Origin of the sequence: uncultured Anaerovibrio sp., assembly GCA_902786545.1 — a bacterium.
Lineage (GTDB): Bacteria > Bacillota > Negativicutes > Selenomonadales > Selenomonadaceae > Anaerovibrio.
This window is the reverse complement of sequence record CADACU010000034.1, coordinates 1-45,016: the sequence shown is the minus strand read 5'-3', so window position 1 is coordinate 45,016 and position 45,016 is coordinate 1. Positions and strand designations below refer to the sequence as shown.

Here is a 45,016-nt window from a genome sequence, read left to right as displayed (position 1 = left end):
CCATGCAACACCTATTGCAGGCGGCTTGAGGATTTTATCTCTTGAGATATACGGTTTTCAAGGAGCCGTTGGTATTTTCTATGTGGGAAGTTTGAGTTAAACAATATTTTTCTTGAAAATTACTGATAATAAATCTGTGAAGCAAACAATATGGCCAAAAGGTACAGCAATGGATGAACTGTTTTCCCTTGTCCACTTACCAGCTTCAGCAGCGCATAGATGATGATTCCCATCCCTACTCCATTGGCTATACTGAAGGTAAGCGGCATTCCCACAATAGTGAAAAAGGCCGGAAAGGCTTCCGTACTGTCATGCCAGTCAATATCAACCAAACTTTCCACCATAAAGGCACCGGACAAAATCAGCGCCGGAGCAGTAATAGCTGGCACCGCTGCCACGCATTCCGCTATTGGCTCACAGAATATCAGTAAAAGGAACAGTACCGCCGTTACCACGGAAGCAAACCCGGTACGGCCACCCGCCAATACACCAGTTCCTGATTCCACATAGGCTGAGGTTGGTCCCGTGCCAAATATAGCCCCACAGAAGCTACCAATTGAGTCAGCCAAAAGAGCACTTTTCAAATGGGGAAATTTACCATCCTTAATAAGCCCCGCCTGACGGCCAATCCCCAGCATAGTTCCAGTAGTATCAAACAGAGTTACCAAAAGCAAGGTAAATATTACCATGGGCAGTAGATGTATTTCCTGAAAACTTAACTGCAAAAAGGTATGCTCCAAGCCATGTGGCATGGAAAAAAAATGCTCCGGCAAAACTAACTCGCCTAACCCCCAAGCCACCAAAGCTGTGACAACCATTCCCAGAAAAATAGCACCCTTTATCCGCAGCACCGTTAACCCCATGGTAATGAACAGCCCAAAAATCGTCAAGGCGGCCGTTGGCTTGGTAACATCCCCCATTGTCACCAGAGAGCTGGTTGACCCCACTACCAATCCACCATTTTCCAGACCAATAAGGGCTACAAACAATCCAATTCCGGCGCCCATAGCCATTTTGAGAGACTCGGGAATAGAGTTTATCAGCATTTCCCGGAAAGAGGTAAGTGACAAAACAATAAACAGTCCGGAAGCCAACAGTGCAGCTCCCAGAGCCGACTGCCAAGCCACCCCGCCTGCCCGCATGACAGTATATACCAGATAGGCATTTATACCAATGCCTGGCCCTATAGCAATCGGATAATTGGCTACTATTCCCATTATTAGTGTAGCAATTACTACGGCTGCAATAGTTGCCAGATAAACTCCGCCGAAATCCATGCCACCGGCCGCGAACATGGTTGGGTTGACAATGACTATATACATCATAGTCAAAAATGTAGTCACACCGGCTAAAATTTCCGTTAACCAGTTAGTATTGCGTTCTTTTATGGAAAACCACTGAGAAAAATTCATTTTTCAACTCCATCTATAGCCGCTTACAACTTATTTGTCAAAAAATTCGTTTTCCACGGCCATGCACAACATATGATATACCGGCAAATGTAATTCCTGAATTTTATATGTTTCCGTTTCTGGCACGCAAATGGCAATATCGCACAAAGCCTTCAGACGGCATTCCCGATTGCCAATGAGACCGATAGTCTTTATCCCCTTGACCCGGGCCATCTGCGCCGCATAAATGACATTGGCAGAATTGCCGGAGGTACTGATACCAATCAGAACATCCTCCGCTTTACCCAAACCCAACACCTGCTGAGCCATAGCTAAATCCGGAGCCTGATCATTGGCAAACGCGCTGTTTAAAGCCACCGCATTCATAAGAGAAACCGCTGGCAGGGCTCCCTGCAGGTTATCCCGCAGATAATCTGCCTCCGTCGGGCATATTTTTTTCATTTTTTCATACAGGGCATCATCAATGGGCCGTTTCAAAATAAAGCCCTTCATCAGCTCCCCCACAATGTGCTCTGCGTCAGAAGCACTGCCACCGTTGCCACACACCAACAGCTTGCCGCCATGACGGTAGGACTCACAGAGAGCCTTTACGGCATCCCTCAGACTTTCCCTACAGGCGGCCAAGGCCGGATATCTGGCTATCAAATCATCCACCTTGGAAAATGTAGTTTCTTTCATAAAATGTGTCACCTCGTATCTTTTATGAGTCTAATGTAAAATTACTTGCCAATGAGGTAATACCCGTCGGGTCGATCCTCATCCGCCTCACACCTCATCCACCTACAGGGCTAGCTTCGCGTCGCGTCGCAATACCGGTGGCTTCCTTATTTACTTCTATCAATTAGCTGCTGCAGTTCACGCACTTGGTTAAGATGCGTTTCATAATCCAAATCGTTGGCATCATATTGCATCCGCTTTTTCAGCTCCTCTATGCGCTTTTGCAGCTTTTCTTTTACTTCCTGACTAAGTGCCATCCTACCACCCCATTTTTAAAAATTATAACGCAATTGTTCAAATTTTCCCATTATTAAATGGGAAAATATTCTATTTGGCGTTTCGTCGAAATTTAAATAACAACATACAAAAAGGGACTAGCTACGCTAGTCCCTTTGGGAAAGGCTTATGAATTATGCTTCTTCTTCCCGGAAGCGGTCTACGATACAAGCGCAGGCAGCATCACCGGTGATATTAACTGCGGTACGAAGCATATCAAATATACGGTCTACACCGAAGAGAATTGGCAGAGCCTCGATTGGAATACCGGCAGCTACCAGTACAGCAACTACCAGCAGGGTAGGACCAGGTACACCAGCCTGACCAACTGCACCCAAGGTAGAAGTAACGATGATGGCCACATACTGACCAAAGCTCAGCTCCATGCCATACATCTGGGCAATAAAGGTAGCTGCCATGGCATAGTATGCAGCATTACCATTCATATTGATGGTAGCACCCAATGGCAGAGCAAAGGAAACAGTACCCTTGTTCAAACCGAACTCTTCCTCATTGGTCTTCATATTGAGTGGCAAAGTAGCCATGGAAGAAGCTGTGGAGAAGGCGAATACCTGGCATTTCCACATGCTCTTAAAGAACTGGATATACCCAACCTTCTTGGAGAACATGGCCACAGTTCCACCAATCATCACATAGGTAACAATAGCCAAAACAACTACATATAGAACAATAAGGTTGATGATTTTCACCAGCACATCATAACCAAAGGTACCAGTGGCGTCAGCCATCAATGCAAATACACCGATAGGAGCTACACACATAATGGCAGTCATAACCTTGATAAAGATTTCAGTAAAGAAATTGAAAATTTTAACCATAAACTCTTTCTTCTCAGCCTCGAGAGCGGAAAGAGCAAAACCTACAAACAGAGCAAATACGATGGTCTGCAGAATATTACCCTGTACCAGGGCAGCAAACGGATTGGTTGGAACGAAACCTATTACCGTCTCCCAAAAACCTGGTATCTGACCACTCTGGGACATATCGATATCGATAGCTGCCTCGGAAATAGCAGCCATATTGATACCAGCACCCGGCTTGAACATCTCACTGAAGAACAAGCCCAGGGCTACTGCTACCGCCGTGGTAACACCATAATAAATAAAGGTTATAAGACCGATTTTTCCAGCACCCTTGGAATTTCCCAAAGAAGCAGCTCCACCCACCAATGAGAAAAAAACCATAGGTACTACTACCATTTTGATCAGTGACATAAACAAATCACCAATTGGAGCAAACATGTGGGCTGGTGGACCCATCACCAGACCAACAACAGCACCAAGTACAGTGGCAATTATAATCCACTTGCCCAGGCTGTCGAGAATTGAACCCTTACTTTCTTCTGACATACTTTCTCTCCTCCTAAAACTAAATTTAATTGAAAATTCGCACAATTTCCAATCTTTCCTAAATCAATTATAGTAATTCCAGCCTGTTTTGTCCACCGATGAAAAACATTTTTTAATTTGTTCCCCCAAAAAATTAAAATTCTTCATTTTCCAGCAAAAAAACAGTGCTTTTAGAGTATAATTATAACGCCATTGTTCAAATTTTTCTTCTTTAGAAGAAAAATCTTCCAATTAGCGTTTCCCTAAAGGACTAACTCACTTCGTTCGTGTCGCAACGAGCTGGGAGATATGTTAGCCAGCTGTTGTAATTTGTTTTCCCCCACCTAAAGAGGTGGGGGACATCTTAAAGATCGTTATAAAGTAATTTGACAGAAAGCAGGTTCACTTATGGAACAAAATTTTTTTGAACAGCTTGCCGCCCAAACAAAGGCCACTATTGAGGAATATAAAAAGAAGAGTCAACTCTATACCACCAAACGGACTATTGCCTTTATCCTCATTGTCATATCGGTGGCGGCTGCCTATGACTTTGGCCATACTTGGCTATTTTCCCTGTCTGTAGCTATTTTGGCCTGTTTCTTTTATTTGATAAAAGCCCATAGCGATTTGCACGATGACCTTATCTATGCAGAAAATAAGTATCAGGTCATAAACAATTATTTGGCAAGATATACCGGTCAGTGGTCAAAATTTCCTGACAATGGAAGCGATTTTACTGAACGAGGGTTTACTCAAGATGCAGATCTCAATATAATCGGCCCATCCTCAATATATCAGTATTGCTCTGTGGCCAGAACCCATGCCGGGCGGCGCCTGCTGGCCAATCGACTGACCCCCTTTCCGGTAACCAAAGAAGAATTACTGTGCCGGCAGGCAGAAACACAATTTTTTATTGAACATCCTACAGATGCCCTGCATCTCCAAGCTCTCAGTCTACAAATCCCCTTAAATCACCGTATGGATAAACTGCTGAATTATCTGGCCGACCGGGAAGGTGATTATCCGGCTTTCTTTACCAAAATAAGCATTTATTTTCCTTTACTATCCATGGGACTGCTGGTATTATCCTTGTTCAATGTAGTACCGATGCAGGTACCCTTGATTCTATTTTCCCTGCAGTTGGCCGCTGCCCTGCTGCTGTTACCTAAAACCAGCACCCATATTACGCCATTATACAGGCTAAATAAGGAACTGGTATATTACTATCAACTGCTCAATGCCATGCAGGATATACTGCCTGACACCATCGGTCATATCAGCCGGGATGAAATAAAAAAAGCTCTGGCACCCATTAAACAGCTGGGAAAATTATGTGTATTGGCCGAAATGCGCCATAATTTCATTCTTCTTTTTCTATTAAATTTTCTCTTCCTGTGGGATTTTCATATTGTAAATCTCTTTACAAATTGGCAAAAAAAATACGGTACGAAGCTGACCTATTGGCTTTCCTTGTGGAATGAAGCAGAAGCAGCCATCAGCTTGTCCACCATTGGTCACACCAGAAATGACACCGTTATGCCAATACTCATCGAGGCAACAAGTCCCAAACTGGAAACAGAAAATCTCCATAATGTGCTTATTCCAGAAAAAGACAGCATTGCCAATTCCATTGACTTAACCCCATCACTGAACATTATCACCGGTTCAAATATGTCCGGCAAGACCACCTGGCTACGAACTTTGGCCAGTGCCTGCATACTGACTTATGCCGGAGCGCCGGTATGCGCTACAAGATTTGCTATCACTCCTATGACTGTCCTTACCTCCATCCGGGTAAATGACGATATGGCTAACGGCATCTCCACATTTTATGCCGAACTGACCAGAATAAAGGCTATGATTACCGAAGCAGAACAAAATAAACAGCTTTTTCTGGTTATCGATGAAATATTCAAAGGAACTAATTCCGCAGACCGCATCATCTGTGCCAAAACGGCCCTTGACCACTTAACCATGAGAAATGTCATCACCATGGTATCCACCCATGATTTTGAACTGTGCCGTATTGAAGTCGGCAGTGAACTGCCAGTTAACAATTATCATTTTGAAGAACACTATAGGGATAATGAACTCGTCTTTGATTACCTGATGAAGGATGGGCCATGCCAAACCACCAATGCACAATTCTTGCTAAAGATGGTGGGAATAGGGTAATTACTAATTATGAATGAAGAATGCGAAATGAGAAGCTACTGATTAAAAAGCATGAATGGACAATAACTAATTAGAAAGTGTTGTCAGGATTGTGTCATAACAAATTAAAAACCGGTATTATAACGCCATTGTTCAAATTTTTCTTCTTTAGAAGAAAAATCTTCCAATTAGCGTTTCAACGAGCTGGGAGATATGCTCGCCAGCTATTGTAGTTTGTTTTCCCCCACCTAAAGAAGTGGGGGACATCTTAAAGCTCGTTATAGAAAACTACATACAAAAAGGACAGGAGCAATTTGCACCCGTTAGCGTGGGGTACAAATTGTTCCTGTCCTTATTTTTTAAATTATTCTGACAGCAGCTGCTTGGCAGTAAACTGATCCGTTATGAGTACATTAGCATAACGGCCCTTCAACGCTGCTTTGATGGCCTGAACCTTGGCTTCGCCACCGGAAATCATTATGCTATGTTCCTTTGACCGCAGTTCATCAAGGGTTATACCTACTGTTCTTGCATCCAATTCCTTGTTGCATATCCGTCCATCTGCATCAAAAAATCTGGAACAAATATCTCCCACAGCTGTTTTCTGAATTTTGGTTTTTTCATCTGCATCAGTGTAGCCCAACCGGAAAAACAGGGCATTTGGCCGCACAGTACCAACACTGAAAATAGCTATATTGGCATGGTTACCCAACTCCAAAACCCGTTTTATATGACGGTCCTGATCCACCATTTCCTTTACCTCGCGACTGCCAAATATAACCGGCAACGGCAGATACTGGGCAATAGTGGTATAGTTATTGGAAAAATTATCCAATATATCCTTGGCATAGTTCCGCCATTTGGAATGAGTAACACCACCCTCCAGCTGAACAATCTGCGCCCCCTTCAGTTCCTTCGGCAGTAACGAACAGGACATATTATATAATGTGGTCCCCCAACCAACACCAATAATATCGCCATCCTGAACGATAGAATCCAGATACTCAGCTGCCTTTATACCAATGTACTTTTTAATTTCATTTTCGTCATTTAGTGTAGACGAAGCTATCCGGACTTCCTGGAGATGATACTTCTCCACAAGCATCTGCTCCATATTGGACATATCCTCTATCGGGTCCATAATCTGGATTTTTACATACCCCTTGTCCTTGGCATATTGCAACAATCTTGATACTGATGGCCTGGATATGCCCAGCTCCTCGGCAATACGCTGCTGGCTGTATTCAGACCGGTAATAAAGCCTTGCCACATTTATGGAAAGCTTATCCCTATCGCGGTTCATAACCCCTATCCTCCCCCACAATTTCCTACAGATAAGAATTCTTGTTCACATAATTGTAAACACAATTTCATTATCTATGTTACAAATGTAAAAATCAAGTATTTAGCATCAAGAGATGAAAAAATTCTGAAAAATTATAAATTTATTTACCAATATTTTATCTTGATTTATATTACTAATTATCACTTGGTCATAATTGTCTAAGTGCCTACACAGCAAGGCTTTGAGGATTTTTTACTATTCAGAATTAAGGTTAAAATCCGCCTATCGTAGATAGCATCAACATTCATAACCACTTTTACTCTCTTGACATTTGAAATATCAGCTTTTATACTTAGGCTATGGTTAATAAACTTAATTAACAAGCAGGAGGTATTATTGATGAAACTTTCTAAGAAACATGCTTTAGCAGCGGGGGTATTAGCTGCAGTAGCAACTATGGGTATCCAGAGCTTCGTAGCTCCAGCACAGGTTGAGGCAAAGGCAGACCTCGACACTTATTTCGATTTTGAGCCACATCGTGGTGGTCGTGATGCTCGTCCAGAGAACACTCTTTACTCTTATGCTTATGCAATCGAGATGGGTGGTACTTCCATCGAGTGCGACATGCAGCTCACTGCTGACAACCAGATCGTAATGAGCCATAACCCTGTACTGAACCCAGACATCACTCGTTATAAGGGAACCAACAAGTATGTTGAGGCTGGCAAGTACGATCTCCGTACTATGACTGTTCCTGAAATCAAGAAGTTCGATGTTGGTGTTATGGACCCTATTACCAATCCAGATCATTACTACAATGGTCATGGTAAGTCTCAGGTAACTCCAGCTAGTGCTGAGATTCCTACTATTGATGAACTCTTCCAGCTGATCAAGGATTCCGGTTATCAGGGCCTCGTAAACATCGAGACTAAGTCCTATCCAGATCCTGAGTATCCAGAGGGTTACAAGCATACTCCTGATGTCAAGAAGTTCGTTCGCGTATTCTATGACAAGGTTAAGCAGTACAACATGCAGGATCATGTAGTTCTGCAGTCCTTCGACTGGGCTACCTTGATTGAAATGAAGAAGATTGACCCTAACATCACTTGCTCCGCTCTGTGGTGCGAGCAGCCTTCTTGGGGTCGTGATTCCGAGTGCATCCGTATGTTCGAGCCAAACATTTCTCCATGGCTCGGTGGCTTGGATGTAAGAAAGTTCCCAGGCAGCTCCGTAAATGCTAAGGTTATCAATGCAGCTCATTCCTTCGGTGCAGAAGTTATTTCTCCATACTATCCAGAAATCAGCACTGATGATGTAGATCTTGCACATTCCTTGGGCATGAAGGTTGTTCCTTGGACTGTAAACAGCATCGAAGCTATGGATCAGCTCTACAACATGGGCGTTGACGGTATGATTTCCGATAAGCCTTGGATTCTCCGTGCTTACCTCGAGAAGAAGGGTGCTAAGCTCCGTCCTACCAAGAAGGTAGCCGTAGCTAAGTATCACCTCGAGCCAAACCATCGTGAAGTTGATACTCACAAGATGGCTGGCGGTACTGACGCAGCTTACTAATATCCTGCTTGGATAAACAAATTGAACTCAGCTCCTTTTGGGGCTGGGTTCTTTTTATTTCTCTTGTACCAGTCCCTGTATTGTGCTTTAATAATAATACAGAGGTGAGACTATGAATGAACAGAACAAAAACCATACTGATGAAAAGATCATAAATAATGAAATAAATGACCACACTGTAGATAACAATATAAATACAGCTGAAATCAATGATACAAATGCACAAGATCAAATAGTAACTGATATCGGTATCAAAAAGAAATTGATCAGGAAAAAGAAAACCATTGGCAGCTATATAAAGAAATTTATTATTCTCTGTGTCGGAGCCTGTCTATACGCAGCCGGACTGGAGATATTTCTGATTCCTAACCAGATTATTGATGGTGGCGTAGTTGGTATCTCCATTATGGCGTCCTATCTGACCGATATTGAATTCAGCGTCTTTATGCTGACTATCAATTTACCATTTCTGTATTTAGGTTATAAACATATTGGAAAAACCTTTTCCATATCAACTATTATAGCCATTGTTTTGCTGTCGCTGTGGACGCAATATTTTGAACCAATTGCCCAGGTAACCGATGATTTCTTTTTGGCGGCCATATTCGGTGGTATTGTCGCCGGGGCTGGTGTTGGTCTGATTATCCGTAACAGTGGCTCCCTGGATGGTACGGAAATCGTAGCCATAATAGTGGACAAACGCTCCACCTTCTCCGTTGGGGAAGTAGTACTTTTCTTCAATGTCTTCATTCTGGGTGCCGCCGGATTCATCTTTGGCTGGGACAAGGCCATGTATTCATTGGTAGCCTATTTCGTTATTTCCAAGATGATTGATGTAGTTATAAAAGGTCTGGATGAATCTTACGCGGTAATGATTGTCTCGGATGAAAGTGATGAAATAGCTGATGCACTTATGAGCCGGTTGGGCCGGGGCGTCACTTTTATAAAGGGCATGGGAGCCTACACCGGTGATCCAAAGAAAGTAATTTATTGCGTAGTTACCCGTTTGGAGGTGGACAAACTAAAAGACATTGCCATAGAAAAGGATGACAATGCCTTCCGGTTCATGATATAGTAGGTGGCCGCTTTAAGAAAAAATCCATACATTAAATTATAACGCCATTGTTCAAATTTTTCTTCTTTAGAAGAAAAATCTTCTAATTAGCGTTTCCCTAAAGGACTAGCTTCGCGTCGCAACGAGCTGGGAGATATGCTCGCCAGCTGTTGTAGTTTGTTTTCCCTCACCTAAAAAGGTGGGGGACATCTTAAAGCTCGTTATAAAATACCGCATATAGCCGTCAAAAAGGCTATATGCGGTATTTTAATGGGGTCATGTATGAGATCTTCAAATGGCATTAACTTTTTGAGTGTAGACAGCAGCCTTTACCCCCACCACTGCTCCCTTACCATCCCAGCAAGGGAGTGCGGCCTGCTAGTTGTTCTATTCTGTAAACAACGGCGTAGAGTAATAACGATCTCCACTGTCCGGCAACAAGGCTACAATAACCTTACCCTTGTTTTCCGGCTTTTTGGCGTACTCAATAGCTGCATGAAGGGCTGCTCCGGAGGAAATACCTACAGAAATACCTTCCTTGTGAGCCAGCAATCTGGCAGCTGCAAAAGCATCCTCATTGGCGGCCTTAAATACTTCATCATAGATCTTGGTGTTCAATACATCCGGTACAAAACCGGCCCCAATGCCCTGAATCTTGTGGGATCCAGCCTTTCCCTCAGAAAGAACCGGTGAATCCTTTGGTTCCAAAGCAACAATCTTAACCTTACTGTTCTGTTCCTTCAGGAATTCTCCTACACCGGTTACAGTGCCACCAGTACCAACGCCGGCAATGAAAATATCTACCTTGCCATCTGTATCCTTCCAAATCTCCGGACCAGTGGTAGCTTTATGTGTAGCTGGATTGACTCCATTGATAAATTGGCCTGGAATATAGCTGTCCGGAATTTCCTTGGCCAGCTCTTCTGCCTTGGCGATGGCGCCCTTCATCCCTTTTGCCCCTTCAGTAAGGACGATCTCTGCCCCATATGCCTTCAAGATATTGCGGCGTTCAACACTCATAGTCTCCGGCATGGTCAAAATAATCCGATACCCCTTGGCAGCAGCAATAGCAGCTAAGCCAATTCCAGTATTACCAGAAGTCGGCTCTATAATAACGGAACCATCCTTTAACAGCCCCTTTTCCTCAGCTGCCTCAATCATTGCCTTGGCAATACGATCCTTTACACTGCCTGCCGGATTAAAATATTCCAGCTTTACCAGCACAGTGGCGTTTAGACCAAGTTCCTTTTCAATATTTGTTACTTCAACCAGAGGTGTGTTGCCTACCAGGCCCAAAGTTCCTTTATATATATTTGACATAACAATTCCTCCAATCACTATTGCCCAAACGAAATATCAACTCATCAAATAGCGGCAAATCCCTTTTCCAAATCAGCAATAATATCATCAATATGCTCCACGCCAATGGACAAGCGAATGGTACTCTGACTGATGCCCTGATCAGCCAGCTCAGCCTCATTCAGCTGGGAATGGGTAGTGGATGCCGGATGAATTACCAGACTCTTTACATCAGCCACATTGGCCAACAGAGAGAATATTTCCAGATTATCTATAAATTTCCAGGCAGCCTCCTTACCACCCTTAATCTCAAAGGTAAAGATGGAACCACCACCATTAGGGAAATACTTCTCATACAGCTTATGATCCGGATGATCCTTTAATGAAGGATGATTTACCTTTTCTACCTTTGGATGCTTAGACAGGAAATCAATAACCTTCTTGGTATTATCCGCGTGACGCTCCAGCCGCAAAGACAAGGTCTCCACACCCTGCAAAAGCAGGAAGGCATTAAACGGTGAAATAGCTGCACCAGTATCTCTCAACAAAATTGCCCTGATATAAGTTACAAAAGCAGCAGGTCCAGCTACATCATAAAAGGACACTCCATGATAACTAGGGTTTGGATCAGCAATATTTGGATACTTGCCGCTGGCCTTCCAGTTAAATTTACCACCATCAACTATGATGCCTCCCAAGGTAGTACCATGACCACCGAGGAATTTCGTAGCAGAATGAACCACAATATCAGCACCGTGCTCGATTGGACGGATAAGGTATGGCGTACCGAAGGTATTGTCAATTACCAGTGGCAGACCATGCTTATGGGCAATCTCAGCAATAGCATCAATATCCGGAATATCGCTGTTTGGATTACCAAGAGTTTCCAGGTAAATAGCCCTGGTATTTTCCTTGATGGCGCCTTCAACCTCTTTCAAATCATGGGCATTGACGAAGGTAGTTTCAATTCCATATTGTGGCAAAGTGTGGGCCAACAAATTGTAACTACCACCATAAATAGTCTTCTGGGCTACAATATGTCCACCATTGGCAGCCAACGCCTGAATTGTATAGTCAATAGCAGCTGCACCGGAAGCAACCGCCAAGGCAGCACTGCCTCCTTCCAAGGCTGCTACGCGCTTTTCCAAAACATCCTGAGTTGAATTGGTAAGGCGTCCATATATGTTGCCGGCATCCTTTAAATCAAAGCGATCGGCCGCGTGCTGACTGTTTCTGAATACATAGGAAGTAGTCTGGTAAATTGGCACGGCTCTGGCATCGGTAGCCGGATCCGGCTGCTCCTGACCAACATGTAACTGTAAGGTTTCAAATTTGTAATTGCTCATAATAATAAATCCCCTTTTCCTTTTATTTTTTGATATAGAAAAGCCCGAGACCTGTTATAAGTTCCCGGGCATATGACATACACCGCCAGTTAGATAACTAACATCGCATTGTCAAGGAGTGCAAAGACATACTGTCAAAGCCTCCAGTCATACAAAATGCCCGGCTGCTGCACATTCGACAACACATCATATTGTTCACTTTCCTGATAACATTGGCTTTCATATCTTTACACCTCTTTTCTAACTTACTGATGAAAATATAACACCATTCACCTATCGTGTCAATAGGTTTTATAAAAAATATCAGATTTTTTTCCGATAATCTTCCAAGGCTGACTTTATGGCTTGTTCAGCCAACACTGAACAATGGATTTTATGAGTAGGCAATCCATCCAAAGCTTCAGTTACTGCCTGATTAGTCAATTTTTCCACTTCACTTAGTGGTTTTCCCTTAATCATTTCAGTGGCCATAGAGCTGGATGCAATGGCACTGCCACAGCCAAAGGTCTCAAATTTTACATCCTTGACCACATCATCCTCAATCTTCAAATACATCTTCATAATATCGCCACACTTGGCATTGCCCACTTCCCCAATGGCATTGGCATCCTCCAAAACACCCAAATTACGGGGATTGCGGAAGTGGTCCATCACTTTTTCACTGTATAACGCCATTTTATTTCTCCTTCTAAAAACAAATACATAATATGATTTAAATCAGGTGCTTTGCCTTTCCCGTTGTCAAATCACGCCAAACCGGAGAAAAGCTCCGCAGATGTTCAACAACTTCCTTTACTGATTTGATGATATAATTTGCATCAGTCTCAGTGATATCCTCACCCAGACTCAAACGCAGAGATCCGTGAGCCACATCATGTACCCGACCAATAGCCAACAGAACATGACTTGGATCAAGGGAACCAGAAGTACATGCACTGCCCGAAGAAGCCTGAATTCCCTTATCATCCAGCAATAACAATAAGGACTCCCCTTCAATACCTTCAAAGCAGAAGTTAATATTGCTTGGCAGTCGTTTCACAGCATCACCATTTAAAACAGAATGAGGAATTTCCGCCAAACCACTTATTATTTTATCACGAACAGCCTGAATATGGGCAGTATTTTCCACCATATTATCGCATATTTCCTTCAAAGCTTCTGCCATGGCCGCAATCCCCGGTACATTTTCTGTGCCGGCCCGCTTGCCCCTTTCCTGACTTCCACCTTCAATAAGATTGGCAAGAGCAATGCCTTTTTTCACATACAAAAATCCCGTACCCTTCGGACCATGAAACTTATGCCCGGAGGATGACAGCATATCTATATTTTCTTCCTGCACATTTACTGGCACATGACCGATGGCCTGCACCGCATCCGTATGAAAAATAACCTTTTTTTCCCGGCAAATAGCTCCAATCTCCTTGATAGGCTGAATGGTACCTATCTCATTGTTGGCATACATAATTGTCACCAGACAGGTATCTTCCCGAATTGCTGCTGCTACCTCTTCCGGCCGAACCAGGCCATCTTCATGAACATCCAACAAAGTAATGTCAAAGCCCTGCTTCTTCAACTTTTCCAAAGTATGCAGTACTGCATGATGTTCAAAGGCAGATGAAATAATATGCTTTTTCCCCTGTTTTTTACCCAGCTCTGCTGCTGACAATATGGCTTGATTATCAGCCTCACTTCCGCCAGAAGTAAAATATATCTCCTCTGGCTTGGCATTGATTATTCCGGCTACATCCCTGCGGGCTGCTTCCAGAATTTCCTTGGCCTGCTGACCAAATTCATACAGGCTGGACGGATTTCCATAATTCTCCTTCATATGTTTTATCATTATTTCTATCGCGGCATCACTCATCTTGGTAGTAGCCGCATTATCAGCGTAAATCATTGATATTGTCCTCCTTCCCTTCGTTGTGCCAATTATATTCCTATTCACCCTAGATGTCAATAGGTAAATAATACTTGCTTTACCAATTCACCTTGGGGTATAATAGGTAAAAGATTCTTTTACAAGGAGGCAAAAAAATGATTTCAACCAGAGGCCGATACGCCATTCGCATAATGATTGACCTGGCTGAACAGGATTCAGACAAATACATACCATTAAAAGAAATTGCCGCACGGCAGGAAATATCAAAAAAATATTTGGAAATAATTGTAAAAGATTTGGTGGCTGGTGGCATTATCGTAGGAGCCAGTGGCAAAGGAGGCGGCTACAAGCTATGCCGTAAACCGGATGAATACACTGTTGGCGAAATTCTTGAATTGATGGAAGGCACCATTTCCCCAGTGGCATGCCTTACTGAAAAAAATAACAACTGCCCAAGAAAGGGAATTTGCCAGACTCTGCCAATGTGGTCCGAATATGACAAGCTGGTACACGAATTTTTTTACCACAAAAAGCTAAGTGACTTGGTGAAGGAAAAAAACTTATAATAAAATGGCTGTGAAAAAATTTTTTTCACAGCCATTTTATTATGGTATATGTACATTTATTTCTTTGAAATCTGCGATTTAACATCTTCAATGGTCATATTCCCATCAATGATTATTTTATCCAATCCATAATAATCACAAACAGGATCATGGGTCAGCCCGGTATCAAAATCGTCATAGGCAATATGACGTAGAACACGCCGCTGCTCCGGAATATCACTGGGTGCAATATGAACAACCTTTTTCCCTGCTGCAGCTTCCTGGGCAATATACGCCATCCGGGTGGTGTCTTCCCGCCAAATACTATATAGTACCAACATAGTTGCCAATACAATGAAAGTAAGAAGACAAGAACCGCCTACACGCCAGTTTCTACCCTCCGGCCGAATAAATAATCTTTCCTTTACCTCGTCAATGTCCAAAATCACCATAACACCAATAATAAACATTATTGTTGAGCTAAACAAGGCCCTGCCTGGAAAGGATGGTGCCCCTATCATCATTACATTATTGAAAAAACACAGGCCTATGAGAAATGCCCCATAACGAAGCTCTGGAAAATCCTCTACCAGCAATCGGCAAGGAATTTTTTCTTTCACACAACGGATGCGTTCCTTAAACACCCCCAGGGATCGTACACTGATAAGGTATACATATGCGATACCCGCCAAATAGATAAATGCTTCCTCAAACCCCTGCATTGTATTATGAAAATGATCAAATAACACCAAGTCATTTATACCTAATGGCAAAAAAAAGCCATAAACAATGGCATCCTCGATAGTTTGCCCCACAAACCCGGTCGTGGAAAATGAAACTATAGTCACCAGCAAAATAGTCAGCAGAAGATAGGGATGCTGGCCTTTTGATACAGGAACTGCCTCTATCCCCCGCCGTTTTGCTGTCTCAAGATATAGCAGCCGCACGGCCAACACCAATGTCATAATAATTGGCATCATATACAAAATCATTTCCAAATTTCCAACAATCTGGTTAAGAAAATGAAACAGCCAAGACCGATCCTGATCCTCCTCAATACGAACGAAATTACCGGGAGCAATAAGGCAAATCACACTTCCTATCAATGAGCCCACTGCACCGGTACCCATCCAGTATTTAAAACATCCTTGCCGATGCGCATGCCAGCAACACCAAAAAACCAGTAATGTGGTTGTAACAGTAAGATTTTCGACCGAGCAGGCAGCAATTACCCCCAATAGGAGCATAGTAATGGTCAGCCAGCCATCGGGCAGCTGCATGGTACCAGCCAAGGAAAAATTATATGGGATAAGGAAAATAGCCGTAAAAAGCCCTGTCCATAAATAAACTGTCGAGCCGCACAGCCAGATGGCTACCTCACCAAAATGGGATAATCCAAGCCACATAAACAGCCCAGCCAAAAACAGCAGCCCCGGTTTATCCAGACAATCTATTCTTCTTCTCACATGCATTACCATCACGGCACACATCACGGCAAACACTAAGGCATTGGCCATATTAAACCAGTTTTTCCCTACCAGCATAAATACAAACTGTATAAAAAAGCTGACCAATCGTCCACCATGTAACAAATAATACCGCTCAAGGGATAAAACCACATCACCCATAGATTCCAGGTGATTACCGGTTTTCCAAATCAGCCCGGACCAATAATCGTCCCGATAAAGTGGCATTAAGGCATTGGCTGCATACATTAAAGCAAACCAGCCGATTAACACCATTATCCCTTTTAGCTTACTTGTTTCCCTACAATCAATCTTTTTCCATTCCATAATCTTCAAAATATACCTTAAATAATCCTTTATCTTTAATGCTATTAGTTATTAACTGAAACACTTTTACATTATACAAAAAGTCCTATGACTTTGGCAATTATTATTGCAATTTCCATAGGACTTTTATAGGCACAGCACTATTCTATTGTCTTACAGCAGCTCATCTTCATCATCAAAACCAAAGATACTGAAGTGGTCTTCGTAGTGCTCCTTGACATGGTTAATACCCATATAAGAAACAAACGGGGCCAGTTCACTGAGCTGCATAACTCTTATATCGCCATCAAGATTGGCCATAACAATTTCATTGATATCAAATTCAGCCATTACCTGCAGGCATCCACCACAAGGCACAAATGGATTTTCTGTGTCAGCAACTACTGCCACAGCATCAAATTCTCTTTTTCCATCGGATACAGCCTTATAAACCGCCGCACGCTCAGCGCATACAGTCAAACTCATTGAGCCGTTTTCAACATTGCAGGCTGAATACAAGGTACCATCAGATGCCAAAATGCAGGCACCAACTTTAATCTTTGAATAAGGACTGTAGGATTTCATTCTGGCATCCTTGGCCATTTTAATCATGGTATCACAAATTTCTTCGTTAATCATACTATCCTGGCTCCTTTTCTTTCAATTAAATGTACAGCTCTACAAGTTAATTTTATTCTATATATACAATTTTATCAATGTAATTTTTAATTTCAAGTATAAAATTCATTGCTTTAATACATAAGTTATCCACATTTTCCTGTAAATATTCACATAGAAAGTGTCCATTTTCTGTGGATAATGTTGATAACTTTGTGGAAAACTCAATATATGGTAGTAAAATTCTCCTCATACACAATATATAGATAATAATTTACCAAAATATCCAACTCATTCTGTGGATATTTTAATTTTTTTAATAAATTTCACATATTTGTTGCATTAGTTTTTTTTTAACCGTATAATATCAAGGCAGTTTGTTTTATAATTTCCTACATATTATAGAAAGAAGCGACATTTTTGCAAAAGAGAAATTATCAGCAACAACAGCCTATATACCGGTCACGACGGCACCGGAAAAAGAAAAGCCACTTTTGGCCTATATTTTTGCTGTTAGTTGCCTTTATCATGGCCGCTTTGGCAGGTGCTTTTTTTGCCTCCTCAGGTTTTTTCAGTAAACCGGCCAAACCTAATAAAGAAAATCTCATGGTAGCCAAAGACAAGATTATGGTTATGATTATGGGCGTAGATGAGCGTGAAGGCGATGTGGGCCGTTCCGATACCTTAATGGTGGCTACTCTTGACCCTAAAAAGAAAAAAGCAGCTATCCTGTCTATCCCACGAGATACAAGAGTAAAAATCAAGGGCAATGGATTTGATAAAATCAATGCAGCATATGCCTATGGTGGTTACCAATTGACTCAGGATACAGTAGAAAATCTGCTTGGAGTTCAGATGGAGCATTATGTCATCATTAACATCCAATCCTTTAAGAAGATTATTGACGCCATCGGTGGTGTGGATATAAATGTTGAAAAAAGGATGTACTACGAAGATATCTGGGATGATGACGGTGGCTTGTTAATCGACCTGCAACCAGGTATGCAGCATATGGACGGCAAAACAGCCATTACCTATGTACGCTATCGTGACGAAGAGGGTGACATTGGCCGTATCAGCCGCCAGCAAAAATTTATGCAGGCAGTAATGGATAAGCTGACTTCACCGGCTATCATTCCACGCATACCGGCTATTGTCAAAGAAGTAGTCAGCAGTATCAGAACTGATTTATCAGTAAAACAGATTATAGAATTTTTAACTACTTTAAAGGAAGCCAAGCACTCAGGATTGCAATCAGAAATGCTGCCGGGCAAACCTGTCTATATTGATGGAGTAAGCTACTGGGTGCCTGATTTATCCAAGCTCAGAACTACCATTGCCAATACTCTGGATGTGCCAATGAGTACCAGCATCCGAAACTCCATGGAAAGGGATGCACTGGAGTATGAGGAATCTATACCAACCAATGCCGTAGAACTCAACGCAGAGGAAACCAAGCGGTTGAACCGGCAGGAAAATGAGGATGAGGTAAAAACCCGAAAGAAGGCTAAAAATCCTTCCACTGACAGCAGACTGTTAAAGGATCCGTACGAACAAGAAGATAGTACATCGGATTCGGTTCCTAGCAAAAAGCCAAGCAGTGGTGGTAGATCACCGGCACCATCGCCAGGTATACCATCTGCCGGCAAAACTGCTCAATAATTGGTTAAAAAAAATCGCTCTCTTATGAGAGCGATTTTTTATGCTTTGAAATTAACTTAATCGTTCTTTTGCAGAAGGGTTGCCATAGACGATACCTTATCCCCTTCAGCTGGCTTCATAATGATAACCCCCTGGGTATTCCGGCCAATCTGGCTTATACCACTGATAGAGGTTCTAAGAACCACACCGGAAGCTGTAATCAAAAGCAGCTCATGATCTTCCTTCACCACAGACATACCGATAACAGATCCGGTCTTTTCCGTAACCTTCAGGTTAATCAAACCCTTGCCACCCCGGTTCTGAACCGTATACTGGTCAATGGTAGTACGCTTGCCTAAACCACATTCGGTTACAGTAAGTACATCTGCATCTTCCTTCAGAGTGTCCATAGCTACAACCTCATCACCCTTAGAAAGGCGGATACCCTTTACACCACGGGCAATTCGTCCCATTACCCGAACCTGTTCTTCGTCGAAAGCAATGGCCATACCATCTTTGGTACCCAGCATCATCTTCTGCTTACCATCAGTAATCTTAACCCCAATCAGGTCATCGCCTTCATCCAGGTTAATGGCAATAACGCCAATCTTTCTGGAAGTATTGAAGTCAGACAGGCTGACACGCTTTACAATACCCATCTTGGTCGCCATAAAGAGATACTTCTCCGGATCATAATCCCGCACCTGAATAACCGCCGTTACCTTCTCATTTGTATCCAGCTTCAACAGGTTAATCAGGGCCGTTCCCTTGGCAGTACGACTGGCTTCTGCAATCTGATAAGCCTTGAGATAATATACCCTACCCTTGTTGGTATAGAACAGAATAGTGTGATGGTTGGTGGTAATCAGAAGATTTTCAACAAAATCATCCTCCTTGGTTGGCATACCATTTACCCCGGTACCACCCCTGTTCTGTCTTCTATAGGTATCAAGCTTAATGCGCTTGATATAATTCCGATGGGTAATAGTAACCACTACATCATCATCGGCAATCATATCCTCAATATCAATCTCACTCATATCGTGAGTAATATTGGTACGGCGCTCATCACCAAACTTCTGCTTAACCTCAGTCAGCTCTTCCTTGATGATTTCCATAATTTTCCACTCATCAGCCAATACTGACTTCAACCAGTCAATCTTCTTCAAGATTTCCTGATATTCTTCCTCAATCTTTTCCCGCTCCAAGCCGGTAAGCCGCTGGAGACGCATATCAAGAATAGCCTGAGCCTGCTTTTCACTGAGACTAAAGCCCTCCATCAGAGCTTCCCGGGCAATGTCAGCTGTTCTGCTGCTCCTAATAGTGCTGATTACCGCATCAATATGATCAAGAGCAATATTCAATCCTTCCAAAATATGGGCTCTGGCTTCTGCCTTTGCCAGCTCATATCTGGTACGACGGGTAATTACATCCTCCTGATGCTTGATATAGTAGTGAAGAACCTGCTTTAAGGTAAGTACCTTAGGCTGGTTATCCACCAAAGCCAGCATAATAACACCGAAGGTTTCCTGCATCTGAGTATGCTTGTACAGCTGATTCAGCAATACATCAGGATTGATATCCTTTCTTAGTTCAATAACAATCCGCATACCGCTACGGTCCGACTCATCTCTGAGGTCGGTAATACCTTCTATTTGCTTATCCCGCACCAATTCAGCAATCTTTTCAATCAGCTTAGCCTTGTTTACCTGATAAGGAAGTTCACTGACAATAATCCGCGGCTTACCATTGGCCATGGTATCGATATTGGCCTTTGCCCGCATTTTTATTTGACCGCGACCAGTGGTATAAGCATTCTTGATACCACTGTTTCCCATAATAAGACCGCCAGTAGGGAAATCAGGCCCCTTAATAACAGTCATCAGCTCCTCAGCTGTAGCATCAGGATTATCAATCAGCATAAGCACGCCATCAATAACCTCATTCATATTATGTGGAGGAATATTGGTAGCCATACCTACCGCTATACCGGATGTACCATTTACCAACAGCTCCGGAAATTTGGACGGAAGTACACATGGTTCCTTTAATGATTCGTCATAGTTAGGTACGAAATCTACCGTTTCCTTGTCAATATCCTGCAGCATCAGCTCGGAAATTTTTGACATACGGACCTCGGTATAACGCATGGCCGCCGCCGGATCTCCATCCACAGAGCCAAAATTTCCGTGCCCATCTGCCAAAAGATACCGCATGGAGAAATCCTGAGCCATACGAACAATAGCATCATATACTGAGCTATCACCGTGTGGATGATATTTACCCAGTACTTCACCGACGATACGGGCAGATTTCTTATAAGGCTTGCCGGAAGTCATACCCGCTTCCTGCATGGCATATAAAATTCTTCTATGAACTGGCTTTAAGCCATCACGCACATCTGGGATTGCTCTGGATACAATAACACTCATGGCATAATCTATATAAGAATTACGCATTTCCTGTTCCAGATTTACAGGTAAAATCTTACCTTCACCAAATTCCACTATCTCACCTCAAAAATCATATTTCGAAATTCAATCAACGCTTAATTATACCATATTTTAAGGCTTTTAGGAATACCACCGGCACTAATAATAGGACAGCCGTCCTTACCGGATCATTTTATTATTTCTGAATATATAAATCCTTCCCTTACGCCGGAATCACTGTAAACTATATTTTTTACCCCGAATTTATCGGATATCACATCGGCTATTACCATACCTGAAATAATAGTATTTATCCTATCAGGTATATTTTTCATAAATATAACCGCATCAGTCTGGTTTAATCGTCCATTTTTTCCAAAACGACTTATCATTTCCTTTATTTTTCCTGAATCTGCCATCACATTTCGTTTATCATTAGTGTAAAGGGCATTATAAAGGGCCATGGTTCCCTTATATGTTCCGCCAATCCCGCATATTGACTCACTTTTAATATCAGAAAAATCCGTGGCAGCCGCCATTATTTCCCGGACCTTCACATACATTTTTTCCACTTCGTCATTATTGGGTATTACTGAATTACAAAATTCAGTTTTCAACCCTAAAGAACCTATAGGTAAACTTATTATATTTTTTATATGCCTGTTCTTGTAATATACCAGCTCAGTACTTCCCCCACCGATATCTACCAGCAATCCATCATCCATATTTATATTTCTTGTAGCACCAACATAATCGTATTCAGCTTCCTGATCCCCGGATAAAATCCTTATATCAATACCGGTCCTATTTATAATTTCTCCTACTGCCTCACGGCTGTTATGACAATTGCGAAGAGCTGCCGTAGTAAAGGCAATAACATTATCAATACTGAATATTTGAAGGAACGACTTATATTCATCCAAAATTTCACATACCTTATCAATCCCCGCTTGGGTCATTACATTTTTATCAAGATAGGCTGCCAGTCCCAGCATATGCTTTTTTTTATGAATAAATTCTATTTTGTCTCCTTCTATATCGTAAATGGCCATCCGTACAGTATTTGAGCCTATATCGATAATCGCCTGAATCATTTTTATTTCCCCCAAAACTTTTTCCTTTATAATACCATAATTACATTGCTAAACATATAAAATTATGCTAATATAGGACTTGGGTGAACACTGTGGGGACAGTGTTTTGGTGGAAATAGGTAGATGGCGTAAAACGGGTAGCGTTCGGTTGCTGCCCGTTTTATGTTTTATAACGCCATTGTTCAAATTTTTCTTCTTTAGAAGAAAAATCTTCCAATTAGCGTTTCAACGAGGTGGGGGACATCTTAAAGCTCGTTATAAATTAAATATTCCCAATAATTTATAAATAATCTTGTTTTTAATAATATTTAGGGTTTTTATTGTTTATCTTTATTTTGTTTTGTGATAATATCTTTATATAGCGTACTTTTATTAGCTTTATGTAAAAAGAATTGATGGTGATTTCATATGACCAGTAAGATTTATGCATTAGTAGGACCTCATGCCTGTGGTAAGACTACGCTGATACACAAACTAATAGAAATGGGTGTTTACTGTATTCCAGTGCATACCACCAGGGTTCCAACTCCCCAGGATAAAAATAGGAAAACTACTATTTTTTTAAGTCAGTCAAACTTTATGCAAAAGGAATGGATTGTAAAAACAAACTACAAGGGTGACTATTATGGTCTTCTGAAGGATGATGTGCTAAATGCCCTAAACAGTCACCGTGTATGCGTTACTTTTCTAAATTCCAATGGGGTAAAGCAGCTTAGCAAGATTTTTCCAAAAAATCTTGAGACCATATATATTATGGCTGATTATGTAACCCTGATAGACCGAATGTTAAAGATGGGCCATAACAACATAGATATGAAATATCATCTGGAATATGCAGAAAATAACGGTGAGTTTGAAAACTGGAAAATAACAGATCATGTTATAAAAAATAATGGCAATGGTGAGAAATCCTTCAATCAGCTGATGGCAATTATGGGACTTACCGCCAATTTTACTCCTGATATGATTTCAAAAATGTAAAAAAATGACTTACTTTGAAATAATACTTCAAAGTAAGTCATTTTAATTTGTCCTTATTTTCCCATAGCAGCAGCCTGCTGACGCAAAAGAGCAATTCTTTCACCAGTATCCGGATGAGTACTAAACAGACTGGTAAAGGTCTTTCTTGATCCGGAAAGCGGATTGATAATAAACATATGGGATGTGGCCGGAGTTGCCTGATCCATTGGTCGTGCATGCAAAGAATAATACTCTATCTTCTGCAGTGCATCAGCCAAAAAGTTTGGATTTCCACATATTTCACCGCCGGATTTATCAGCTTCATATTCTCTGGACCTTGATATTGCCATCTGAATAAGCATAGCCGCTATTGGGGCTAAAATAATGGTAGCCAGCAAACCAATGATATTTCCACCGTTATCTTCATCATCTGAGCTACCAAAAATCATTGACCATTGGGCAATATTGGCCAGCATAGAAATTACACCGGCAATAGCAGCTGCAACACAGGAAATCAATGTATCGCGATGTTTTATATGGGACAGCTCATGAGCCAGTACACCACTTAATTCCTGTGGTGACAATGCATTCATAATACCAGTTGTAACTGCTACCGCCGCATGGGACGGATTACGACCGGTGGCAAAAGCATTTGGTATAGCACTGTTTACAATGCACACCTTTGGCATAGGCAATTCAGCCCGAGCCGCTAATCCGGCCACCATACCATACAACTGTGGAGCTTCCTGCTCAGTTATTTCTCTGGCTCCATACATCTTCAACACCATAGTATCACTGAACCAGTAGGTAAAAAAGTTCATTCCCAGCGAAATCATCAGCATCAGCATGGCACCATGACGACCGCCAAAAGCACTGCCTATAGCAACCATAATACCCATTAACAGGGCCATCAATACTGTAGTTTTTATGGTATTCATAATAATATTTCACCTCTTTAATATTAAATATCATATTTCAGACTACCACCTTCTCTATGGAAGGAAAGCCTTTATATAAAGAGATTATACATCTTTTTGATGAAAAATAAATTAAAAAACATCAAAAAATCAAATATCGAGATTTCTTACATATTTTGCGTGTTCCTCAATGAACTGCCGACGCGGCTCAACCTTGTCGCCCATGAGAATATTAAACAGCTCATCAGCTTCCTGGGCATCCTCCATATCAACCCGCAACATGGTTCTGGTTTCAGGATCCATAGTAGTCTCCCACAGCTGCTCAGGATTCATCTCACCCAAACCCTTATATCGCTGAACATTGGTCCCGTCACTGCCAACTTCTTCCAGCTTAGCCTTTAGCTCTTCATCACTGTATGTATACCAGTGCTTCTTTCCTTTTCTAATCTGATAAAGAGGAGGCTGGGCAATATATACATGACCATGCTCAATCAATGGCTTCATATAGCGATAGAAGAAGGTCAGAAGCAAAGTACGGATATGAGCTCCATCTACATCTGCATCGGTCATGATAATAATTTTTCCATAACGGCGTTTGGACAAGTCAAACTCATCGCCAATACCGCTGCCAAAGGCAGTAATCATGGTACGAATTTCCGCATTACTGTAAATCTTATCCAAACGGGCCTTTTCTACATTCAGTATTTTACCGCGAAGCGGCAAAATTGCCTGAAAACGACGATCACGGCCCTGCTTGGCACTACCACCGGCTGAATCACCCTCTACGATATAAATCTCAGCCTGCTCCGGATCCTTTATTGAACAGTCAGCCAGTTTTCCTGGCAATGAACTTACTTCCAATGCGCTCTTTCTTCTGGTCAATTCTCTGGCCTTACGAGCTGCCTCACGGGCTCTGGAAGCCAATACAGCCTTCTCCAGTAACTCCTTGGTAATAGACGGATTTTCCTCGAAAAATTCGCTTAATCCCTCTGAAACAATTGATTCTACAATACCCTTGGCCTCAGAATTACCAAGCTTGGTCTTAGTCTGTCCTTCAAATTGTGGATTTCTAATTTTTAAACTTATTACGCAGGTAAGTCCTTCTCGAACATCCTCACCGGCTAAATTCTGCTGATTTTCCTTTATAATATTATTCCTTTTGGCAAAATCATTAGCAGCTCTGGTCAAAGCACTTTTAAAACCAGCCAGATGGGTACCGCCCTCTTCGGTATTTATATTATTTACAAAACTGCAAATCTTTTCCTGATAGGTATCGTTGTATTGCATGGCAATCTCAACAACAATATCATCCTTTTGACCGTTGAAATAAATCGGCTCCTTATTTATTTTTGTTTTTTTCCGGTTCAAATACTCCACATAGGAACGAATTCCCCCTTCAAAATGGAAGGATTCCTTATCACCGGTACGCTCATCACTAAGTGTAATCGTTATACCCTTATTCAGGAAGGATAATTCACGCAAACGGCGCTTCAAAACATCAAAGCTATACTCCGTAACGGTAAAAATTTCCTTATCAGGCATAAAATGAACCTTAGTGCCTACTATATCTGTATTACCAGTGATAGTCAAAGGAGAAGTTGTAACTCCCCGCTTAAAGGAAATATTGTGTATTTTCCCGTCACGACGCACTTCTACATCCATGTATTCGCTAAGAGCATTAACTACCGATACACCAACACCGTGAAGTCCACCAGATACCTTGTAGCCATCACCGCCAAATTTTCCGCCGGCATGAAGAACAGTAAGAACAACCTCAACAGCTGGCTTACCAGTTTCATGAATATCTACCGGAATACCACGACCATTATCTACTACAGTTATACTATTATCCTGATGAATAGTAACTTCGATATTATCGCAATATCCAGCCAATGCTTCATCGATAGAGTTATCCACTACTTCATATACCAAATGATGAAGACCACGCTCTGAAGTGCTGCCAATATACATGCCAGGACGCTTTCTTACAGCTTCCAATCCTTCCAATACCTGAATCTGGTCCGCACCATAATCACCATCCACGGCAGTAAGGTCCTTATCCTCTTCTTCCCTATTTATTTTTACAACCTCACCATCAGAAAAAGTTATAACCTTATGCTCTTCCTCTGGAATCAAATTTTCATTTTCGTTAGCCATCAATAAATTCTCCTTAAAATGTAGTATTTATTTCTTATATTTCTTATATTTTTTTATATTATCTTTTCTGGCATATTTATAACCATCAATAAAATCATAACGGAATTTTTTTATGGTACTTTCCTTTAATTCATCAGTCACTTTTTCCGGCGGAACTGATTTATAAAGCATGGTCAATAATGACATTTCAAAACAATCAGTATTTTTTATGTTTATTTTTGCAGCTAATTTTTGCATCAAAATTATCCGCTCTTCATTTACTTCATCAGCATTGCAAGGAATTTCCTTTTCAATATCACAGTATCTGGCCCAAGGCATATCCATCAAAAATTTTCTAATGGAAGCAAGCCGTTCTATATTGGCCTTTCTTTTACATTCATTACTATTTTTCATCATTAAGACGAACTTTAAAAATAACTTTTTTTAAATCATCATTTTTGACATTATTTAAATCATTTTTTATTTCTTCTATTTTTTTATCGCTTAAATTTATTTTATTTATTTCATATCCAATATTTACTGCAGGCGAATTATTTTCCTCAGTAATATTTACCGGTCTATTATTTGTAAAAACAATATCTTCAACCAAATATTCACCCATAAAATTATTTATTTTATTTTTTATTTCATCCTTCATATAGGACAGCTGATTAGCCCATATTGGATGAGAAGTATATAAAAATAATTTTTTAAATTCTATATTTACAGGTTTTACATTGGCAGAAATATGCTTTCCAACAATTTTAGGCCAATAATACAGTACCATATGGCTGAAAAATTCCTTTCCCACACCCATTTCTTTTATGGACTGGGAAAATATAATATTCATTTTTTCCAGCTTCCCTTTTCGATGAGTTGCCATATTGTCACCCGCCAATAATATCAACATTACCGTCATTAACTAAATAAAAAACTCCGGTATCCAACTCAGGAAAATAGGCTTGATCAGTAGCCGTAATTATAGTCTGGATATTTTCTTTTTTTATAAAATCCAATAGCTGCTGCCGCCGATCCCTATCCAGTTCACTCATAACATCATCAAGAAGCAGCACAGGATATTCACCTTTTTCAGAACGGATAAATTCCAGCTCAGAAAGCTTCATGGATAACACACCGGTACGCTGCTGTCCCTGTGACCCAAAAGACTTTAAATCTATACCGTTCACATAGATATTTATGTCATCACGATGAGGGCCTATACTGGTAGATCCCTTAAAAATATCTTCATCTTTTACTTGCAGCAACGCTTCATTATACCATAAATTTAGATTTTCTTCTATCTTGTCCACAGGTTCATTCAAACCCTTTATAAAATAACTTATAAAAAGATTTTCTTCGTTGGTAGAAATACGCCGCTGCATAAGATTGGCCAGCATATTTAATTTTTTTACAGCCTCTATTCTTTTTTTTATAATTCGCGTACCACATTCCACCAGCTGATCATCCCACATATCCAACATTGATTTGTTAGCCCGATGTTCTCTGATATTTTTTAAAAGGGTATTTCGTTGCTGTAAAAGTCGGTTATATTTTACCAAATCATCATAATAAGCCGGACTTGCCTGAGAAATTTCCACATCAAGAAATTTTCTTCGTCCGGCTGGAGCACCTTTTATTAAATTTAAATCCTCAGGTGAAAACAAAACAGCGTTAAATACACCAATAAGGTCCTTTACCCTAATATTACTGCCATTATGAATAATTCTTCTTCTTTTTTCCCGCTCAAAAATAAATTCCAGCTTGTTATCTACCCCCATCCGCTGAAAATGAAGAGTTATACTGCTGCCCGGCCGTCCCCACATAATCAAATCACTTTCATTATTGGTACGGAAGGAACTCCCCATAGAGGCATAACAAACTGACTCAAGAATATTTGTCTTACCTTGAGCATTTTTCCCAATCAATATATTCGTACAATCATAAAAATCCAAATTTAATTCAGAATAGTTGCGGTAGCCTACCAGCTTCAAATTATTGAGCTTCACGGCCTATCATTCTCCCTTGGTCACAACCTGCCAGGAACCTATATCAGTAATTTTAACCACATCGCCATTTTTCAGTTTTTTACGACGAGCAGTTTCCAAAACATCATTCACAAATATAAGCTCATCTTCCAGCATAATTTTTACCTGACCGCCTGATTCAACAGCACCAGCCCATTTTAAAAACTGATCCAGCTGTATTGTATCAGTATTTATTTCAACTTTTTCCATATAATTTTTTACCTCTGATTAAATATCATTATTACGAACCGGGGTAATAACATATGTAAATGAGTCATCGTCCATCATCCGAATAGCTGCCGGACGCAAGGTATCATTCAGACAGATATAGAATTCCTTGGTATCAATTATTTTCAAAGCATCATAAATAAAATCTACATTAAAGGATATGGTTATATCCTCTCCATCTATTTCGGCAGTCATAGTCTCATCTGCCTGACCTATTTCAGGATTATTGGAAGTAATTCTTGCCATACCTGCACCAAATTCCATCTTGGCTATTTTATATTCATTTGTACGGGAAATCAAAGCTATTCTATCTACCACAGAACGGAATTCTTCGGTATTTACCTTTATTCTGGTCTTAAATGAGCTTGGAATGACCTTGTTGTAGTCAGGGAACTGTCCATCTATAATTCTGGAAGCTATATAGGTGTTGTCCAGCTCAAAGCTTACCTGATTGGAATTATATTTGATATTTACTTCTCTAGGAGTATCAGAATTCAACAACCGCTGCAATTCATTGAGAATTTTTGCCGGGATAATCATATTTCTTTTCCCTTCAACTCCTTCAATGTTCTTTGAATTTACAGCCAATCGTTTGATATCAGTTGCAACCATAGTTACCAATGAATCATTTATTTCCAAAAGACAGCCGGTAAATACTGGTCGTGCCTCCTCAGTTGAACAAGCAAAGGTAGTGCGGTAAATCAATTCATGAAGTACATTATCCATTATCTTGAAGTTAAAATCACCGTTTATGCGGTTGATAATCGGAAAATCTTCTGCTGACATACTATGTAGAGTAAAATTAGCTTTATTTGATCTTATGTGTGCATTTTTCTCTTGTGAATTGTATTCTATTTCGACATTAACACCGGGAAGCTTCTTTACCACTTCCTGTAAATATTTGCCGGGAAGTACAATCTGACCAGGCTCTTCTATTTGAGCCGGAATTTGAGCAATGATACCTACCTCATAGTCAGTTGCCTGTAATTCCAGAATATTGTTTTCTGCTTTAATATATATACCTGAAAGAATTGGGTTTTGATTTTTAACTGAAACTGCTTTTGATACAGTTTGAATTGATTGGGTCAAATCTGTTTTTGCGCACTTAAATTTCATGTTATGCACCCCTTATTGTATTATGATTATTAAATATTAAAAATTAGTAGCCGTAGTAGTAGGGCCTGTGGAAATGTGGATAAGCTGTTTTAAGTCAGTAATGGCAAAAAAAAAATAGTGTTTATAAAAAGTTGATAAAACAGGGAAGGATATCCACAAAAAACACAGAATAATCCTTCCCTCAAAATTATGTACATTTCTTCTACAGGGAATTTACAACCTTATCCACAAAAAAAATGGATAAAATGTCGCCAGAAAAATAAAAAGGATTTTTAAATTCTTTTTATTTTATTGACCAGTTCCTGAAGAGTATTATCAAGTTTTATATTTTCTGCTTTTTCTTCACTTATCTTGTTATGGGCGTGAAGAACTGTGGTATGATCCCGACCGCCAAAAAATTCGCCGATCTGCGGTAGGGAAGTATCCGTAAGCTCACGGCAAAGGTACATAGCAATCTGCCGTGGAAAAGCCAAGGCTTTGGTACGCTTGCTGGAATTTAGGTCGTCTACCTTAAGGTTATAGTAAGAAGCCACTACTTCTTGAATAACATCCATGGTTATTTCCTTGGAATGACTTTCAGGGTAAACATCCTTTAAGGCATCAGCAACCAGATCAGTGGTGATATTTTCACCAATCAAATCAGCATAAGCAACTACTCTGGTAAGACCACCCTCCAGCTCTCTTATATTGCTGTCAATACGGTTGGCAATATAAGCCAGGGCTTCATTATCCACATCTATTTTTTCCATATAAGCCTTTTTTTGCAAAATGGCTATCCTTGTTTCCAAATCTGGTGGCTGAATATCGGTTACCATTCCTCCGGCAAACCGGGAACTCAGTCTTTCCTCCAGGTCCTTTAATTCCTTTGGTGGACGATCACTGGATAGAACAATTTGTTTATTGGCCTGATATAGGGCATTAAATGTATGGAAAAACTCTTCCTGGGTCTGTATTTTCTTGGAAAGGAACTGAATATCATCCACCATCAAAAGGTCGATATTGCGATACTTTTGACGGAAGGCTTCCGGAGTGTTATCACGGATTGAGTTAATCAGTTCATTGGTAAATTTTTCACTGGTAATGTACAGAACCCGCTTATCTGGATCGTTTTTCAGTACTTCATGACCGATGGCGTGCATCAGATGGGTTTTACCAAGTCCAACACCGCCATACATAAATAATGGATTATTGCCCTGTCCAGGATTTTTGGCCACATTAAGAGCTGCTGCGTGAGCCAAGCGGTTAAAGCTACCGGTAACGAAGGTTTCAAATACATATTTAGGATTAAGAGATGAAGCATCTCCAGGGGCTATCTGACCTGGTGCTTCTGGTTTTACATATGTTTCTCCATTGGAAGGTTCATTCAAATTGTTAAATAATGAAACCTCTTCTTTTGGTAATTCTTCCGGCGTTTCGTGAATTTCAAATTCAAGATTAACCTGGTCGGTTTTTAAAACATTTTTACAGGCATCTGTAAGATCCATAATATACCGCTGCTCAATAAAATCCTTTCGAAGCTTGTTTGGTACACTAAGGATTAGGGTATTGTTCTGGAAGTTTATTTCCTTTACTACTATTGGGGAAAACCAGTTTTCGATAACTTTTTCTGAAAGGAAATTTTTTAGTTCATTAGTTATGTTTTTCCATACTTCATTAAGCTTTTCTTGATCCATTAACAATCTGCTCCTCAAAAAATATATCAACAGATAAATAAATTTATCCACATTTGTTAATAACTGTGTGGATAAATCCGAGTTTTAGAAATGATTATTTGATTATTTGATAATGTTTCTTCAATATAAATGTGTAAATGCAAAAATATTCACTAAAAATTGTTGATAAATATCTGTTGAACGCCTTCATAATAATATCAAAATATCGTGAAGTTATCAACAAAAAATAGTGGGTATGTATGTGAAAGAATGTAAATTATCCACAGATACAAATGCTCTGCCTAGTAAAATTTCTTGACACTAAAAATACTGTGGTCTATAATCTTGTTAGTTAAATTCAAGTACTATGTGTAATTGTGGTTTGACCGAGTGTTAGTGTCAGTATACTAACTCGTAAAATAAAAGGGGGTGCGATAATTGAAGCAGACTTATCAGCCAAATAATCATTGGAAGAAAAAGACCCATGGTTTCCGTGAGCGTATGAAGACTAAGGGTGGTCGTCAGGTTTTAGCAAGAAGAAGAGCTAGAGGCAGAAAGAAGCTTTCTGCATAAGTAAGAGGTCACTTCGGTGGCCTGTTTTTCTCTATAGGGCTGTTTAAGCTTTTATTTATGTTTAGCTTAATGGTTCTATCTTCTAATTGCTGAAGTGAGGATTTTGCCATGTTAAAGTTACCTAAAAGTCGCATTCTACGCCGTAGAAACGATTTTCAAAAGGTCCACCGTTTTGGGAAATCCTATGCAAACAGGTACTTAGTATTGTATGTCTTTACAGCAACTGGGCTGGAGGACAAGGTTGGTTTCGCTGCCGGAAAAAAGCTGGGTAATGCTGTCACGCGTAATAGAGTCAAGCGTCTTATGCGGGAGTGTTACAGATTAAATCAGGACAAAATCAGGAAAGATATTTGTATACTGTTGGTAGGCCGTAAGCCAGCTGTTGAAAAAAAATACGATGTTATCGAAAAGGCTTTTCTCGATTTGGGCAGAAAGGCCAAAATTTTTGGGAGATGAACTAATTGGTGAAGAGATTTTTTTTATTTCTCATAGGGATTTATCAGTCCTATATATCACCACTTAAACCACCTTCCTGTCGTTATGTTCCGACCTGTTCGGAATATGCGAAAATTGCTATCGAAAAATACGGGCCAATGAAGGGTGGATATATGGCAGTGAAGCGTATACTGCGTTGCCACCCCTTTCATAAAGGTGGATATGATCCGGTTCCGTAATATAGGATTTTTGTTTTGACAGATTTTCTGTAGAAATTAGGATGTGTTAAATTGGAATTTTTGTCATCGCTTTTTGAGCCGATTGTAGAGCTGTTCCGCATATTGATGGGCGGTTTTTATGCAATAACTGCCATGACTGGGTTTCCAAGCTATGGTGTAGCCATTATTTTGATGACTATTTGCGTAAAAGGTTGTTTATACCCATTAAATAAGAAGCAGATCAGGTCTATGAAGGCCATGCAGGAAATTCAGCCTGAGCTGAAGAAAATTCAGAAGAATTATAAGAACAACCCTCAGCTTATGCAGCAGAAAATGGGCGAGCTTTATCAGGAGTCCGGCGTAAATCCGTTGGCCGGATGCTTGCCACTTTTGGTGCAAATGCCGATTTTGATGGGTGTTTATTATTCCCTTTATGGTTTTGAGTATCAGGGCGACCCAGGCTTCTTGTGGTTGACCAGCTTGTCTGAAGTCGACTCTACTTACATTCTGCCATTGCTTTCAGCATTGACTACCTATCTGACCCAGAAGCAAACTATGATGTCCAATGGTCAGGATAATCAGCAGATGAAAATGATGATGTATATAATGCCAATATTCATTGGTTATATTTCCATCAATTTCCCATCTGGTTTGGTTCTGTATTGGGTTGTTATGAATCTCTGCCAGATTGTACAGCAGTGGTTTATTTTTAGAAATGACGATATTGCTGCACCGGCAAATGCCAAGAAGGGAGATGCCTGATTATAATGTCTTTGGAAGTAGAAAAGACTGGTAGAACAGTTGAAGAAGCAAAAAACGCTGCTATAGAGGCATTGGGTATTTCAGCGGATTTAGTAGATTTTGTAGAAGTAGTTGAACCTACGAAGGGTTTTTTAGGTTTGATTGGCGGTAAGCCAGCCAAGGTAAAGGCCGTAGTCCGTGAGCTTGACCCTGTCGACAAGGCAGAGAAGTTTTTAAGTGACATTTTCGCTGCTATGCATTTGGAAGTCAGCATTGAAAAGAGTGAGTGTGAAGATGGCACCATATTTAATTTGATTGGTGACAATCTGGGAATTTTGATCGGAAAACACGGTCAAACATTGGACTCTTTGCAATACCTTTCCAATCTTGCAGCCAACCATGGAATGTCTGATAATAAGGTTCGTATCATAATTGATATTGAGAACTATCGGAGTCGCCGGGAGGATACTTTGCGTCGTCTGGCTGTCAGATTGGCTGACAAGGTAAGAAGAACCGGTGAAAGAGTTGTTCTGGAGCCTATGAACAGACATGAAAGAAAAATTATTCATATGGCCCTGCAGGACAATTATCGGGTAGCGACATACAGCGCCGGCGATGAGCCTTACCGCAAAGTTGTTATTGAACTGAAGCGTGGCGGCCGTCGTGATAGTCATGAACGCAGGGACAGAGAAGTAGATAATTGATTCTCTGTGATTTGGATTTAGGGAGGCTGTCTCGTAATGGGACAGCCTTTTGTATATGATTTTGGAGGATTTATGCAGCAGGATGAGACAATAAGTGCCATTGCTACACCACCTGGGGAAGGCGGTATTGGCATAATAAGATTGAGTGGAGAAAATGCTGTCTCCATTGCAAAAAAAATATTTAGGCCATTTTCTGCAAAATCTTTAGATGAATATGGAAACAGAGCGGCAGTCTATGGCTATGTGAAAAATGAAGATGGAAAAACAATAGATGAAGCCATTTGCATAATCATGAATGCTCCAAATTCATATACCTGTGAAGATGTGGTAGAAATCCAGTGTCACGGTGGAAGTGTGGTCATGCGGGAAATTTTATCCCTTACCTACCGGATGGGAGCAAGACCTGCCCAGCCGGGCGAATTTACTAAACGGGCATTTTTAAACGGGCGTCTGGACTTAAGTCAGGCTCAGGCGGTAATGGATGTGATAAATGCCAAAACAAAAGCCTCATTGGATATGGCCATGGGACATCTTTCCGGAAATTTTTCCAGTAAAATAAAGGGATTTCGCCATGATATACTGGCAATGATCGCTCATTTGGAAGCTTCCATTGATTTTCCGGAGGATGATATAGAGAATTTGGATATTGAGGATATACGGGAAAAGGTAAAGCTGCTGGTGGAAAAAGTAGAAAAGCTGGTGGAAAGTGCCAATACCGGTATTATTCTTAAGGATGGGCTGAAAACGGCTATTATTGGCAAGCCAAACGCCGGGAAATCCAGTATTATGAATTTGCTTTTGGGCCAAGAGCGGGCTATTGTTACTGATATCCCAGGTACTACCAGGGACAGTATAGAGGAATATGTTAATATCGGTGGTATACCACTTAAACTTATTGATACAGCCGGCATAAGGACTACTGATGATTTGGTGGAAAAAATAGGAGTGGACAAGGCATATTCTTATGCCAAGGAAGCTGAGCTGATACTTGCTGTATTTGATCGTACGGAACATTTTACCCATGAGGACGAGGAAATAATAAAGCTTCTGGATAATTGTCCTGGAAATATCATTGCCATTTTGAATAAAATGGACTTATCAGCAGATATAAATGATGATATTATTACTAAAAAGCTGAAGGAAGTTCATAATGAACAAATTATTGGTATTATTCCAATGTCGGCTAAAAGTGGTGATGGGCAGGAAGATTTGGAAGCACTGCTGACAGAGATTGTTTATGGTGGTAAGACAAAAACAATGGATAGTCAAATTCTTTGTGATGCCCGTCAGGGAGAAATTTTGCGCCAAACACTAAAGCTGTTGGAAGAAACCATAACTACCATTGATATGGGTATGAGTGAAGATTTTATCGTGATAGATTTACGGTCTGCCTGGGAAAAGCTGGGGGAAATCACCGGGGAAACCCTGGATGATGATATAGTGGACCAGATATTTAGTCAGTTCTGCATTGGAAAGTAATTCTGTGGAGGATTTAGAAGTGAGTGACAAGCTGTTTGTAGCTGGAGAATATGATGTTATTGTTATAGGCGCTGGTCATGCCGGCGTAGAAGCGGCCTTAGCTGCAGCCAGGATAGGTTGTTCCACCCTTCTGGCTACCCTTAGTATGGATAATATTGCCATGATGCCGTGTAATCCATCAGTTGGTGGTCCGGCCAAGGGGCATTTGGTGCGGGAGCTGGATGCTTTAGGGGGACAGATGGGCATAAATGCCGACGAAACCTGTATTCAGTTTAGAATGTTAAATACCGGCAAAGGACCAGCAGTACATGCACTCAGGGCACAGGCTGATAAAAAGCATTATCAATTCCGTATGAAGGAAGTTTGCGAAAATCAGGATAATCTGGATGTAAAGCAGCTTCTTATCAATGAGTTGATTATTGAAGATAATCAGGTAAAGGGTATAATTACTGAAAATATGGAGCAATATATGTGCAAAACTGCCATTATTGCTACAGGGACTTATCTTAAAGGAAAAATAATCATTGGATTGCAGACCTATTCCGGTGGACCAAGTGGACAAAGAAGTGCCGAAAAGCTGTCCCAGTCCTTAATGAAGGCTGGCATAAAGCTGATGCGGTTTAAAACAGGAACACCGGCCAGAGTGGATGCACGTACATTGGATTATAGCAAGATGACTATCCAGCCGGGCAATGAGGAAGCTCATAGTTTTTCTTTTATGAGTGATGAAATTACCAGGGAGCAGGTACCTTGCTGGCTGACTTATACAAATGAACAGACCCATAAAATAATCATGGATAATATTGATCGGGCTCCTATGGCCAATGGGATAATAAAGGGTATTGGTCCACGGTATTGTCCATCTATTGAAACCAAGCTGATTAGATTTCCGGATAAAGAGCGGCATCAGTTGTTTTTGGAGCCGGAGGGACGGCACACCAACGAAGTTTATGTCCAGGGGATGTCTACCAGTTTGCCGATGGATGTGCAGATTGATTTTCTTCACACTATACCAGGTTTGGAGAACGCCAAGGTTATGCGGGCCGGCTATGCCATTGAGTATGATTGTCTGGATCCCATGCAGTTGAAACCAACCTTGGAATTGAAAAATATTTCCGGATTATTTTCTGCCGGACAGGCTAATGGAACCTCAGGATATGAGGAAGCAGCTGCTCAGGGCATTATAGCCGGCATAAATGCTGCCATGAAGGTAAAAGGACAGGAACCGTTAATATTAAAGCGTTCCGATGCTTATATTGGCGTCTTGATTGATGATCTGGTTACCAAGGGCACCAGTGAACCATATCGTATTATGACTTCCCGGGCAGAATATCGGTTGATTTTGCGGCAGGATAATGCAGATCAGCGTTTGACCCCGTTGGGAAGAAAAGTGGGATTGGTGCAGGATGACCGTTGGGAAAGATTTACGAAAAAACAGCAGGAAATACAGGAAACGGTTGCTATTTTGCAGGACCGCAAGCTGAATCCAAATGATGAAACATTGAGATTATTGGCAGAGAATGACATAGATGAAATAAAGAATACTACTTCCCTGTATGATTTGATGAAACGGCCAAATGTTGATTATGATAAATTACAATCAATGTTTGATTTACCGGAAATCAGAGATGAGGTCAAGCAGCAGGTGGAAATCTCCATTACTTACGAAGGCTATATCAAAAAACAGCTGGAGCAGGTGGAGAAGATGAAAAAATTGGAGGAAAAGCTTATTCCGGAGGACATTGACTATGATCTGGTTGCAAATCTACGGGATGAGGCCAGAGAGAAGCTGGCAAATATTCGACCATTGTCCATTGGACAGGCTGGGCGAATTTCCGGGGTATCACCAGCTGATGTTTCCGTATTGATGATTTATTTGGAACAGCAGAAAAGGATAGAGGAGAACAAACAAAATGAACTTTAAGGATTACTTAAAGGATGCTACAGAAAAATACGGTATTTCCCTGTCTGATGAACAGCTGGACCAGTTTGACAAGTATTACCAGCTGCTTGTGGAATGGAATGAAAAAATAAATCTCACGGCTATTACTGAGCCAAGGGAAGTGGCCATAAAGCATATGGTTGATTCACTGTCCTGTTGGCAGGCTGATTTATTTGAAGCTGGTATTGCTGTTATAGATGTAGGAACAGGAGCTGGTTTTCCCGGTATTCCGCTGAAGATATACAGGCCGGATATAAAGCTTATCTTATTGGATTCATTAAATAAACGGATAAAATTTCTCCAAACTGTGGTGGATGAGCTTGGATTAGAGAATGTAAAATGTATACACGCCAGAGCGGAGGAAGCAGCCCGAAATAAAGCTTTGCGGGAAAAATTTGATTTGGTTGTTTCCCGGGCTGTAGCCCGATTACCGGTACTGGCTGAGTATTGTCTGCCATTTGTAAAGACAGGTGGCATATTTGCTGCACTAAAGGGTATGAAATTTGCTGAAGAAGCGACTGATGCAAAAAAAGCCTTGTCAGTGCTGGGCGGCAGTCAGCCGGAGTGTGTGGCAATAAAGTTGCCATATTTGGAGGATAAGCGGGCGGTAATATACATAAAAAAAGAAAAGTCAACGCCAAAGGCTTATCCAAGGAAGGCCGGAACTCCGGATAAAAATCCTCTATAACAGAAAAAGGGTTTTAAGGTTTTTTATAGAAGTCTTAAAAGAGTGGTCAGGTATATTTATTAGTAAAATGAGATTTATTCAGCTGGAGCTTTATACTCCAATTGAATGTAGCCGAATAAATCCTAGGCTTTATGGGTGCTTTACTCCTGCTTAAGAGGTGGGAGACTTAGCAGCCTTTAGTGCAGGGTAAATTTTCATAAAAGGATGTGATTTTGTGAAAAAATTATTTATTCTTCTGGCAGTCTGTGCAGTATTGTTGTGCAGCTGGACCGTGGTTAGTGCCCACGAGGCTGGTGATGGCCGGCATGATGCTGCTGAAAATGCTGCAGAAGAGGAAAATAATGAAGCTGCCAAGGATACCAAATATGAGATATTATTTGAGGATGAAACCTTCATATATCTTTTGGACAAGGAAAATACCGGTTGGATAAGAAAGCCATATGATGTCCGTAAATATGTTATAGATGCCTGGGTAAAGATGATGCCATATGAGCTATCAACCCAACAGGAATTACTTGAACCCAGCGAGGACAGAAAATACTATTTAGAGCATTATCTCATCGATCCGGAGACAAATAAAATCCAATTTCTTTGTGAAGTAGAGGTTACCGGGCGCCCGGAAAATAATATTACACAACGGAAATACGACCCGGCTAATTGGGAAGGGCTTGTTCCGGAAAGTATGGAAGACAGAATATTTCATGCTATAGTGAGAAAAATGGGGAAAAAGAAGGGTGATGGAACTATAAAACAGTTCAGCGAAGTGCTGGAGGATGTATTTAGAATTTCCATTTAACATTTGTCAGTTAAGTAAAGTTTAAAATCCAGCTACTTCATAGGGTGTTTGATAGTGATGTTCGATTGATTTTCCTTTTATCAACATAATATTGAGATTATCCACAAAAAAATAGAACAAATTTGTGGATATGTTAATAACCTTGTGGATAACATAATAATAACGCCTGTATGATGCTTTAATTAGCACCTTACAGGCGTTTTTCGTATATTATGCTTAGACTAGCTCTTCGGCTAATCTGATAAATTCGCTGTCAAGCTGTTTTTTATTGGTAATGGCATCGTGTAAATCAATTGACACAACCTTACCCTGATTAAAGCCAAACACTACATCGGATTGGCCGGCAATAAGGGCTAAAGCGGCCCGTTCGCCCAACTGGCTAGCCTTTACCCGGTCCTGTACCGATGGTGATCCACCGCGTTGGATATGTCCCAGAACAGATACCCTTACATCCATTTGGGTTTTTTCTTCAATGTATTTACCAATATCGATGGAGCTGCCTACACCTTCAGCAACAACTATCAGAGAGTATCGGCGGCCATTTTCGTAGGATTTTATAATGCCTTGACAAATATCATCAAGATTGTATTCTTTTTCGGGAATGAGGATAAACTCAGCACCACCAGCGATACCAGCCAGCATAGCCAGCCAACCGCAATGACGGCCCATAACCTCTACTACTGCAATACGGTTATGGGATGAAGCAGTATCCCTCAGTTTGTTTATGGCATCAATAATAGTATTGGCTGCTGTGTCTGAACCAATGGTATAATCTGTTCCCCATACATCATTGTCAATAGTGCCAGGTAATCCAACAATTGGTACACCGGTTTCCTGGCTGAGCTGGGTTGCCCCTCGGAGACTGCCGTCGCCACCAATTATTACCAAGCCTTCTATTCCCCGCTTTTTCATATTTTCATAGGCTAATGCTCTGCCCTCAGGGGTCATAAACCGTTTACAGCGGGCTGTCCCCAGAATTGTACCACCTCGCTGGATTATGTCACCTACACTACGGGAGTTCATTTCCTGCATTTCTTCATCCAAAAGGCCTCGATAGCCGTTGTATATACCCCAAACCTTTACCCCTTCAAATAATGCGGTGCGTACTACAGCCCGCACTGCTGCATTCATACCTGGGCTGTCGCCGCCACTTGTTAAAACACCTATGCACTTTAACATATCTTATACCCCTCTCGTTTTCTTGACAAAAAAATATGCTAATGTTACATTAAACTAGCGATAAAATATATATCATCTATTATTAGATTATAATATATTTTATAAATTTTATAAAGGAGCAAAAAGAATGAAGGAATTAGAATTGAAGTATGGTTGCAACCCAAATCAAAAGCCGGCCAGAGTATTTATGGAAAAAGGGGAGCTGCCTTTCACCGTTTTAAACGGAAAGCCAGGTTATATCAATCTGTTGGATGCCATGAACAGCTGGCAGCTGGTTAAAGAATTAAAAAAAGCTACAGGCCTTCCGGCAGCTGCTTCCTTTAAGCATGTTAGTCCGGCTGGTGCCGCTGTGGCTGCACCATTGTCTGAAATTCTTCAAAAGGTTTATTTCGTGGAAGGAATAGAGCTTTCTCCTATAGCTACTGCCTATATCAGAGCCAGAGGGGCAGATAGGATGTCTTCTTATGGGGATTTTGTAGCACTGTCTGATGAGTGTGATGCCCAGACGGCGTCATTTCTGGCCAGAGAGGTTTCTGATGGCATAATTGCTCCATCATACTCTGATGAAGCACTGGAAATTTTAAAGACCAAGCGAAAGGGCACTTATCTGGTATTACAGATGGACAATGATTTTCAGCCGGCGGCATTGGAGCACAAGGAGGTTTTTGGTATTACCTTTGAGCAGCAGCGTAATGATATCGAAATTTCCGAAGAATGCCTGAAGGATATACCAACTGATTCCAAGGAATTTTCAGCAGAGGCCAGACGGGATTTGCTTATTGCGTTAATAACATTAAAATATACCCAGTCAAATTCTGTATGTTACGCTAAGGATGGTCAGGCCATCGGCATCGGTGCTGGGCAGCAGTCAAGAGTTCATTGTACCAGACTGGCCGGTAATAAGGCTGATGTTTGGCATTTGCGTCAGCATCCAAAGGTATTGTCCCTACCATTCAAGGATGATGTAAGGCGTCCTGATCGGGACAATGCTATCGATGTATACATTTCCGAGGAATGGGAGGATTTGCTGGAAACCGATGATTGGCAACGGGTATTTACTGAAAAGCCTGCTCCACTTTCCCGGGAAGAAAAGAAGGAATATTTAAAGACTATTACTGGGGTTGCCCTGGGTTCGGATGCTTTCTTCCCATTTGGAGATAATGTAGAGCGGGCGCATAAGAGTGGTGTTAAATATATTGCTCAGTCCGGTGGCTCTATTCGGGATGACAATGTAATTGAAACAGCTAATAAATATGACATTACTATGGCCTTTACCCATATACGGCTGTTCCATCATTGAGACTTTTAGACATTTATTTGTCTGTGTCATTAGTATGGTTTTTACTCAGATTTATAATAATACTAACTTTATGTATGACCGGTGAAACTTGGATTGTGTGTATTCGTTGGTCAAGTTTGGTTTATTGATGGAGAATTATGGAAATAATGGATATTTCACCCTATGGTTTATTAGGAATTCTTGGCTTTATATCAGGTTTTATATATTTATTTTTTGTTTGCAAAAATCGAGAATTTCAAGATCTTATTTATGTATATACATGGGCCGGTATAGGTGCTATGTTAGGAGCAAAAGTTCTTTATGTTATTGTTGATTATAAAAGAATAAATTACTTTTTAATTTCTGAAGGTGTTTCATTTGAAAATATTATAAGCATATTAAATGGGGGATTTGTTTTTTATGGTGGACTGGCAGGTGCTTTAATAGCCACTATTTTTTCTTGTCAATATCTTCAGTTGAATATAAATAAAGTAGTTGCTTTAATTACGCCAGCTATGCCATTGGCCCATACTTTTGGACGGATTGGATGTGCCATTGTTGGATGTTGTTATGGAATAGAAACAGAAACATATGGCGTAATATATGAAAATTCTCCATATGCTCCGCTGCATACCAAATTATTTCCCGTACAGTTAATAGAAGCCCTTGGAAATTTTGTAATTTTTTTAATTTTGATAATTCTTGTTTCAAAAAAGAAATATAGAAATAAAGTGTTGATTACATATCTCTATATGTACAGTATATTTAGATTTTTTTTGGAATTTCTAAGAGGTGATATTGATCGTGGTTTTTTATGGATTTTATCAACTTCACAGTGGATTAGTATAATAATTTTTGTTATAATTACTTTGCATATAATTTTTTCAAAAAATAATAGTAAAAATGGAGATGAATTAAATGGCTAGATATTGTAATAATTGTGGAGGAAAAATGGATGAAGATGTTGCATTTTGCCCGGAGTGTGGACAAAAGGTAATTAATGATGAGCAGTATAATACCTCAATACAGTCGATAAACGATGATGGTCAAGGCATGCAACAAGTGACAAATTTTAACACTGGTCATTATGATTTGACAACAAATAATAATTCAAACTCTAACGATATTTCACAACCGGGAAAGGGGTTTGCTATTGCTTCTTTGGTGCTGGGTATAGTATCACTCCTTTTTATAATTTTTTTCCCGCTTGTTGGATTGGTTGTGAGCATTGTTGGTGTTGTTTGTGCGACTAAGGCAAAAAGTAGTGGCTATAATGGCGGGATGCAAACGGCAGGGTTTGTGTGTTCGTTAATAGGTTTAATATTTAATGGATTATATTTTGTTGCTTGCGTCGCATGTGTCGGTATGTTTGGAGCAGCTGGAACTCTTGCTCATTAATGTGATTTTATGTTTTTTGCGAGCCTGTGAAAGAACTCTGTAAATCGCATCTCCTATGACAATAAAAACTATATATTTCGCAATTTTGCTGGAATTGGTTGAAACCGGTTCCAGCATTTTTCGTATCTGTATTTTTAGACAACTCAACAAACTGAGGACTGGCTCTAGGCCTCAATTTTAATAAAGCTGTAACAAGAAATAGCCTAATATTCAAGCCGATTTTCGTAAGAATCGGGGGGCACAGACAGATCCTTGGATTTGTCGTATAGGTGTCCAAGAAAAGGCCATACCCTTTTTTTTCATTAGGCGCAGAAGCTCTATTTTGGGTTCGATTATCAGATATGAATAGAATAATTAAAAAAATATAAATGTTCTCTTTTTGATAAAGAGAGTAAAAAATCTGTATTTAAGGATTTAATGACAAAATTTCATCTTTGTCCATGTACACAATTTTTAATTCGTCAATATGATGATTGGCGTGATATTCTTGATATTTAGCCAAAACATCATGTAATTTTCCAGAACTTAGTTTATCCTCCTGCCTTCTGTAGTAGGTAAGACTGTCAAAATTTTCCAAAGTAATCTTGTTGTCCAACTGTACATAACTATCCTTATCAATAACAGTCTCTATTGGCTCATCACAATAGATTACCTTGTTGGAGTTGAAGGCAGCCTTGTGTTCCTTGCCCTCCAACGAATCAAGTTGTGCTATCTCAATGACTTCATCTGAGACCGACAAAATCAGATAAGGATGCCTTCCTCTGGATAAAAGTCCGTTGTTGTTAAACCTTATACGCAATGATAGCACCTGACCGACTTCTAACATTACGCTATCGCCATCCTGTCCATAATTTTGATAATATCTGCATACTGTTTCTTGTATTGCTGTAGATTTTTTTTCGTATCCATTTTTTTGTCAGGCTTTTTGTAATAATGACTCTTGCTCTCCCATTCGACATCTTCATGGGACAAAGATATTAAATCTTCCAATGAGGCGTTTTTAAACGCTAAAAAGAATTTTTTCAAGAACATGCTTATATCCTCTGGAATATCTTCCACTTGGATAGTGTTTCTGTTCTGGTATATTCTGGCATATTGTTCTAAAACGGATGGGATTACAGCACCATTATCATATGCATAAAGGTCATCTTCAAATAAAAGCTTTTCATTTTTTGCAAAGAAAATATTTTGTGCTAAATGTAGGAATTTATTAAGCTTGGCATTGCCATCATAAAAATTGCGTCCGTTTTTGTTTACTAAATTCTTTTGAAAAACCTCTTTATTGGTATCCATACGCAAAAAATAGATTGCTATATCCAGTGCTTTCATATATCTCACCTCCTATATATCTCCTCACATACATTATAACACGGATGCATTAATATAGGGTAACAAATGTTTTGTTCATAAAAGCATTTGTTTTTTCAGTTTACTCTCCCAAGGGTTTTTCTGTTTTCTTTATATAAAAAACTCGTTTTAAAAAATTTTCTACGAACTGAACATTGCTTGATATAATCTTCACGAATAATTCTAACGATATCTGTAAAACACCCCAGACACTACATAAAAATATTTTTCCACAGCCTAAATAATACAAGATATAAGACCAAGCAAAAGATATCTTTTGCAGTTCAAGCCGGCCGTTTAGGAGGTCCATTTCAGGGCCTCAATGCCGGTGGCAGGGGCACCTTGATAGCTATTTTCCTGATAATTTGGATTTTGATAGGTGTTTTGCAGGTAATTGTTTGGCGGATAGCCATCAGTCTGCTGGCCGTATAGGTTGTAGTCATTCTGGTAATTTATTGGCTGATTTGGAATGTTCTGCATAGGCTGTATGGGTTGATTATTTTGAACAGGCTGACTATACTGCGTAGCTTGATAATCCTGTTCGTATTGCATTGGTTGTTTAGGTTGAACATTTACATCGATTTTTCGTCCGCATTCCGGGCAAAAAGCGATATTATCATCTACTTTTTCACCACAATTACTTCAAAATTTTGACATAATATTATCTCCACAAAATATTAAATTTATAACTATATAAAATTATAGGTATTTGCTTCTACAATAAAAGCGGACAGCAATGTGCCGACCGCCTTTAAAAGC

The 45,016-nt window shown here is 40.4% G+C and carries 42 protein-coding genes and 2 pseudogenes; 18 read left to right on the top strand and 26 right to left on the bottom strand.

Going from position 1 to position 45,016, the window contains the following annotated elements; translation table 11 throughout:
• Window positions 1–119: 119 nt before the first annotated feature.
• From QZV24_RS07715 to QZV24_RS07700, 4 genes are all read right to left on the bottom strand, one after another.
• Window positions 120–1,412, bottom strand: coding sequence for an NCS2 family permease (locus QZV24_RS07715; RefSeq protein ID WP_294522435.1), 1,293 nt, complete (start codon window positions 1,410–1,412; stop codon window positions 120–122).
• Window positions 1,413–1,442: 30 nt separating this feature from the next.
• Complete coding sequence (locus QZV24_RS07710; protein WP_294522433.1) at window positions 1,443–2,090, bottom strand: SIS domain-containing protein; 648 nt, start codon at window positions 2,088–2,090, stop codon at window positions 1,443–1,445.
• Window positions 2,091–2,236: 146 nt separating this feature from the next.
• Entirely contained in the window at window positions 2,237–2,386 is a 150-nt protein-coding gene (locus tag QZV24_RS07705) for an aminoglycoside phosphotransferase (RefSeq protein WP_294522430.1), read from the bottom strand.
• A gap of 153 nt (window positions 2,387–2,539) precedes the next feature.
• Window positions 2,540–3,775: a dicarboxylate/amino acid:cation symporter gene (locus QZV24_RS07700; protein WP_294522427.1), complete on the bottom strand. Its 1,236-nt coding sequence runs from the start codon at window positions 3,773–3,775 to the stop codon at window positions 2,540–2,542.
• A 387-nt stretch (window positions 3,776–4,162) separates the two neighbouring features.
• On the opposite strand from QZV24_RS07700, the gene QZV24_RS07695 reads away from it, so the two are divergent.
• Complete coding sequence (locus tag QZV24_RS07695; protein WP_294522421.1) at window positions 4,163–5,929, top strand: MutS-related protein; 1,767 nt, start codon at window positions 4,163–4,165, stop codon at window positions 5,927–5,929.
• A gap of 343 nt (window positions 5,930–6,272) precedes the next feature.
• Here QZV24_RS07695 and QZV24_RS07690 read toward each other — a convergent pair whose 3' ends face one another.
• Window positions 6,273–7,211 (bottom strand): sugar-binding transcriptional regulator, encoded by a 939-nt coding sequence (locus QZV24_RS07690; RefSeq protein ID WP_290655419.1) that lies wholly within the window; start codon window positions 7,209–7,211, stop codon window positions 6,273–6,275.
• A gap of 381 nt (window positions 7,212–7,592) precedes the next feature.
• Between QZV24_RS07690 and QZV24_RS07685 the strand changes: the two genes are divergently transcribed.
• On the top strand, window positions 7,593–8,765 hold the full coding sequence (locus tag QZV24_RS07685) for a glycerophosphodiester phosphodiesterase family protein (RefSeq protein WP_294522416.1): 1,173 nt from the start codon (window positions 7,593–7,595) through the stop codon (window positions 8,763–8,765).
• A gap of 262 nt (window positions 8,766–9,027) precedes the next feature.
• Window positions 9,028–9,875 (top strand): annotated as a pseudogene (locus QZV24_RS07680) (YitT family protein).
• 331 nt (window positions 9,876–10,206) lie between these two features.
• Here the strand turns inward: QZV24_RS07680 and cysK are convergent.
• The 4 genes from cysK to QZV24_RS07660 all read right to left on the bottom strand — a co-directional run bounded on the left by cysK (window position 10,207) and on the right by QZV24_RS07660 (window position 14,361).
• Complete coding sequence (gene cysK, locus QZV24_RS07675) at window positions 10,207–11,139, bottom strand: cysteine synthase A (protein ID WP_294522413.1); 933 nt, start codon at window positions 11,137–11,139, stop codon at window positions 10,207–10,209.
• 44 nt (window positions 11,140–11,183) lie between these two features.
• A complete protein-coding gene (locus tag QZV24_RS07670; protein ID WP_294522410.1) occupies window positions 11,184–12,464 on the bottom strand; it encodes an O-acetylhomoserine aminocarboxypropyltransferase/cysteine synthase family protein in 1,281 nt (426 codons plus the stop codon).
• 303 nt (window positions 12,465–12,767) lie between these two features.
• Complete coding sequence (gene nifU, locus QZV24_RS07665; RefSeq protein WP_290655424.1) at window positions 12,768–13,139, bottom strand: Fe-S cluster assembly scaffold protein NifU; 372 nt, start codon at window positions 13,137–13,139, stop codon at window positions 12,768–12,770.
• 37 nt (window positions 13,140–13,176) lie between these two features.
• A complete protein-coding gene (locus QZV24_RS07660) occupies window positions 13,177–14,361 on the bottom strand; it encodes a cysteine desulfurase family protein (protein ID WP_294522406.1) in 1,185 nt (394 codons plus the stop codon).
• 137 nt (window positions 14,362–14,498) lie between these two features.
• Between QZV24_RS07660 and QZV24_RS07655 the strand changes: the two genes are divergently transcribed.
• The gene (locus QZV24_RS07655) at window positions 14,499–14,909 is read left to right on the top strand and encodes an Rrf2 family transcriptional regulator (RefSeq protein ID WP_294522403.1); all 411 of its coding nucleotides are present in this window, start codon (window positions 14,499–14,501) and stop codon (window positions 14,907–14,909) included.
• A gap of 56 nt (window positions 14,910–14,965) precedes the next feature.
• On the opposite strand, the gene QZV24_RS07650 is transcribed toward QZV24_RS07655, so the two are convergent.
• Window positions 14,966–16,681: a DUF6056 family protein gene (locus QZV24_RS07650; RefSeq protein WP_294522444.1), complete on the bottom strand. Its 1,716-nt coding sequence runs from the start codon at window positions 16,679–16,681 to the stop codon at window positions 14,966–14,968.
• Window positions 16,682–16,834: 153 nt separating this feature from the next.
• Entirely contained in the window at window positions 16,835–17,299 is a 465-nt protein-coding gene (cdd, locus tag QZV24_RS07645) for a cytidine deaminase (RefSeq protein WP_290655432.1), read from the bottom strand.
• Between the two features lie 480 nt (window positions 17,300–17,779).
• Between cdd and QZV24_RS07640 the strand changes: the two genes are divergently transcribed.
• Window positions 17,780–18,940 (top strand): LCP family protein, encoded by a 1,161-nt coding sequence (locus QZV24_RS07640; RefSeq protein ID WP_294522442.1) that lies wholly within the window; start codon window positions 17,780–17,782, stop codon window positions 18,938–18,940.
• 56 nt (window positions 18,941–18,996) lie between these two features.
• Here the strand turns inward: QZV24_RS07640 and gyrA are convergent, their stop codons facing one another.
• Complete coding sequence (gene gyrA, locus QZV24_RS07635) at window positions 18,997–21,426, bottom strand: DNA gyrase subunit A (RefSeq protein WP_294522400.1); 2,430 nt, start codon at window positions 21,424–21,426, stop codon at window positions 18,997–18,999.
• A gap of 113 nt (window positions 21,427–21,539) precedes the next feature.
• Entirely contained in the window at window positions 21,540–22,445 is a 906-nt protein-coding gene (locus QZV24_RS07630) for an exopolyphosphatase (RefSeq protein WP_294522397.1), read from the bottom strand.
• Window positions 22,446–22,853: 408 nt separating this feature from the next.
• Between QZV24_RS07630 and QZV24_RS07625 the strand changes: the two genes are divergently transcribed.
• Window positions 22,854–23,426, top strand: a complete 573-nt coding sequence (locus tag QZV24_RS07625) for a guanylate kinase (RefSeq protein ID WP_290655436.1) — start codon at window positions 22,854–22,856, stop codon at window positions 23,424–23,426.
• Between the two features lie 53 nt (window positions 23,427–23,479).
• On the opposite strand, the gene htpX is transcribed toward QZV24_RS07625, so the two are convergent.
• The 8 genes from htpX to dnaA all read right to left on the bottom strand — a co-directional run bounded on the left by htpX (window position 23,480) and on the right by dnaA (window position 31,499).
• Window positions 23,480–24,343, bottom strand: a complete 864-nt coding sequence (gene htpX / locus QZV24_RS07620; RefSeq protein ID WP_294522393.1) for a zinc metalloprotease HtpX — start codon at window positions 24,341–24,343, stop codon at window positions 23,480–23,482.
• Between the two features lie 129 nt (window positions 24,344–24,472).
• Window positions 24,473–26,479: a DNA topoisomerase (ATP-hydrolyzing) subunit B gene (gene gyrB / locus QZV24_RS07615; RefSeq protein ID WP_294522389.1), complete on the bottom strand. Its 2,007-nt coding sequence runs from the start codon at window positions 26,477–26,479 to the stop codon at window positions 24,473–24,475.
• 27 nt (window positions 26,480–26,506) lie between these two features.
• Window positions 26,507–26,875: a hypothetical protein gene (locus QZV24_RS07610; protein ID WP_294522386.1), complete on the bottom strand. Its 369-nt coding sequence runs from the start codon at window positions 26,873–26,875 to the stop codon at window positions 26,507–26,509.
• The gene (locus tag QZV24_RS07605) at window positions 26,862–27,341 is read right to left on the bottom strand and encodes a DUF721 domain-containing protein (protein WP_294522383.1); all 480 of its coding nucleotides are present in this window, start codon (window positions 27,339–27,341) and stop codon (window positions 26,862–26,864) included. Before QZV24_RS07605 ends, QZV24_RS07610 begins: the two co-directional genes overlap by 14 nt.
• Window positions 27,342–27,345: 4 nt before the next feature.
• The gene (recF, locus tag QZV24_RS07600; protein WP_294522379.1) at window positions 27,346–28,464 is read right to left on the bottom strand and encodes a DNA replication/repair protein RecF; all 1,119 of its coding nucleotides are present in this window, start codon (window positions 28,462–28,464) and stop codon (window positions 27,346–27,348) included.
• Between the two features lie 6 nt (window positions 28,465–28,470).
• Entirely contained in the window at window positions 28,471–28,692 is a 222-nt protein-coding gene (locus tag QZV24_RS07595; protein WP_294522371.1) for an RNA-binding S4 domain-containing protein, read from the bottom strand.
• A gap of 18 nt (window positions 28,693–28,710) precedes the next feature.
• Window positions 28,711–29,826, bottom strand: a complete 1,116-nt coding sequence (gene dnaN, locus QZV24_RS07590; protein ID WP_294522367.1) for a DNA polymerase III subunit beta — start codon at window positions 29,824–29,826, stop codon at window positions 28,711–28,713.
• A 272-nt stretch (window positions 29,827–30,098) separates the two neighbouring features.
• Window positions 30,099–31,499, bottom strand: a complete 1,401-nt coding sequence (gene dnaA / locus QZV24_RS07585; RefSeq protein WP_294522358.1) for a chromosomal replication initiator protein DnaA — start codon at window positions 31,497–31,499, stop codon at window positions 30,099–30,101.
• A gap of 417 nt (window positions 31,500–31,916) precedes the next feature.
• On the opposite strand from dnaA, the gene rpmH reads away from it, so the two are divergent.
• The 9 genes from rpmH (at window position 31,917) to QZV24_RS07540 (ending at window position 39,054) form a co-directional block, all read left to right on the top strand.
• Window positions 31,917–32,051, top strand: a complete 135-nt coding sequence (rpmH, locus tag QZV24_RS07580; RefSeq protein WP_290655455.1) for a 50S ribosomal protein L34 — start codon at window positions 31,917–31,919, stop codon at window positions 32,049–32,051.
• 108 nt (window positions 32,052–32,159) lie between these two features.
• Complete coding sequence (rnpA, locus tag QZV24_RS07575; protein WP_290655457.1) at window positions 32,160–32,507, top strand: ribonuclease P protein component; 348 nt, start codon at window positions 32,160–32,162, stop codon at window positions 32,505–32,507.
• Between the two features lie 8 nt (window positions 32,508–32,515).
• A complete protein-coding gene (gene yidD / locus QZV24_RS07570; RefSeq protein WP_290655459.1) occupies window positions 32,516–32,725 on the top strand; it encodes a membrane protein insertion efficiency factor YidD in 210 nt (69 codons plus the stop codon).
• 51 nt (window positions 32,726–32,776) lie between these two features.
• Complete coding sequence (locus QZV24_RS07565) at window positions 32,777–33,466, top strand: YidC/Oxa1 family membrane protein insertase (RefSeq protein WP_290655461.1); 690 nt, start codon at window positions 32,777–32,779, stop codon at window positions 33,464–33,466.
• Between the two features lie 5 nt (window positions 33,467–33,471).
• Window positions 33,472–34,149 (top strand): RNA-binding cell elongation regulator Jag/EloR, encoded by a 678-nt coding sequence (jag, locus tag QZV24_RS07560; RefSeq protein WP_294522346.1) that lies wholly within the window; start codon window positions 33,472–33,474, stop codon window positions 34,147–34,149.
• Window positions 34,150–34,221: 72 nt separating this feature from the next.
• Entirely contained in the window at window positions 34,222–35,628 is a 1,407-nt protein-coding gene (gene mnmE, locus QZV24_RS07555) for a tRNA uridine-5-carboxymethylaminomethyl(34) synthesis GTPase MnmE (RefSeq protein ID WP_294522440.1), read from the top strand.
• Window positions 35,629–35,659: 31 nt separating this feature from the next.
• A complete protein-coding gene (gene mnmG, locus QZV24_RS07550; protein WP_294522438.1) occupies window positions 35,660–37,552 on the top strand; it encodes a tRNA uridine-5-carboxymethylaminomethyl(34) synthesis enzyme MnmG in 1,893 nt (630 codons plus the stop codon).
• On the top strand, window positions 37,542–38,258 hold the full coding sequence (rsmG, locus tag QZV24_RS07545) for a 16S rRNA (guanine(527)-N(7))-methyltransferase RsmG (RefSeq protein WP_294522336.1): 717 nt from the start codon (window positions 37,542–37,544) through the stop codon (window positions 38,256–38,258). Before mnmG ends, rsmG begins: the two co-directional genes overlap by 11 nt.
• A gap of 214 nt (window positions 38,259–38,472) precedes the next feature.
• Window positions 38,473–39,054 carry a hypothetical protein gene (locus tag QZV24_RS07540; RefSeq protein ID WP_294522335.1) on the top strand — a complete coding sequence of 194 codons (582 nt, stop codon included), beginning with the start codon at window positions 38,473–38,475 and terminating at the stop codon, window positions 39,052–39,054.
• 216 nt (window positions 39,055–39,270) lie between these two features.
• Here QZV24_RS07540 and pfkA read toward each other — a convergent pair whose 3' ends face one another.
• Window positions 39,271–40,233 carry a 6-phosphofructokinase gene (gene pfkA / locus QZV24_RS07535; protein WP_294522333.1) on the bottom strand — a complete coding sequence of 321 codons (963 nt, stop codon included), beginning with the start codon at window positions 40,231–40,233 and terminating at the stop codon, window positions 39,271–39,273.
• 127 nt (window positions 40,234–40,360) lie between these two features.
• On the opposite strand from pfkA, the gene QZV24_RS07530 reads away from it, so the two are divergent.
• The 3 genes from QZV24_RS07530 (at window position 40,361) to QZV24_RS07520 (ending at window position 42,910) form a co-directional block, all read left to right on the top strand.
• A complete protein-coding gene (locus QZV24_RS07530; protein ID WP_294522328.1) occupies window positions 40,361–41,533 on the top strand; it encodes a phosphoribosylaminoimidazolecarboxamide formyltransferase in 1,173 nt (390 codons plus the stop codon).
• A 137-nt stretch (window positions 41,534–41,670) separates the two neighbouring features.
• Window positions 41,671–42,438 carry a prolipoprotein diacylglyceryl transferase gene (locus tag QZV24_RS07525; protein WP_294522324.1) on the top strand — a complete coding sequence of 256 codons (768 nt, stop codon included), beginning with the start codon at window positions 41,671–41,673 and terminating at the stop codon, window positions 42,436–42,438.
• 25 nt (window positions 42,439–42,463) lie between these two features.
• The gene (locus QZV24_RS07520; RefSeq protein ID WP_294522320.1) at window positions 42,464–42,910 is read left to right on the top strand and encodes a DUF4190 domain-containing protein; all 447 of its coding nucleotides are present in this window, start codon (window positions 42,464–42,466) and stop codon (window positions 42,908–42,910) included.
• 406 nt (window positions 42,911–43,316) lie between these two features.
• Here QZV24_RS07520 and QZV24_RS07515 read toward each other — a convergent pair whose 3' ends face one another.
• The 4 genes and pseudogenes from QZV24_RS07515 to QZV24_RS10595 all read right to left on the bottom strand — a co-directional run.
• Complete coding sequence (locus QZV24_RS07515; RefSeq protein WP_294522318.1) at window positions 43,317–43,736, bottom strand: hypothetical protein; 420 nt, start codon at window positions 43,734–43,736, stop codon at window positions 43,317–43,319.
• Window positions 43,736–44,239, bottom strand: a complete 504-nt coding sequence (locus QZV24_RS07510) for a type II toxin-antitoxin system antitoxin SocA domain-containing protein (RefSeq protein ID WP_294522313.1) — start codon at window positions 44,237–44,239, stop codon at window positions 43,736–43,738. The genes QZV24_RS07515 and QZV24_RS07510 overlap by 1 nt, the downstream gene beginning before the upstream one ends.
• Window positions 44,240–44,554: 315 nt before the next feature.
• Window positions 44,555–44,737 carry a hypothetical protein gene (locus tag QZV24_RS07505; protein WP_294522310.1) on the bottom strand — a complete coding sequence of 61 codons (183 nt, stop codon included), beginning with the start codon at window positions 44,735–44,737 and terminating at the stop codon, window positions 44,555–44,557.
• Between the two features lie 105 nt (window positions 44,738–44,842).
• A pseudogene (locus QZV24_RS10595) lies at window positions 44,843–44,896 on the bottom strand (zinc-ribbon domain-containing protein); the annotation flags it as partial.
• Window positions 44,897–45,016 lie beyond the last annotated feature (120 nt).

Coding starts and splice junctions, on each gene's coding strand:
- QZV24_RS07625 (WP_290655436.1), top strand. CDS start 22,854: ATGACCAGTAAGATTTATGCATTAGTAGGACCTCATGCCTGTGGTAAG.
- QZV24_RS07650 (WP_294522444.1), bottom strand. CDS start 16,681: ATGGAATGGAAAAAGATTGATTGTAGGGAAACAAGTAAGCTAAAAGGG.
- pfkA (WP_294522333.1), bottom strand. CDS start 40,233: ATGTTAAAGTGCATAGGTGTTTTAACAAGTGGCGGCGACAGCCCAGGT.
- gyrB (WP_294522389.1), bottom strand. CDS start 26,479: ATGGCTAACGAAAATGAAAATTTGATTCCAGAGGAAGAGCATAAGGTT.
- QZV24_RS07715 (WP_294522435.1), bottom strand. CDS start 1,412: ATGAATTTTTCTCAGTGGTTTTCCATAAAAGAACGCAATACTAACTGG.
- rsmG (WP_294522336.1), top strand. CDS start 37,542: ATGAACTTTAAGGATTACTTAAAGGATGCTACAGAAAAATACGGTATT.
- nifU (WP_290655424.1), bottom strand. CDS start 13,139: ATGGCGTTATACAGTGAAAAAGTGATGGACCACTTCCGCAATCCCCGT.
- mnmE (WP_294522440.1), top strand. CDS start 34,222: ATGCAGCAGGATGAGACAATAAGTGCCATTGCTACACCACCTGGGGAA.
- htpX (WP_294522393.1), bottom strand. CDS start 24,343: ATGAATACCATAAAAACTACAGTATTGATGGCCCTGTTAATGGGTATT.
- QZV24_RS07685 (WP_294522416.1), top strand. CDS start 7,593: ATGAAACTTTCTAAGAAACATGCTTTAGCAGCGGGGGTATTAGCTGCA.
- QZV24_RS07655 (WP_294522403.1), top strand. CDS start 14,499: ATGATTTCAACCAGAGGCCGATACGCCATTCGCATAATGATTGACCTG.
- QZV24_RS07705 (WP_294522430.1), bottom strand. CDS start 2,386: ATGGCACTTAGTCAGGAAGTAAAAGAAAAGCTGCAAAAGCGCATAGAG.
- QZV24_RS07515 (WP_294522318.1), bottom strand. CDS start 43,736: ATGTTAGAAGTCGGTCAGGTGCTATCATTGCGTATAAGGTTTAACAAC.
- QZV24_RS07520 (WP_294522320.1), top strand. CDS start 42,464: ATGGATGAAGATGTTGCATTTTGCCCGGAGTGTGGACAAAAGGTAATT.
- QZV24_RS07670 (WP_294522410.1), bottom strand. CDS start 12,464: ATGAGCAATTACAAATTTGAAACCTTACAGTTACATGTTGGTCAGGAG.
- cysK (WP_294522413.1), bottom strand. CDS start 11,139: ATGTCAAATATATATAAAGGAACTTTGGGCCTGGTAGGCAACACACCT.
- rnpA (WP_290655457.1), top strand. CDS start 32,160: ATGTTAAAGTTACCTAAAAGTCGCATTCTACGCCGTAGAAACGATTTT.
- cdd (WP_290655432.1), bottom strand. CDS start 17,299: ATGATTAACGAAGAAATTTGTGATACCATGATTAAAATGGCCAAGGAT.
- QZV24_RS07510 (WP_294522313.1), bottom strand. CDS start 44,239: ATGAAAGCACTGGATATAGCAATCTATTTTTTGCGTATGGATACCAAT.
- QZV24_RS07700 (WP_294522427.1), bottom strand. CDS start 3,775: ATGTCAGAAGAAAGTAAGGGTTCAATTCTCGACAGCCTGGGCAAGTGG.
- QZV24_RS07660 (WP_294522406.1), bottom strand. CDS start 14,361: ATGATTTACGCTGATAATGCGGCTACTACCAAGATGAGTGATGCCGCG.
- QZV24_RS07690 (WP_290655419.1), bottom strand. CDS start 7,211: ATGAACCGCGATAGGGATAAGCTTTCCATAAATGTGGCAAGGCTTTAT.
- QZV24_RS07710 (WP_294522433.1), bottom strand. CDS start 2,090: ATGAAAGAAACTACATTTTCCAAGGTGGATGATTTGATAGCCAGATAT.
- QZV24_RS07595 (WP_294522371.1), bottom strand. CDS start 28,692: ATGGAAAAAGTTGAAATAAATACTGATACAATACAGCTGGATCAGTTT.
- QZV24_RS07610 (WP_294522386.1), bottom strand. CDS start 26,875: ATGATGAAAAATAGTAATGAATGTAAAAGAAAGGCCAATATAGAACGG.
- QZV24_RS07530 (WP_294522328.1), top strand. CDS start 40,361: ATGAAGGAATTAGAATTGAAGTATGGTTGCAACCCAAATCAAAAGCCG.
- dnaA (WP_294522358.1), bottom strand. CDS start 31,499: ATGGATCAAGAAAAGCTTAATGAAGTATGGAAAAACATAACTAATGAA.
- QZV24_RS07695 (WP_294522421.1), top strand. CDS start 4,163: ATGGAACAAAATTTTTTTGAACAGCTTGCCGCCCAAACAAAGGCCACT.
- jag (WP_294522346.1), top strand. CDS start 33,472: ATGTCTTTGGAAGTAGAAAAGACTGGTAGAACAGTTGAAGAAGCAAAA.
- dnaN (WP_294522367.1), bottom strand. CDS start 29,826: ATGAAATTTAAGTGCGCAAAAACAGATTTGACCCAATCAATTCAAACT.
- QZV24_RS07505 (WP_294522310.1), bottom strand. CDS start 44,737: ATGCAGAACATTCCAAATCAGCCAATAAATTACCAGAATGACTACAAC.
- QZV24_RS07630 (WP_294522397.1), bottom strand. CDS start 22,445: ATGATTCAGGCGATTATCGATATAGGCTCAAATACTGTACGGATGGCC.
- QZV24_RS07525 (WP_294522324.1), top strand. CDS start 41,671: ATGGAAATAATGGATATTTCACCCTATGGTTTATTAGGAATTCTTGGC.
- QZV24_RS07605 (WP_294522383.1), bottom strand. CDS start 27,341: ATGGCAACTCATCGAAAAGGGAAGCTGGAAAAAATGAATATTATATTT.